General features: G+C 40.3%; 43 protein-coding genes (2 of these 43 only partly in view). 17 read left to right on the top strand and 26 right to left on the bottom strand.

The annotated features are described in order from the left end of the window. The 8 genes from FN961_RS04400 to FN961_RS04365 form a co-directional block, all read left to right on the top strand. Positions 1 to 831, top strand: partial view of a polysaccharide biosynthesis/export family protein gene (locus FN961_RS04400; RefSeq protein WP_143563328.1) — the 3' portion only. It extends 432 nt beyond the left edge of the window; only the last 831 of its 1263 coding nucleotides appear in the window; the start codon falls outside the window, past its left edge; the stop codon is at positions 829 to 831. Between the two features lie 75 nt (positions 832 to 906). After that, the gene (locus FN961_RS04395; protein ID WP_143563327.1) at positions 907 to 2313 is read left to right on the top strand and encodes a GumC domain-containing protein; all 1407 of its coding nucleotides are present in this window, start codon (positions 907 to 909) and stop codon (positions 2311 to 2313) included. Positions 2314 to 2327: 14 nt separating this feature from the next. Beyond that, positions 2328 to 3584, top strand: coding sequence for an O-antigen ligase domain-containing protein (locus tag FN961_RS04390; RefSeq protein WP_229814619.1), 1257 nt, complete (start codon positions 2328 to 2330; stop codon positions 3582 to 3584). Between the two features lie 222 nt (positions 3585 to 3806). Continuing rightward, positions 3807 to 5153 (top strand): oligosaccharide flippase family protein, encoded by a 1347-nt coding sequence (locus tag FN961_RS04385; RefSeq protein ID WP_143563326.1) that lies wholly within the window; start codon positions 3807 to 3809, stop codon positions 5151 to 5153. Further along, positions 5143 to 6186, top strand: a complete 1044-nt coding sequence (locus FN961_RS04380) for a glycosyltransferase family 2 protein (protein WP_143563325.1) — start codon at positions 5143 to 5145, stop codon at positions 6184 to 6186. Before FN961_RS04385 ends, FN961_RS04380 begins: the two co-directional genes overlap by 11 nt. 390 nt (positions 6187 to 6576) lie before the next feature. Then, positions 6577 to 8658, top strand: coding sequence for a WecB/TagA/CpsF family glycosyltransferase (locus FN961_RS04375; protein WP_143563324.1), 2082 nt, complete (start codon positions 6577 to 6579; stop codon positions 8656 to 8658). A gap of 59 nt (positions 8659 to 8717) precedes the next feature. Beyond that, on the top strand, positions 8718 to 10163 hold the full coding sequence (locus FN961_RS04370) for a sugar phosphate nucleotidyltransferase (protein WP_143563323.1): 1446 nt from the start codon (positions 8718 to 8720) through the stop codon (positions 10161 to 10163). A gap of 116 nt (positions 10164 to 10279) precedes the next feature. Beyond that, complete coding sequence (locus FN961_RS04365; protein WP_143563322.1) at positions 10280 to 11563, top strand: CDP-glycerol glycerophosphotransferase family protein; 1284 nt, start codon at positions 10280 to 10282, stop codon at positions 11561 to 11563. A 541-nt stretch (positions 11564 to 12104) separates the two neighbouring features. On the opposite strand, the gene FN961_RS04360 is transcribed toward FN961_RS04365, so the two are convergent. From FN961_RS04360 to FN961_RS26145, 6 genes are all read right to left on the bottom strand, one after another. Continuing rightward, positions 12105 to 13073 (bottom strand): DHH family phosphoesterase, encoded by a 969-nt coding sequence (locus FN961_RS04360; protein ID WP_143563321.1) that lies wholly within the window; start codon positions 13071 to 13073, stop codon positions 12105 to 12107. Between the two features lie 15 nt (positions 13074 to 13088). Further along, a complete protein-coding gene (cysC, locus tag FN961_RS04355) occupies positions 13089 to 13730 on the bottom strand; it encodes an adenylyl-sulfate kinase (protein WP_143563320.1) in 642 nt (213 codons plus the stop codon). 26 nt (positions 13731 to 13756) lie between these two features. Beyond that, positions 13757 to 15484, bottom strand: a complete 1728-nt coding sequence (locus FN961_RS04350) for an SLC13 family permease (protein ID WP_143563319.1) — start codon at positions 15482 to 15484, stop codon at positions 13757 to 13759. A 113-nt stretch (positions 15485 to 15597) separates the two neighbouring features. Then, on the bottom strand, positions 15598 to 17007 hold the full coding sequence (gene cysN / locus FN961_RS04345) for a sulfate adenylyltransferase subunit CysN (RefSeq protein WP_143563318.1): 1410 nt from the start codon (positions 17005 to 17007) through the stop codon (positions 15598 to 15600). Between the two features lie 216 nt (positions 17008 to 17223). Further along, a complete protein-coding gene (gene cysD / locus FN961_RS04340) occupies positions 17224 to 18126 on the bottom strand; it encodes a sulfate adenylyltransferase subunit CysD (RefSeq protein WP_143563317.1) in 903 nt (300 codons plus the stop codon). Between the two features lie 311 nt (positions 18127 to 18437). Further along, complete coding sequence (locus FN961_RS26145; protein ID WP_268241148.1) at positions 18438 to 18569, bottom strand: hypothetical protein; 132 nt, start codon at positions 18567 to 18569, stop codon at positions 18438 to 18440. A gap of 130 nt (positions 18570 to 18699) precedes the next feature. Here FN961_RS26145 and rfbA point away from each other — a divergent pair, with 130 nt between their 5' ends. From rfbA to FN961_RS04300, 8 genes are all read left to right on the top strand, one after another. After that, the gene (gene rfbA, locus FN961_RS04335; RefSeq protein ID WP_185972725.1) at positions 18700 to 19578 is read left to right on the top strand and encodes a glucose-1-phosphate thymidylyltransferase RfbA; all 879 of its coding nucleotides are present in this window, start codon (positions 18700 to 18702) and stop codon (positions 19576 to 19578) included. Further along, complete coding sequence (rfbC, locus tag FN961_RS04330) at positions 19575 to 20120, top strand: dTDP-4-dehydrorhamnose 3,5-epimerase (protein ID WP_143563315.1); 546 nt, start codon at positions 19575 to 19577, stop codon at positions 20118 to 20120. The genes rfbA and rfbC overlap by 4 nt, the downstream gene beginning before the upstream one ends. Positions 20121 to 20433: 313 nt before the next feature. Next, a complete protein-coding gene (gene rfbB, locus FN961_RS04325; RefSeq protein ID WP_143563314.1) occupies positions 20434 to 21477 on the top strand; it encodes a dTDP-glucose 4,6-dehydratase in 1044 nt (347 codons plus the stop codon). After that, complete coding sequence (rfbD, locus tag FN961_RS04320; RefSeq protein ID WP_244950666.1) at positions 21410 to 22378, top strand: dTDP-4-dehydrorhamnose reductase; 969 nt, start codon at positions 21410 to 21412, stop codon at positions 22376 to 22378. The genes rfbB and rfbD overlap by 68 nt, the downstream gene beginning before the upstream one ends. 478 nt (positions 22379 to 22856) lie before the next feature. Beyond that, positions 22857 to 23279 (top strand): type VII toxin-antitoxin system MntA family adenylyltransferase antitoxin, encoded by a 423-nt coding sequence (gene mntA / locus FN961_RS04315; protein ID WP_185972720.1) that lies wholly within the window; start codon positions 22857 to 22859, stop codon positions 23277 to 23279. After that, positions 23272 to 23667, top strand: a complete 396-nt coding sequence (gene hepT / locus FN961_RS04310; protein ID WP_143563313.1) for a type VII toxin-antitoxin system HepT family RNase toxin — start codon at positions 23272 to 23274, stop codon at positions 23665 to 23667. The genes mntA and hepT overlap by 8 nt, the downstream gene beginning before the upstream one ends. Positions 23668 to 24257: 590 nt before the next feature. Next, on the top strand, positions 24258 to 24782 hold the full coding sequence (gene abiEi, locus FN961_RS04305) for a type IV toxin-antitoxin system AbiEi family antitoxin (RefSeq protein WP_143563312.1): 525 nt from the start codon (positions 24258 to 24260) through the stop codon (positions 24780 to 24782). 16 nt (positions 24783 to 24798) lie between these two features. Further along, positions 24799 to 25689 (top strand): nucleotidyl transferase AbiEii/AbiGii toxin family protein, encoded by an 891-nt coding sequence (locus FN961_RS04300; protein ID WP_143563311.1) that lies wholly within the window; start codon positions 24799 to 24801, stop codon positions 25687 to 25689. A 771-nt stretch (positions 25690 to 26460) separates the two neighbouring features. On the opposite strand, the gene FN961_RS04295 is transcribed toward FN961_RS04300, so the two are convergent. The 20 genes from FN961_RS04295 to rfaH all read right to left on the bottom strand — a co-directional run bounded on the left by FN961_RS04295 (position 26461) and on the right by rfaH (position 55171). Beyond that, the gene (locus FN961_RS04295; RefSeq protein WP_143563310.1) at positions 26461 to 28407 is read right to left on the bottom strand and encodes a nucleoside-diphosphate sugar epimerase/dehydratase; all 1947 of its coding nucleotides are present in this window, start codon (positions 28405 to 28407) and stop codon (positions 26461 to 26463) included. Between the two features lie 744 nt (positions 28408 to 29151). Next, a complete protein-coding gene (gene galU / locus FN961_RS04290) occupies positions 29152 to 30033 on the bottom strand; it encodes a UTP--glucose-1-phosphate uridylyltransferase GalU (protein ID WP_143563309.1) in 882 nt (293 codons plus the stop codon). Between the two features lie 242 nt (positions 30034 to 30275). Further along, the gene (locus tag FN961_RS04285) at positions 30276 to 30824 is read right to left on the bottom strand and encodes a sugar transferase (RefSeq protein WP_143563308.1); all 549 of its coding nucleotides are present in this window, start codon (positions 30822 to 30824) and stop codon (positions 30276 to 30278) included. Beyond that, the gene (locus FN961_RS04280; RefSeq protein WP_143563307.1) at positions 30821 to 31714 is read right to left on the bottom strand and encodes an NAD-dependent epimerase/dehydratase family protein; all 894 of its coding nucleotides are present in this window, start codon (positions 31712 to 31714) and stop codon (positions 30821 to 30823) included. The genes FN961_RS04285 and FN961_RS04280 overlap by 4 nt, the downstream gene beginning before the upstream one ends. Further along, a complete protein-coding gene (locus FN961_RS04275) occupies positions 31711 to 32928 on the bottom strand; it encodes a glycosyltransferase family 4 protein (RefSeq protein WP_143563306.1) in 1218 nt (405 codons plus the stop codon). The genes FN961_RS04280 and FN961_RS04275 overlap by 4 nt, the downstream gene beginning before the upstream one ends. Before the next feature lie 41 nt (positions 32929 to 32969). Continuing rightward, positions 32970 to 34100, bottom strand: a complete 1131-nt coding sequence (wecB, locus tag FN961_RS04270) for a non-hydrolyzing UDP-N-acetylglucosamine 2-epimerase (protein WP_143563305.1) — start codon at positions 34098 to 34100, stop codon at positions 32970 to 32972. 18 nt (positions 34101 to 34118) lie between these two features. Beyond that, entirely contained in the window at positions 34119 to 35225 is a 1107-nt protein-coding gene (wbjC, locus tag FN961_RS04265) for a UDP-2-acetamido-2,6-beta-L-arabino-hexul-4-ose reductase (protein ID WP_143563304.1), read from the bottom strand. Continuing rightward, a complete protein-coding gene (locus tag FN961_RS04260) occupies positions 35226 to 36260 on the bottom strand; it encodes a polysaccharide biosynthesis protein (RefSeq protein WP_143563303.1) in 1035 nt (344 codons plus the stop codon). A gap of 6 nt (positions 36261 to 36266) precedes the next feature. Beyond that, positions 36267 to 37487, bottom strand: a complete 1221-nt coding sequence (locus FN961_RS04255; protein WP_221936092.1) for a glycosyltransferase family 4 protein — start codon at positions 37485 to 37487, stop codon at positions 36267 to 36269. Beyond that, positions 37459 to 38577, bottom strand: a complete 1119-nt coding sequence (locus FN961_RS04250) for a glycosyltransferase family protein (protein WP_143563302.1) — start codon at positions 38575 to 38577, stop codon at positions 37459 to 37461. The genes FN961_RS04255 and FN961_RS04250 overlap by 29 nt, the downstream gene beginning before the upstream one ends. 80 nt (positions 38578 to 38657) lie before the next feature. Beyond that, on the bottom strand, positions 38658 to 39278 hold the full coding sequence (locus tag FN961_RS26240) for an O-antigen ligase family protein (RefSeq protein ID WP_425326424.1): 621 nt from the start codon (positions 39276 to 39278) through the stop codon (positions 38658 to 38660). A 1446-nt stretch (positions 39279 to 40724) separates the two neighbouring features. After that, positions 40725 to 41675: a glycosyltransferase gene (locus FN961_RS04240; RefSeq protein WP_143563300.1), complete on the bottom strand. Its 951-nt coding sequence runs from the start codon at positions 41673 to 41675 to the stop codon at positions 40725 to 40727. Positions 41676 to 42041: 366 nt separating this feature from the next. Next, positions 42042 to 43139, bottom strand: a complete 1098-nt coding sequence (locus FN961_RS04235; protein WP_143563299.1) for a polysaccharide pyruvyl transferase family protein — start codon at positions 43137 to 43139, stop codon at positions 42042 to 42044. 2 nt (positions 43140 to 43141) lie between these two features. Beyond that, positions 43142 to 44890, bottom strand: a complete 1749-nt coding sequence (locus FN961_RS04230; protein ID WP_143563298.1) for a thiamine pyrophosphate-binding protein — start codon at positions 44888 to 44890, stop codon at positions 43142 to 43144. A gap of 18 nt (positions 44891 to 44908) precedes the next feature. Continuing rightward, positions 44909 to 45781: an SDR family NAD(P)-dependent oxidoreductase gene (locus tag FN961_RS04225; RefSeq protein ID WP_221936091.1), complete on the bottom strand. Its 873-nt coding sequence runs from the start codon at positions 45779 to 45781 to the stop codon at positions 44909 to 44911. Between the two features lie 10 nt (positions 45782 to 45791). Beyond that, a complete protein-coding gene (locus tag FN961_RS04220; protein ID WP_143563297.1) occupies positions 45792 to 47327 on the bottom strand; it encodes a lipopolysaccharide biosynthesis protein in 1536 nt (511 codons plus the stop codon). Between the two features lie 1156 nt (positions 47328 to 48483). Then, positions 48484 to 49452, bottom strand: coding sequence for a Wzz/FepE/Etk N-terminal domain-containing protein (locus FN961_RS04215; RefSeq protein ID WP_143563296.1), 969 nt, complete (start codon positions 49450 to 49452; stop codon positions 48484 to 48486). Positions 49453 to 49814: 362 nt separating this feature from the next. Further along, complete coding sequence (locus FN961_RS04210) at positions 49815 to 50162, bottom strand: four helix bundle protein (RefSeq protein WP_143563295.1); 348 nt, start codon at positions 50160 to 50162, stop codon at positions 49815 to 49817. 239 nt (positions 50163 to 50401) lie between these two features. Then, entirely contained in the window at positions 50402 to 53170 is a 2769-nt protein-coding gene (locus FN961_RS04205; protein WP_143563294.1) for an SLBB domain-containing protein, read from the bottom strand. Positions 53171 to 54634: 1464 nt separating this feature from the next. Next, positions 54635 to 55171, bottom strand: coding sequence for a transcription/translation regulatory transformer protein RfaH (gene rfaH / locus FN961_RS04200; RefSeq protein WP_143563293.1), 537 nt, complete (start codon positions 55169 to 55171; stop codon positions 54635 to 54637). 979 nt (positions 55172 to 56150) lie between these two features. Here rfaH and FN961_RS04195 point away from each other — a divergent pair. Beyond that, positions 56151 to 57671, top strand: the 5' portion of a protein-coding gene (locus FN961_RS04195; RefSeq protein WP_229814620.1) for an MBL fold metallo-hydrolase RNA specificity domain-containing protein. It continues 18 nt past the right edge of the window; the window shows 1521 of its 1539 coding nt (coding positions 1-1521); the start codon lies at positions 56151 to 56153; the stop codon falls past the right edge of the window.

Raw genomic sequence — 57671 nt, 5'->3', positions numbered from 1 at the left:
ATCACATCTCTCAAATCCAGTGTTAAACAGTTATTAATCGATGAAGACTTGATGCTTGATGGCGCGATAAGACTCAGCATCATGCCACTGAAGTGGGCCCCTATTCTGATCAGTGTTTCAGGTGCTGTTTTTGAACCAGGTTTACACAGCATCAATCGTAAATCTGATACAGAAATAAGCGACGATGATGGTGGACACTCTGGCGATCAAGCCGCGGGAAGAAGTATATACATGGCCTTAAAAGCCTCAGGTGGAATTAGCCCCAATGCTGATATAACGAAGATCACCATCACCCGAGGGCGACAACTTATTGAGATAGATCTAAGCGGCGTAATCACTGGAGTCGCTGTTCAAAGCTTTATTTTAATGGCTGGAGATCATATTCACGTTCCGCAAAGCAATCACTTCGATGACTCGCTCGCCAGACCCTCACAAATAACCCCGCCAGGTATTCGAGTCTTTATTTCCAATCTGACTCAACCTGCAAGCAGTAATTCTCAATCGGCAGTGGACACTGAGGCGACACGCTTCCCTTACGGAACTAGGCTACTCACCGGAGTCATTGGTGGCAATTGTGTTGGTGGAGCGCAAAGCACCAATGGAGGCAGACATGTCATGCTGATAACAAAAAACCCGCTGACGCAAAAAATTGACGTGGTTGAGCGCTCTATCGATAAACTGATCACCCATTCGTGGGAACCAGATATGAACCCAATATTACTGCCTGGGGATGGCATCGCCTGTTATGACTCAGGTGTCACCAATTTACGGGAACTCGCAAAAACATTTACCGAAATTATTCTTCCGGCAACACTGCTAGGTATACTTTAACTAACATAAAAACAAGAAAATAATAATGTAGACACCATCACCCGAGTCAATGTTAACTAAGGCCAATGAGGGAACATGAAAAAACATCACCACAGCCAACTACTCTGGCTTAAACGTGCAGCAGTAAAAGGAAGTAGCTTAACAATAGACGCTCGTCGTTGGGTGTACATCAAAACAGCTCTAGGTGCATTAACCTTTATCTGGACACTCGTTATTTTAACACTAACATTCTCTTCAACTAATTTCGAAAGTAAATGGACACTCATTTTACCTGGTGCAGGAACTGGAACTTTAATAAGCCTAGAAAATTTAGGTCACGCAACCAGTACCAGTAGCTCACCATATACAAGCACATCTATCGATCCTAGAGAAAATTATAAAGCATTATCAAAAAGCGAAATGCTAATAAACTATGCAGCCCAATCAATAGATATTTCTCTGGGCGCCATGAGGGAGCCCAAGCTTAAATTACCAAACCAAACAGGACTAATAGAATTCACTATTTCAGGAAAGACAGCACAAGAAGCTCAAGACATTGCATGGGCGCACTATCACAGTCTCCAGGCCCTACTTTCGGAATTAAGAAATGATGAAGCACTACAGAGAGAAAATGGTGTAAAAGTGAGTATGAATAGCTTTTCAAAAAAAGTAAGTAAAAGTCAGGAAGAAATCCTCAACTTTCAATCTAAAATAGGTTTGGTTTCTCTGGAACAATTTAAAGAGATCGCCGTTATCATAGAGAGGCTAAGACAAAATAAAGTTAATATGGTGTCGAAACTACAAGGAGTGATAGCCAGCCAAAAAATGCTTGAAACTCATTTATCCCTTAACACTAAGCAAGCCTCCGACTTACTAAAATTAAAAAATGACCAACTCTATCAACAACTCTTGGTTACCTACACTCAAACGACCACAACCTTAGCTGAATACTCTGGTCGATATGGAGAAAAACATCCTCAGGTCATGACTCAAACACAACAACAAGAGAATCTCTTTAAAGCTTTAAGAAAACGCTGTAAAGAGCTAGTAGGATATCAAGATGACTCATTAATGTTAAAACTCTCAGCAGATGATCTTGATGGCCGAGCACTGCTGATGAAACAACTGCTCTCTCTAGAAATTGATGGTGCTGGGCTAAGCCAAGAAATCAATACATTATCAGCACAAATAATTACATGGGAAACCAGGCTAAAAAATAGTAATAATGATGCAGCTACACTTCAAGACTTACATCGTCAACATCAGCTTGCAACAGCTGTATTCACCTCCGCAATAGCCAAAATGGATATAGGGAAAGCAGATATATATTCAGCATACCCCTTAATACAACTTCTTTCCCCGCCAACATTTCCTAAAAATGCCAATAATTTAGTAGTCATATTAGCAATACTTGGTGGAATTTTATCATCACTTTTTTGTCTAGCAGGACTGAGTATTCTCTGGGTTAGAAAACCAATACTTCAGAAAATATTAATGACGTAAATGAGGAGCGATGCATGAGTTGCGGTAACTTCAAAGCAGATACTTCACTAATGAATTCAGACGAAAAACTAATCTGGTACAGCATAACCTATACCTACGTATTCTGGTTATTAGGCGCACTATATATAGTTGGTCCCGTAGTAGGATGGGTACTGTTCCTCAGAATGACAAGGCGCTTTATCTACGATAAAGAAAACTATATCACATCAACAGCACAGTTTGATTGGATAGCTGGAATGTTAATTATGCTTATCGCACTACTCATTGCTCATTTTGAGTATGAGTTAGGAATAGCTAAATTAATCAAATCTAGCATAGGTTGGGCAAAAGGTTGGGCTCTATTTGCAATATTCCCCTTAATAGGTTCATTGAATATTCGTCCAGAACTTATTTATCGCGCATCCTGTATTGTATGCAAGCATACACTCATTATTCTCCCCTTCTGTATTTTTGCCTGGCTTGTTGGCCTACCTAGCACCTTATATGTTTCTCCATTGAGTATTATCGGTGGCCCCGGCCCTGAATTTTTTAGCGTCAGTTTATATGAAATAGACCCCGGTAGTGGTACCCCTAGGTGGCGACTATTTACCCCTTGGGCTCCAGCTTTAGGAATGATGGGAAATCTCTTCTTTAATTTTGCAATACAAGAAAAAACAACCCGTCATAAAGTATATGGCCTCATAGGTAGTCTTGTTATGGTATTAATATCGCAATCAAGATTAGCTATTGCCTGTTATATTTTTTTACTTTGTTACTTTACCTTTATCCGTTGTCACAAGTCGCCTTTGCTCTATTTCTTAGCCTCTCCCACCGTACTTATACTTGGCCTTTTAGGTACACATGTGACCGAAAAAATAGAAATGATTATCGCAGCGATTAAATCAGTAAGAGCAGGCTCTACTCGAGTTAGAGAGCATCTGAGCCAGATAGCACTAGATCGTTGGGCTAATGAAGCATTAGTATGGGGACATGGAATAGTAGAACGAGGTCCGCATTTGGTTGAATATATGCACATCGGCTCACATCATACTTGGTATGGTTTATTATTCGTAAAAGGACTTGCCGGAGCTCTAGCATTAGCAATTCCACTTATATTTAGCTTAATAACATTCTCTCGAGAGATGTTTAAATCAATTATCGCAGCATCCTCAGTAGCGCTATTGCTACAACTGTGTATTTACACTTTAGGTGAAAATCTCGAAATCCTTGTCTACCTATTCTGGCCAGGGTTAATTATTATTGGCATTGCACATAAACGAAAAGGAGCATAAAACCAATAAATATCATTTAGTGTCATTTCCAAGCTCTAATTCAGCTTTGCAATTTGCAACACATCTCACAATATTAACAGAAAATTGCAAACCCTTTGTACAACTATAATTAACCTTGATAATTAAATATTTTTTCTTTATTACTTCAGTAACTTAAAAGACATAAATTTTGGCATGAAATATGAATAATTTATCATGTTAAGCATTTATAAGGTTTCGTTTATGGGCAAAATGATAAACAAACATCAGCAAACCAAGAGTACTTTTTCTAAAAATCTTTTTTGGTTAGGCTCTGCCCAGGTCATCGGGCGTATAGTACGGTTAGCTTCCAGCATCATTCTCGCTCGGTTGTTTACGCCTGAAATTTTCGGGCAAGTCGCCATCATACTGACCTGCTTTGAACTGATTTGTACCCCGACACGTCGTATCACTTCAGCATCGCTTATCAAGATGAATGATACTGAACTCGCTGCATCTCTGACCAATGCAAACAAGATAAACTGGCTTGCATCGATCACCGCTTTTGTTGCCATGAGCTTACTCAGTTGGCCTCTCGCGCTTTATCACCAAGACACTCATCTCATCGCGCCGATGATACTCATGGCAACAAGCTATCTTCTTCTTCCTTTAGGAATGTTACACGCGGCAATCAATCTTAGAGCTAACAAAATGCGCGTGGTAGGACGAGCCATCTTATGGCAAACAGTGTGTGATGGACTATTAACCGCCACTTTTGCATTACTTGGACTTGGTATTTGGGCCATCATCTTACCAAAAGTACTCGTCATACTGATCTGGATAGGTATCCACAGATACCATAATCCACTCCCGAAAGCAGATAAATCCCCCCACGGTCAAACTATTCCTAAGATGTTCACCTTCGGTTCAATGGTAGGGTTGAGTGATTTAAGCATCGCATTAAGACAAAATATCGACTATCTGCTTATTGGCTACTTTCTCGGATTGGAAGCCCTAGGGATCTATTTTTTCGCTTTCAATACAAGTTTAGGGATCAGCTTAGGCATAACACAAAGCTACGGAACCGCGCTCTATTCCCACCTTTGTGGCTCTCAAAAGAATGATCAACAAATCACCGTATCTAAAGATCTTAAAGCCCGTTATACCCATTCTTTATCATTAGTCTTAAAAATTGCTATACCAGTAATAGCACTGCAGTCCCTGCTTTCTCCCTACTACGTACCTCTAGTCTACGGCAATAAATGGATTGAAGCAGGCGCACTCCCTGTGTTTATCCTTCTCTGTTTAAGTGGTTTAGTCAGACCCATAGGGGAAGCTGCCAGCCAGTTACTCATCAGTATCAATAAGAGCCGCTTAAACCTCTGCGTTAATTTAAGCTTCACTCTACTACTGGCAATAACCATCACGGTTTGCAGTCAGTGGGGCTTAACTGCTGTGGCTTTAGGGATCCTAATTATTCATCTTATCTGTATGCCCGCGCTCAACCTATATATTCAATTATTCGTCTTTAGCAAGAAGGCTATCGGCACTAATGAGGAGCAACAAAACTCCTCAAAACGTTTTAATCAGGAGGTTCATCATGACGCCTAAAGTTTCAGTAGTAATGCCTGTCTATAATGTGCAGCATTTCGTTAAAAGCGCCATTGAATCAGTGCTTAGCCAATCGTTCACTAATTTCGAACTTATTCTTATTAATGATTGCTCAACCGATCAAAGCCTTGAGATATGTCAAACCATAAACGATAGCAGGATCCGTATCGTCAACCATGAGCAGAATAAAGGCTTGGCAGCGGCCCGCAATACGGGGATCCGCAATGCGGCAGGCAACTATATTGCTTTTATCGATTCTGACGATATGTGGCACAAAGACAAACTAAAGCTGCATGTCGAGCACCTAGACACATCGCCAGAAATTGGGCTCAGCTTCTCTCGTTCAAGCTTCATGGATCATGAAGGCAATAAAATTGATTACTACCAGATGCCACAACTTAAAGGGATCACTGCAGCCGATCTACTGTGCCGCAATCCTGTGGGAAATGGCTCGGCCCCGGTGATACGCAATGAAACACTGCACGATATAGGTTTTCAGGCTTTGAATCATCCAGAGCACCACAGCAGTTATTTTGATGAAAACTTTCGCCAATCTGAGGACATTGAATGCTGGTTAAGAATTGTTGCGACCACCCATTGGAAAATGGAGGGGATACCCGCCCCGTTAACCTATTACCGTCTCAATCAGCAAGGTCTATCATCTAATATCATCAAACAACTTGGCTCTTGGGAGTCTATGATAACGAAAGCTAAACTCTATGCGCCAGAATTACTCGCAGAACACGAGCATAATGCCAGAGCCTACCAATTCAGATACCTTGCACGTCAATCTATTAGAAATGGCAAAGGTGAAGCTGCTATTAGTCTTATTAATCGAGCCATCAACGAGTCCCCCTCCATCATGTTCCAAGAAACAACTAAAACGTTAGTCACCCTAGCCGCAGCTTACCTGCTCTGGCTGTTGCCTTCACCAGTCTATAAAGTCTGCGAAAATATAGGTCAGTTTTTCATGGGGCATGTGCAAAAAAGCCGTATAAGTAAAGATGGGGTTGAATCATCAATGTTGTCTTAAAGCGAAGAAGATCGGCCGTAGGCCTTCTAGAACTTGACTTCGTCACCGCGAGAGCGTCGCAAGCGACTTCTAGAATCTACACAATCAAATGAGGAACGCCGCAAGCGGCTACAGATAACGGGATGGCCTACGCCGCACAGCCCTTCGAAGCTGACACAGACCAACCTCTTTTTTTAACCGTAAGCGTTCCGTAAGTAAGGCACGAACGTTCCGTTATCGTAGCCTTCATCTTAAGCTTTTCTGCATTGCAAACTGCAATTATTTGCTTGCCTTATTATCAAAAAAACATAAATTCAATTAAAACCCTTTAAAAACAATAATTAAAATGATTGGCCTAACCTATGCATTAACTAGTCTTAGATAACAGAATATATGGCCAAGGCAGACAATATGACAACTCAGACACAAGTCAAACAAACAACAATGCCAAGCTTAATTCGAGGAATCGATCTATTTGCAGCCATATTATTAATTCTGGCGGCCAGCCCAGTCCTTGTACTTAAATTCCTATACAGAAAATGCAGGTATGGCTCTGCCATAGAGCATGTTTATATTTATGGTCTTGGTAATAAGAAAGTCACCCTTTATCAATTTTCAGGTGAAGGCATATGTTGCCAATGGCCACAGTTAATTAACTTATTCAAAGGTCATATCTCTATATTGGGGACAGAGAAACAATTTATACTCACCTCCCTTGACGATGACACCCTCAAAAGTATTGAGCCACTACAAGCATACTCTCACCAGCTCTCAGCGATTAAGCCAGGCCTTATCTCCTTTAAGCAGATGCACCTGCAGATGGGGCTTAGTTTCGAAAACCAAGATAAAACGATTATTCATGCTCATAAAAGCTCCTTATCTTATCTATTAGCCATCGCTCGCACAGGGCTTATATGGTTACTGTCGACCAAACACGTTAATCAGAATATCGACACCATTAAACTATTTGATATAAAACTGTCCAATTTGAGCATGACAGAGATGCTAGCCTTAATAATTGAAAATGCTCAACGCCATGCCAAAAGACAATCTGATAATGGTCACTCAAACACAACAGAAAATAATAACTTGATGGCTCAATATGCCTTTATCAATGCCGACGGAATGAATATCAGCACTCAAAATAGCCAATACCGTCACTGCTTACAAACTCGCTGTGACCGAGTCTTCGCCGATGGTTCGGGTATACGTATCGCCAGCATCTGCAAAGGTGTCGCCCAAAAAGACAACTTAAACGGCACGGATATGTTTCCAAGGTTGTGTGAACAAGCAGCTAATGCCGGTTTATCTATTTTCCTACTTGGTGCCGATAAAGGAGTCGCGGCTACCGCAGCTCAGAAAATGCAGCTCAGATACCCCGACCTCAACATTGCGGGCACTCACCACGGCTTTATCGATGACCCCGTACTCGAATCTAACGTGATAGAGCAGATCAATAACTCAGGTGCATCAATTCTTCTCGTCTCAATGGGCAACCCAAAGCAGGAGTTATGGCTAACAAAGCATAAACACCAGCTCAATGTCGGCGTGGGAATTGGTGTTGGCGGATTATTCGACTTCTATGCAGAAAAAGTGAAACGCGCACCATTATGGGTAAGACAGATGGGAATGGAATGGCTTTGCCGACTGAGTCAAGAACCTAAAAGAATGTGGAAGCGTTACATCTTAGGCAATCCACAATTTCTCTACCGAGTATTCAAAGAGATCCAACTCGAAAAGGCTCAAGGGCTAAATTACTTAAATCAAAATGGCGGTTCTGAACTCGATTTATCTCAGCAGTTAGCGATGAAAGGCGCTCGGTTAACAAATGCAGAATCAAGTAACTTATCCGCCATTCATCGCTGTACTCGTCAACGAGTCCAAGGAAAAATAGGCACTGTGATGAAACGAGGTTTCGATCTCGTTGCAGCCTCAATTATATTACTTATCCTACTTCCTTTCCTTCTGCTCACAGGAGTCATTATTCGCATGGAGTCATCAGGGGCTGTGATGTTTAGCCAGCAAAGAGTCGGCAAAAATAATGCCCCTTTTACCATGTGGAAATTTAGATCTATGTATCAAGATGCCGATCAAAGATTAGCAAAGCTTCAGGCTGAGAATGAGATGCAAGGCGGCGTGTTATTTAAAATGAAACGGGATCCCAGAATCACTCGAATAGGAAAAATAATCCGCAAAGCCTCAATCGATGAATTACCTCAACTATGGAATGTGATCTTAGGCGATATGTCATTAGTCGGCCCTAGACCAGCACTTCTATCAGAGGTCAAACTGTATTCAATGCAAGATAGAAAAAGGCTGGCTGTAAAGCCCGGCATCACCTGTATTTGGCAAGTCAGTGGCCGCTCTGATATCCCGTTTGCACAACAAGTTGAACTCGACGTTGATTACATCTATCAACAGTCACTACTCACTGACATTTGGATATTAATTAAGACGATTCCAGCAGTACTGCTCGCCAAAGGTTCTTATTAAGTTAAGCACTAAATAACAATCAAGATGCAATGCATTTCGACGTTTTGAGGAGAATACAGATGCAAGCAATTATCTTCGCAAATAGAACTGGTAATGAACTCGCTCCTCTAGAGCAATATTATTGCTCAGCCTTACTTCCTGTCGGCAACAAGGCTGTCATCGAGTATACCTTAGAGGATATCGTCACCTCTGGTATCACAAAGGTCAAAATCATCATCTCATCTCAAGCCCAAGAGATTGAACAACTCCTTGGAGATGGAGAGCGTTGGGGGCTTGATATTGATTACTTTTTAAGTAAACCTGAAGAGAAAACCGCGGCGGTATTAGACAGGTTATCTTTGTCAATGACGGACTCAATAATCATTGTCCGTGGCGATATTTTCCGCTCTCCCTGCATCGCCAACTTCATTGATTTCTCAAAACAATTTTCCAATGAGTTTGTCCAAGCCAAGATGGCAAATCAAAATGCTTGCATGCTGTTGCTTCCAGCAGCATTGTCTTATCTTGATGGCATTGACTGGCCACTAACTCATGACTACGACAGTAATAGCGTTGTCACACTCATCTTACATGGCCGCTGTCACATGATCGATAGTTTCCAGTCATACATGAATGCAAACCTGAATTTAGCCAGAAACGATATCCCTTCATTAACCCCAATGGAACGCAGCTTTACCTCAGCAAATCCGGAGCAGGACTTCTACGTGGGCGCAAAAACACACACAGGAGATTTAAGCCTGCAAAATGCATGGGGGATCATTGGCGAAAACTGCAGAATAGATCCTAACGTCGTGATGAAAAATGCCATCATCATCGGTAACGATACCTTAATCGATAAAGGTTCTACGTTAGAAAACTGCTTAATTCTCCCTCACACTTACGTTGGTGAAGGTTTAGAGGTTAATAACAGTATCCTATGTAAAAAATTACTCATCAGTCTAAATACCGAAGGTCATATCGAAATAGATGATCAAGCCTTAATAGGCCCCAGTGAGCATCAAGCCAGCACTAGCTCGACGGATAGGAATTTAAGTACGCGTTTTTTCATCTTGATGCTGCTTATCGCAAGTTTGCCCTTTTGTCCATTGTTGGCATTTTATGCACTCATTAGAGTGATGTTCTTCAAGCTTGAAACCAAGCCACTTATCCAAGAGATGATTAATGATAACTTAGGTAGAAGCCTAGTTACTTACTCATTCAATGTTCCAACTCGTCTCCTGTCATTACTTCCACAGCTGTTTTTAGTGGTAACGGGTCAACTAGCCCTCTTCGGCGCTCCGGCTCAAATTCGCTATGCAACAGGCAGGAACAAACAACGACTTGGCGTATTTGGCCCCGTGCAGTTACTCCTTGATGAAGACGCACCAGAAGAGGAACGCATGTTATTGATGCTCGAATTTGATAATACCCATACCAGTACAAAATACCTGTCACTCCTCTGGCGTTCTTTGAGAATACCCAGACTATTAGGAGCTGAGCGGAAAAAGCAAAACATGACTCATTAGTCTGAAATAGAGGTAACCCTAATTCATTAACGGCTTGAATTAGAAAAAAGATCAAGACAAACCAGACACTAACTTCAGGTTAATAAAGAACACAATCACTATCGGAGTGAGTACAAATGAAGAGTATTATCACTGCCATGCTAAGGAAGCTCGTTTACCATATGTCGGGGGGATTCCCCAGAACAAACAAAGCGGTTATGGGCAGCTACAAAAATCAGTTTTCAGATAATGCCAAGTATCTATATCTGCATTGGCAGCAAACAAGCACCTTGCGTTCTATATGGATAAGTGGCGATGATGCCGTCATTCAGCAACTCAAAAAAGACGGTTATGAAGCTTACAATAGAAGAAGCATACGCGGAATATTTCACTGTTTAACAGCCAAGTATTATTTCTACAATACTTACATTGGTGATATCAGTCAGTACTTTGCTAAAGGTGCCACAAAGGTTAATTTATGGCACGGTTCACCACTTAAAAAAATAGAATTCGACATAACATCTGGACCATTAGCACACTCCTATCAAGCCGATACCCAGATGAAACAATGGGCAAACTCCCTTAAATTCCACCAGCAACATGTAAAACCGGATCTGATGCTTAGCCCAAGCCCAGTCATAGAGAGCGTATTAACTTCCGCCTTTAGACTTCAATCTTCACAGTTCATTCGAAGTGGCAACCCAAGAACAGATTACTTTAAACGTTATCCAAAACAGATAACGTCTATATCAAACCTCTTTAATACTCAATATGATAACACCATTTTATATGTTCCAACTTGGCGAGATAGCATGCTGACAGTGGACAATAAAGGTGAGATTAATAGCCCTTATGACAAGGCGTTCGACTGGTCAGCTCTATCTGAGCAATTAGTGAATAAAAATCAACTATTTCTAGTGCGTTTTCACCCAAATGAAGCCCACCTAGGAAAGCAACTAAACCAATACCCTAACATTATCGATATCTCTCATTGGGAAGATGTCTACAGTATTCTTCAAGAAGTCGATCTTCTCATCACCGATCAATCATCGCTGTTTGTTGATCTACTACTGCATCAAGTTCCCATTTTCTTCTATTCATTTGAACAAGAAAACAAGGACGAGAAACCAAGGGAGATATATGATTACGCTGAGTATCTCCCCTTAGTCGGGCAAATATCTTCAAATAAAGTTACAAGTTCTAAGTATCGATTCCATCAATTTGACACTCTATTAGCCGTGTTAAACAAGGAGGAGTCTTTTCATATAACGCCATCCGTCGCCAATGAGTACCAGTTATTACGGCACATATTCTGGCAACCACAAAAGTGTGATGCCTTTGAAAATATTGAGCGCCATCTATTTTCAAATAAGCAGCAAAGAAGCACAAACCAAACGAACGCCGTAAACGGCTACGATTGACGCAATGGGCCTTCTTCTATTGTAGGCCGGCATTTATGCCGTCAGATTTAGTACTATACACAAGAGCGGCCTACGGCCTGCTAGTACAGCCTACGGCTGGCTAGATCGCTTCGCTTCTAGATTCGATACAGTCAAATGCGGAACGCCGCAGCGGTTACAGATGACGTAATGGCCTTCTTCTATTGTAGGTCGGCATTTATGCAGTCGCTCTTGTTTATGGGTTTGATGGGCTAAAGCCCAACCTACAGGGGAAGCGGAGCATTCCTCGCAGTTTAGCTCGTATAGCAGGCCGGAGGCCGTCCTGACAGTGAGCTCGCGAACGTTCTAGCAAGGAGCTCGCGACTGCTCTCGAAGTTGGCGTCCTATTTTTTCCGTCAGTGAGGTACGAACGTTCCGTTATCCGTCATCCGTAAGCGCAACACTCCTCGCAGTTTAACTCGTATAGTAGGCCAAAGGCCGCTCTCGCAGTGAGCTTGCGAACGTCCTAGAAAGGAGCCTGCAACTGTCCTCAAAGCTGACGAAGTCTGCGCTGTTCTTAGCTTCACCCATAGTAACTTTCAACGGCTTGAGTAAAACGCGCGATATCGACAGATGGTAATTTATTGACCCCTGCAGCTGCAGCACGGCCCCCACCAGTATCAAACTGACTACAAATATCACCAGCACCCTGCTTATTCGATAACGGAGCCCGCAGTGAAATGGTGTAACTTCCATCAGCATTTTCAGTCAATACGCCATGAGCACTATCTGGATGTTGATTTGCCAAATGATTACCAAACACACCGCTAACTCGTCTCGCCCAAGGTGCATCTGCTAGCTCAATAAGAGACAACACTTGGCTATGATAAAAAGGAGCTACGGCAAGCGCTTTGTCCATGTCTTGTCTGTAAGCTTCTTTTAACTGATGGAAAGGGGAATTTTCATCTTCAATAACATCAAACGGGCTCGTATATTTAAGCAAGGCTTTGTATAGTGTCGCGGGATGAAAATGGAGCTCATCAACATGCGCACCATAGCCATTATAATTAATTAGCGTTCCTAGCTCATTTAGCAACTTAGCTTGAGATAGTGTTAAGCCAGCCTCGCTAGACAGCAAGTCTGCCTTAGCAATCAAGTTATCGCCATAAGCAGCAGCTATCGCCCAATAGTGAAACTTTCCTTGCAGACATTTATCAATAATCAAACTGGTACAAGTGTTGGCATCTAGATCAATATACGCTTCTAAATTAGCATTCATTGGAATATCACCACTGCGATGATGGTCGGCATAATACACCTTAGCACCAGATTTCAAAGCCTCAAGCAAACCCGCTTTATTCTTCTCCATAGAGATATCAAGTACAGTCAAGCTATCTTGCGACGTAAGACTAGCGCTTATCGTTAATGGCTCAAGCAGCGCAATATCACGCTTTACACCTGTGATTAATTCCGCCGAAAGCGGATATGCTAAGCGCAGTTGTAACAATGCAATGATGCCGTCGGCATCGCCATTAAAAATATCGTAATTCATGCGGATCCTAATTTATTACGAGCTACTAGCGTTTATATACCCATTATCTTTAAGGTAGTTGACGACTTGCTCAGCGCACTCTTTAATTGACTGCTCAGCTGTTTTAACATGTATCTCGGGATGTTGAGGCAACTCATAAGCCGAATCAATACCAGTAAAGTTTTTAATCTCTCCCGCACGGGCTTTTTTATAAAGACCTTTAGGATCTCGCTGCTCACACACCTCAAGTGGAGTATCGATATAAACTTCGACAAATTGCTTATCTGCTAACAGCTCTCTGACCATCTCACGATCAGCGTTAAAAGGTGAGATAAATGCTGTCGATACTAATAGCCCTGCGTCCACAAAGAGTTTTGACACCTCCCCTATACGGCGAATATTCTCAACTCGGTCTTGATCGGAAAAGCCCAGATCGCCATTGAGACCATGACGGACATTATCTCCGTCAAGCAGATACGTTTTACACCCTAACTCATGTAACAGTTTATCAACGACGTTGGCAACGGTCGACTTACCTGAACCACTTAAACCTGTAAACCAAAGTACGGCGGGATTGTGGCCCAATGATGCGACTCTTTGCTCATGGGTAACACTCGCAAGATGCCAGACAACATCGGAAGACTTATCTTCAGTTTCAACACTCTTATAGGGTGACATTAACAATCCTTGGAATACTCAACTATTTAAAACGGAAAGAAAATTGGCACAGCAGTTAATACGATTGCGGCATATACCAGACTGACAGGTAAACCGACTTTAACAAAATCCATTAACTTGTATTGGCCTGCATTAAACACCATTAGGTTAGTTTGATAGCCGTAAGGGCTAATAAAACTACCACTCGCAGCAAATGCAACGGTCATGACAAAGGGCAAAATATCCACATCAAAGCCTAAAGCGATACTGTAAGCAATTGGGAACATTAAGGCCGCTGCAGCATTATTGGTCACAAGTTCAGTGATGAGCCAGGTCGATAGATATACCAGCACTAACGCCATAAACACATGATCTTTATCTGCTACCTGATTAACCCATTGTGATAATAGCTCAACAACGCCTGAATTCACCAAGGCATGAGATAACAAGATAGCTGTAGAGACGATTAACCAGATATCGACAGGGAAACGTCTGACAACCTCATTAACACTAATACACTGGCTAAAAATAAGTACACCCAAGAGTAACATCAACCCCTGAAGCATTTCGATAACGCCCGTTGCAGCTAATCCAATGGTGAGTACAAAACCACCGACAGAGAGCCATGCTTTTAAGCCGTTGATGCGAATTTCAGGTTCAACACCACTGATCACAATAAAGTTTTTACTGAGGTTGCGTCGTGATTTAAAGTCTTCTCCCACGGCCAACACTAAAAAATCACCCGCCTTGATCACCACCTCCCCTAACTTACCCGACACCTCTTCACCATCGCGTCGAATTGCAACAACTGCAGCATCAAACAGCGCTCTGAATCCGGTATCTTTTAAGGTTTTCGAGATAAGCACGCTCTCTTGCTTAACCACTACCTCAGTCAAATTAGAATCCAATAAGCCATTTTTCTCGGCAAACATCTCTAAACCAGAAAATTGGCTAAGCTGCATCATCTTAGTGATATCACCACTAAAAATAAGCCTGTCATCAACTTGCAACACTTCGGTCGGAGTCACCGGACTGATTAAACGTTTATTACGGACTACTTCTACCAAAAACAGAGACTCAAGATGCCTTAAGCCATTGTTTTCAACAGAACGTCCAATTAACTCTGAACCTTGCACTACTTTGGCATCGATGAAATAACCCTTTGAACAGGTCTCTTTATGCTCAATATTCGGCAACCAACGAGAAGCGACTCTCAACACTAAGCCGCAACCCAATACCAATAAGGCTCCCACAGCGGTAAAAGAGAAAAAGCTCAGTGATTTCCCCTCGGCATCGATGTAGAGACTATTGACGATCAAATTAGTCGAGGTGCCGATTAACGTCAGCGTTCCGCCTAAAATAGCGGCATAAGAGAGAGGTAACAACAGCTTACTGGCAAAATGGTGGGGGTTATTACGGATTGGCGACAGTAAAGTCGCCACCACAGCGGTATTATTTAATAAAGCGGAGCTTAACGCTGTAATGCCAAACAGGCGCATCCAGGTAGAGTTATAACTACTCACTATCACTTTTGAGGCTATCACTCGCAGTAAACGTGTTTTCTCAAGTGTAAAAGAACACAAAATCAACAAAACCAAGGTAACTAATCCCGGGTTAGACATACTCGACAATAGTTGCTCGCGCGATACAAGGTTTAGCCCAACCAAGGCAAGCAAAGACACACCAAACACCAAAGATGGGCGACTCTGAAAACGCACTAATCCCACGATAGTCATGAGGAAGATGCTGATGGTGAGGTACCCGTTTAATGACATAAATTCCTGATTATTCATTGTAGGAGCGGCTTTAGCCGCGATTAAACATAGAAAACATCGGGGCTAAAGCCCCTCCTACTTATTACTTAAGACTTGTATCTTACAACTGTGTTTTAAGACTTAGCAATGTCCTTGGCGCCCCAGTGAGGGAAGTGCTTACGCACTAACGCGTTCATCTCTAACTCAAACTCAGAATATTCATGGGCCTCTATCGATTTGGCTTGAATGGCATTGCGGATCATACCAGCACCAACTGTCACGTTGGTTAAACGGTCAATAATGATGAATGCACCTGTTGAACGATTGTCATCATAGGCATCAAACTGTACAGGCTCAGTGACCGCAAAGTGACAGTTACCGATCTCGTTAAGTGCCAACTGTTGAGCTGATTGCTTTTCAAGTGTATTCACATCAATTTTGTGATTAATGGCATCGGCATAACCGTAAACAGACTTACTGCCCATTTTGATCGCATATTCACGATCAACACACAATGGCTCCTCTGTCATCCACACGACATCGGCTTCAAAATTACTTATTGAGTGAGGCTTATCATGGGGGCGAACCAGCATATCGCCACGACTGATATCAATTTCATCTTCAAGTGTTAACGTCACAGCTTGACCGGCAACCGCTTTTTCAAGCTCACCATCGAATGTCACGATAGACTTAATTTTGCTTTCTTTACCTGAAGGTAAAGTGACAACCGTGTCACCAACTCGAATATCCCCAGATGCTAAGGTTCCACAAAAACCACGGAAATCTAGATTAGGTCGGTTGACATATTGCACCTGAAAACGGAATGACTCACTTCTACCCTGCTCAATTGATACTGTATTAAGCAACTTGAGTAAGGTCGAGCCAGGATACCAAGTCATATGCTCGCTTTCATTAACGACATTATCGCCCTTTAACGCAGAGATTGGCACAAAGCGCACATCGGTAAAGGAAAGAGCTTCAGCAAACTCACGGTACTCTTTTTTAATCTTTTGATAAGTTGCCTGATCGTAACCTACCGCATCCATCTTATTAATGGCGATAATGACGTGTTTGATCCCTAACTGTGAACAGATAAAGCTATGACGCCTAGTTTGTACTTGCACGCCATGACGAGCATCAATAAGAATAATTGCGAGGTCACACGTTGACGCGCCAGTTGCCATATTACGCGTATACTGCTCATGACCAGGGGTATCAGCAATAATGAATTTACGCTGCTCAGTCGTGAAGTAGCGGTAAGCCACGTCAATAGTAATACCTTGTTCACGCTCAGATTGAAGGCCATCCACCAGCAAAGCCAGATCAAATGATTCATCAGTGGTATTAAAACGCTTAGAATCTTTTTCAATCGCCGCCATCTGATCTTCAAAAATCATCTTACTATCAAATAGCAGACGGCCAATTAACGTAGATTTACCATCGTCCACACTGCCACACGTCAACACACGTAACATATCTTTGTTTTCGTGAACTTTTAGGTACTCTTCAATATCTGAAGCAATCAAATTAGAACTGGTGGTCATTTTTATTCCTTATCTATGAGTGACAAGCATCGCGCTTAAAAGAATGTCACTCACGGTTAAATCAATATTCAATACTTTTAGCAAGCGAGCTCTACGAATGAATCTGCTCTGGCGGCGGATCTTCTAACAACTAAATGTTGCTCCAGCTCGAGTCTCTTAACCAAAAATGCTGTTACCGGCGCAAGCCGATCTAACTTTTAAAATCGCTTCTCAATTTTAAAAGTATCCTTCTATTTTTTTCTTCTCCATCGAACCCGCTGAGTCGTTATCAATCACACGACCTTGGCGTTCAGAGGTGGTACAGAGCAACATCTCTTGAATAATTTCTGGTAGCGTTTGAGCCTCTGACTCAACGGCCCCCGTTAACGGATAACAACCTAGTGTTCTAAAACGCACCATCTTAGTTTGTACATCTTCGCCTTCAAGTGGCATGCGCTCATCATCTACCATGATCAAGGTGCCATCGCGTTCAACAACAGGACGCTCTGCAGCAAGATACAAGGATGGGATCTCAATCCCCTCTAAATAGATGTACTGCCAGATATCAAGTTCGGTCCAATTAGATAGCGGGAACACACGAATACTCTCGCCTTTATCGACCTTGCCGTTATAAATACTCCAAAGCTCAGGACGTTGGTTTTTAGGATCCCATCTGTGTTTACTGTCGCGAAATGAATAGACGCGTTCTTTGGCACGAGACTTCTCTTCATCACGGCGAGCTCCACCAAAAGCCGCATCAAAACCATGCATATCCAGTGCTTGCTTAAGCCCTTCGGTCTTCATGATATCGGTGTGTTTAGCGCTGCCATGGGTAAATGGGCTGATGTTCATCTCAATACCACGGGGATTTTTATGGACGATAAGATCAAAACCATGCTTCTTCGCCATTTGATCTCGAAACTCAATCATCTCCTTAAATTTCCAATTGGTATCAACGTGCATCAATGGAAATGGGATTTTACCTGGGTAAAAAGCTTTTCGCGCCAGATGCAGGAGAACAGAAGAATCTTTACCTACAGAATAAAGCATCACGGGATTATCAAATTCAGCGGCAACCTCACGCATAATTTGAATCGATTCAGCTTCAAGCTGCTTAAGATGAGTTTGATGTGTCGACATATGGATTTCCGTATGGCCCTTATCCATTCAATCTGAACAGAAACAAATGTAAGTTATCATTGAGTAGATAATAACAGTAGGCGACAGGATTAAAAGTTATTAAACGCAGTAAATTTATATCAAAAAGGCATATCAAGTTCTGATTAGTAATAGGAAGAAAGAAGCACGGGCTGCGCCCTGCGAGGGTGGCACAAGTGCCTGCTAGGTTCTAGGGCTATAAAAGCGAACGTCGCAGTTTAGCTCCCATAGCAGGCCGAAGGCCGTCCTAGTAGTGAACCTGCGAACGTCCTAGCAAGGAGCTCGTGACCGTCCTAGAAGATGACGAAGTCATCGCCCTTCTCAGCCTTTACCCTAGCAAGGAGTTTAAACAGCCCTCGAAGCTGACGTAGTCGACTCTCTTTCTTTAACCGTAAGTGAGGCACCAACGTTCCGTCATCCGTCATCGCAGTGGTCCTCTTCGCTTTACTATTCTGCCAGTCGAGGTAAAATCTCCACTCTAGAGACATTCGTTAGCAAAGAACGGTTTGCCCTACCTATTTCTATGTTGAGTTTTGCATTAATGATCGAGGTGTGATGAAAGGTATTATTTTGGCGGGAGGGAGCGGTACTCGCTTGTACCCGTTATCTATGGCGGTTAGCAAACAGTTGCTACCTATCTATGATAAACCGATGATTTACTATCCCATTGCCACACTCATGAGTGCAGGCATTAGGGACATCTTGATCATTACGACACCCATTGATCTGCATAATTTTAAAACTTTACTTAGTGATGGCAGCGAATGGGGAATTTCGATTGAATACCAGATTCAACCATCTCCAGATGGATTAGCCCAGGCTTTTTTATTGGGAGAAACCTTTATTGGCGATCAGAGCGTTGCGCTTATCTTGGGAGACAACTTATTTTATGGCCACGATTTAATAAAATCACTTAAGCGTGCAGCAACGCAAGTAAGCGGTGCAACCGTGTTTGGTTACCATGTCTCAAACCCAAGTGATTACGGCGTGGTTGAATTTGATAGTGCAGGAAATGCAGTTTCACTCGAAGAAAAACCCTTAATCCCCAAATCTAACTATGCCGTTCCAGGGATTTACTTCTTCGATAATAACGTCATTAAGTTCGCCAAAAATGTCACTCCATCTGCTCGTGGTGAATTAGAAATTATTGAAGTCATTGGTCAATACCTAACAGCGGGCACTTTGAATGTTGAGATCATGGGCAGGGGCACGGCATGGTTAGATACAGGCACCTATGACCATTTACTACAGGCTGGTCAATTTATTGAAACCATAGAAAAACGCCAAGGTCTTAAGGTCAATTGCCCCGAAGAGATGGCTTACCGAATGGGTTACATCAATGACACTCAGTTACTTGCATTGGCTGAACCTCTGCGAAAAAGCGGTTACGGTGAATATTTGATTAATATTTTATCTCAGAGAGTTTTTTCGTGAAGGTTAGTTCCACACCGATTAACGATGTTAAAATACTCGAACCACAAGTGTTCGGTGATAAACGTGGCTATTTTTGGGAAACATTTCGTGATGATTGGTTTAGAGAACATGTCGCTGATGTGAGCTTTGTGCAAGAAAACCAAAGTCTGTCGAGCCGTGGCACATTACGAGGTATGCACTGCCAGACTCAGCAACCCCAAGGTAAGCTCGTAAGAGTGATATCTGGCGAGGTATTTGATGTCGTCATCGATCTTAGACGCCCTAGCCCTAGTTTTGGCAAGTGCTTTACAATTCAACTATCAGCTAAAAACGGTCTTCAATTATGGGTGCCTCCCGGTTTTGCACACGGCTTTTATGTTACATCATCTTCTGCCGAGCTTGTTTACAAGTGCACTGATTACTACGCACCACAATTTGAGCAAAGCGTATTATGGAGCGATACAGACTTAGCCATAAACTGGCCTATAAACGATAAAGAAACCCTTAAATTGTCTGAAAAAGATCGTAATGGGGTGATGTTCAAAGATGCTATATTTTTTTAGTTAGCAAGAGCAGGACGGGCTTTGCCCTGCGAGGACGTGACTTCGTCACAGCGAGAGCGTCGCTATGCTCCTTCTAGGATCTATACGATCAAAAAACAATCGCCAAACGTATCTTTTTGTAGGTCGGCATTTATGCCGTCAGGTTTGGATGTACGATATACGTTTTTGATGGGCTAAAGCCCAACCTACAGGTAAGCGCAGCATTCGCTCGTCCGCCCCTCGCAGTGAGCCTGCGAACGTCCTAGAAAGGAGCTTGCGACTGATCTCGAAGCTAACATAGTCAACGCTCAGTATTTATTTAATTAGGAAAGAGATGAGTAAAACAATTTTGGTAACCGGTGGAGCTGGGTTTATTGGCTCAGCTTTGGTGCGTTACCTGATTAATGAGACTGATAATGTCGTTATTAATCTAGATAAACTGACTTACGCGGGAAACTTACTCTCTCTAAAGAGTATCGAAAACTCGATACGTTATCACTTTATCCACGGTGATATTTGCGATCAAATCTTACTTAAACGAATCTTAGACGAGTATCAACCCGACTTGATTATGCATTTAGCCGCAGAAAGTCATGTCGACCGCTCAATTGATGCGCCTAATGAGTTTATACAAACCAATATTATTGGCACTTATACCTTACTAGAAACGGCACGGGGTTATTACGCTAAGCTCACCGGTAACAAACGCAATCAGTTTCGTTTTCATCATGTATCTACCGATGAAGTGTATGGCGATCTTGGCGCCACAGGACTTTTTACGGAACAAACTCGTTATGCTCCAAGTTCCCCCTACTCTGCCAGTAAAGCAGCATCCGATCATTTGGTGAGAGCATGGGGACGAACCTATCAGCTCCCAGTCGTGTTAAGCCACAGTTCTAATAACTACGGTCCATATCAATTCCCTGAAAAACTAATTCCTTTAATCATTAACAATGCCTTAGCGGGTCAAATTTTGCCGCTTTATGGTAATGGTCAGCAGATCAGAGATTGGTTATTTGTCGACGATCACGCTCGTGCACTATATAAAGTGGCTACAGAAGGTAAGGTTGGAGAAAGTTATAATATTGGTGGGGTTAATGAGAAGAGTAATATTGACGTGGTTAGCGCTATTTGCGAGTTACTTGAGGAGTTAGCCCCAACTAACCCTAATGCCCATCAAGGAAAAGGCGAAGGTTTTGGTTTTAAAAGGTTAATCACCTACGTGACTGATAGACCAGGTCATGATGTACGTTATGCTATCGATGCTAATAAAATAGCCACAGAACTTGAATGGAAACCGTTGGAGACGTTTGAATCAGGCCTCAGAAAAACAGTTATTTGGTATCTCGATAACCTTATCAATAAGCCAAGAGCTTAACATGATCTCGGATAACGTTAATAAACTTGCCGACAAGGTTAAAGTGCTCATTATCGGAAAACATGGACAACTGGCTCGTAGTTTGGTCGATACTGCTCCCCACAATATAGAGCTGCTATCACTCGCACGCAGCGGAATTAACCTGCTCGATTTGTCTAATATCGAAAAGGCCGTCGCAAGGTTCAAGCCAAATACAGTGATTAACGCGTCTGGTTATACCGATGTAGAAAGCGCTGAATCTGATGCTACAAGTGCCTTTTCTGTCAATGAAACGGCTGTAGAAAATATTGCGACTGTTACCTCTAAGAATAATATCAGACTGATTCATATCTCGAGCGACTTTGTATTTGATGGTACTAGCAAAGTACCCTATTCAACTAATGACAAGCCCAATCCACTGTCGATTTATGGCGCATCGAAACTCGCCGGTGAACGAGCTCTCACTCGATTACAACCGAATAACTCGTCAGTTATACGAACCTCTTGGCTCTATTCTCCCTATGGTAATAACTTTGTCAAAACCATGCTTAACTTGATGTCAACAAAGGAGCACTTAAATGTGGTGAGCGATCAAATAGGCTGCCCTACCAACGCTAACAAGCTCGCTCTTTTTATATGGCAGTTAACAACATTAGATACCATATATCCCTTCTATCACTGGAGTGACTTGGGCAGTACCTCTTGGTATGAGTTTGCTATTGAGATTCAAAATATAGGGGTAAACCTTGGTTTGTTAACTCGCAAAATACCCATTAACTCAATTAAATCCTTTGAATATCCAAGCAACGTCAAACGACCGAAATACAGTGTGTTAGATACCAGCAATTCACAATCGATATTAGCAGCCAAAGATTGGCGAGAAGAGCTTGCTGAATTTTTGAAGAAGCTCAAAGAGCGCTGACTACGTCAGCTTCGAGAACAGTCGTAAACTTCTTGCTAGGAGGTTTGCAAGCTCACTGCGAGAGCGGCCTCCAGCCTGCTATAAAATCTAAAGCAAAGAAGAACGCTGCTCTTATCTCTTGATGGTATAGATTCTAGAAGGAGCATAGCGACGCTCTAGCCATGACGAAGTCACGTCCTAGAAGGCCATTGGCCGCTCTCGAAGCCAACTTGTTGGCGTTCTAGAAGCCCGCCCTTCTGTATAATACAAACCTGACGGCATAAATGCCGACCTACAATAGAAAAGGCATGAACGTATATTCAAATCGCTGGCGGCGTTCCTCACTTGACTGTATAGATTCTAGCAGGAGCATAGCGACGCTCTCGCCGTGACGAAGTCACACCCTAGCAGGGCGTAGCCCGCTCTTATCTGCTTGCCCTTTCTTTTATCCACAAAACAATATGATATACTTAGCTCAGTGCCAAACATTAGAAATTACATGACAATGTTTAATTTAGATAAAGCCTTATTGATAAAATCAATACAAGCCAAGCTTCCAAGTGTAAAGCTAATCTACTTATTTGGATCCTTTGCTAGTGGAGATCAACACTCAAAGAGTGATCTTGACATAGCCATATTACCGGTTAAGAGTTTAGATAATCTAAACCGCTGGCAACTTGCTCAAACCTTGGCCTGTGAATTAGATATTGACGTCGATTTAATTGATTTAACCACCGCATCAACCGTATTGTGCCAACAAGTGATCACTCAGGGTCAATTGTTATGGGGTGATAGCTATGACGATGATCTCTTTGCCGTAAAAACCATGTCAATGTATCAACACCTACAAGCAGAAAGAGCCTTAATTCTCACAGATTTAATGGCGAAACAAACAAAAGATAAAGAGCCTATCCATGAATGACATTCTTATCAATAAGATTGCCACAATCAAACGTTGCCTTAAACGTATTAAAGATGTTTATGATGATGGGGTGGAATTTAAGCAAAATTTTACTCAACAAGATAGCGTAGTACTCAATTTACAACGCGCTTGTGAGGCCTGTATTGATATAGCCAACCACTTGAATCGTCAACATCAATATGGAATACCACAAAGCAGTCGAGATAGCTTTACCCTATTAGCACAAAACAGTGCTATGCCTGTTGAACTTGCTGAAAACCTTAAAAAGATGGTGGGATTAAGAAATATCGCCGTTCATGATTACCAAGAGCTAAACCTAGATATTGTTATTCACGTAGTGAAACATCGTTTAAGTGATTTTGAAGATTTTATTGAAGTCGTTAAATAGAGGGAGAACATAGAGACGAATGCTGCGCTTACGGATAACGGAACGTTCGTACTTCTCTGACGATAAAATACAAGCTGGACCCTACCCCTCTCTGTCTCCCCTGTAGGTTGGGCTTTAGCCCATCACCCCATACAAACACAACAAACAAGAGCGACGGCATAAATGCCGACCTACAATAGAACAAAGCTTGCCTGTATGTTCTTCTCAGCTTATAACCCGTAAGCGAAGCGTTCCGTAAGGCCGCAGGCCATTCCGTCAACCGTTATCTGTAGCCGTTTACGGCGTTCGTCTTTTTAGCAGCGAAGCGCCCTAGAACCTAGCAGGCACTTGTGCCGTCCTCGCAGGGCGAAGCCCGCCCTTCTTAGCCCACCCTGTATTATGAGCATATTGCACTAATTCAGATAACGCCCCAACAGCGCAATGATCCCGGGTCCCAATACGAGATGCCATAGCTAACCATTAATCACTACTAAAGATTATGGATGCCACCGTTACTTTTACACAGTTAGCCAGCCAAGTGATTACCTAGTTTCTTTTCCTCACACCATGGTCTACACTAAGTTACATATTTAGTAACTTAGTGTAGACCGATGACTAAGGTAGAAAAACTAATTTCAGCTATGGCTGAATCAAGTAAATTTGGTAAAGGCGTATTCAGCAAGGCTGAACTCGCCTACCTTCTCAATGTCGAACAAACACCCAGTTTTAACAAATTCCTGCACGACTGTGTTAAAAAATGCGTCATTAATCGCATCGCAAATGGTCTTTTTGAAAGCACAATCACCCCTCCAAATCCCCGAACGGCAATATATGAAATCGCCCGTAAATTAAGAGTTGGCTACCTAAGTTATGTCAGTTTAGAGAGTGAATTATCACGTACTGGAGAGATATCGCAAATCGTTATGGATCGCCTGACCCTAATGACTAGGGGGCGAAGTGGGACATTTAAAACTCGCTACGGAGTGGTTGAGTTTACACATACTAAGCACAAAGCATCACAGCTTGAGAATGACCTATTCTTCGACGAAGAGGTGAAAATGTATCGAGCTATGCCTCATCGAGCGTTAGCCGATTTGAAAAGCTGTAAACGAAACCTACAAATGATAAATCACTAACAGGGCACTCAAAACTATGCTTAAACAAAAAATAGACGAAATTCTAAAACGTAACCCTGAGTTAGCACCCGTTGTTGAAGTGATCGAAAAAGAGATACTTCATCATGACATTTTACATGTCATGACAGAACACGGGGCACTACAAAGACTCACCTTCATTGGCGGTACGTCACTACGTCTTTGTTACAACAGTTCTCGGTTATCTGAAGACTTAGACTTTAATGGTGGTCATGATTTTAAGCCATCAATGTTTGATGGGCTTGAGGATGAAATACAAAGCTTTCTGCAAAAAAAATATGAAATACCTGTATACGTTAATAAACCCAGCTCAGACAAGCAAGGGAATACGTCATCGTGGAGAATCAGCATCGAGAAAGAACCAAACCGTGCTGATCTACCCAGACAGAAAATGCACATTGATGTTTGTGCTTTACCCTCTTTCGATTTGACAAATCGAACGCCTATCAATCACTATGGAATCGACACACCAACTGAAGGAATGCTGATTCGCTGCCAAACAATGGACGAGATTTTAGCTGATAAATACATTGCTTTAGCGTACAGGGCAAGGCGAATTAAGCCCCGTGATATATGGGATATTGTGTGGCTAAGTCAAAGAGGCATTGAGATCAATAACCAGTTAATCAACAACAAACTAGAAGCCCGCAACAAAGAACGTGATGACTTTTTGATTGCGCTGGGCAGGCAATTAAAAAACCTAACTGAAGATGATGCAGTTAAGGCAGAGTTTAACAGCGAGATGAGTCGATTTGTACCTCAAACATTGCAAGCCAAAACGCTTAATGTACCTGAGTACTGGGACTATGTGAGAGAAACAATTAGTGACATAGGTAAGAGAGTTTCACAACCAAACTCACCAACAAACAAATTTGATATGAGCCTTTAGCTTTATCTTAGGTAACTGTCTCATTTAGCGATCTGCCTACCCAGTAAAGTCCTAAATATTATGGATGGCACAGTTAATTCAACGGATAAAAAAGAGCGCGGACTACGTCAGCTTCGAGAGCAGTCGCAAGCTCCTTGCTAGAATCCTAGGACGGGCTGCGCCCTGCTATAAAATCTAAAGCAAAGAAGAACGCTACGCTGACGGATAACGGAACGTTCGTACCTCTCTGACGATAAAATACAAGCTGGACCCTACCCCTCTCTGTCTCCCCTGTAAGTTGGGCTTTAGCCCATCAACAGCGTATGTCACACATCCTAACCGAATATTCAAAGTCACTTGCAGCATTCGCCTTTATAGCAGCGAAGCGCCCTAGAATCTAGCAGGCACTTGTGCCGTCCTCGCAGGGCGAAGCCCACCCTTCTCAGCATTTAACCCGTAAGCAAGTCGTTCCGTACGGCCGCTGGCCATTCCGTCATCCGTAGCCACTTGTGGCTTTCGCTTTTATAGAAGCGAAGCGCCCTAGAACCTAGCAGGCACTTGTGCCGTCCTCGCAGGGCAAAGCCCGCCCTTCTGTATAATACTAACCTGACGGCATAAATGCCGACCTACAATAGAACAAAGCTTACGGGTATCTTCTTATCCGCTTTATCCGTAAGCGCAGCGTTCCGTGCGGCCGTAGGCCATTCCGTCAATCATCTAACTAACGCTCAAAAAATAATAAAAAAAACGGCTCCTTACAAAAAGAAGCCGTTAAGTCAGAATAACTGGTGATTAAGAAACTAAAGAAACTACCTTTTCTCTTTGTACACTGTCGACGCTTTGTTGCTCATTCTTCACTTTCCAAACTAGATCACAGATCCCATCTGTAGGATTAAACCCTGTTGGGGTTTTTAACAGAATCTCGCGAATCAGTTCATGGTTAAACTCATGACATGCCATATCCAGTTTACTCAAAATAACTTCTAACTCCGCCCATGAAAGGTGGGCTTCGTTGGCCGTCATAATTCGTTCATGCTCCGTACCGGTAACATCATCACCGATAAGCAGTTCTTCGTATAACTTCTCGCCAGGGCGAAGACCAGTAAACTCGATTGGAATATCACCATCTGGATTAAGCGTGTCTTGTACTTCAAAGCCACTTAGGCGGATCATTTTCGCTGCTAAATCAACAATTTTAACTGATTCGCCCATATCCAAAACAAATACATCACCACCCTTCCCCATCGCTCCTGCCTGTATCACCAGTTGTGAGGCTTCAGGTATTGTCATAAAGAAACGAGTAATTTCTGGATGAGTTACCGTTACTGGTCCACCAGATGCAATTTGTTTTCTAAACAGCGGAACAACAGATCCAGATGACCCCAATACATTGCCAAATCGGACCATACAGAAACGTGTAGAGTGTGTTTCTTTCGCCAGAGCTTGAAGAGATAACTCAGCCATGCGTTTCGTTGTCCCCATCACGTTGGTTGGCCTAACCGCTTTATCTGTCGAGATAAGAACAAAGGTTTCGACTTTAGCAGCTATGGCAGCGCGTGCTGTATACATAGTACCAAACACATTGTTACGAACGCCTTCAACTACATTGTGCTCAACGAGAGGAACATGCTTGTAGGCTGCAGCGTGATACACAGTTTGAACACCAAACGCTTCCATCACTGCTTGAACACGATTCTCACGTTGTACTGAACCCAACATAGGGTAGATATCTATCTCGATACCATTCTCTTTAGCTGTTGCTGTTAACTCTTTCTCAATGGAATATAAACCAAACTCAGAAAGTTCAAACAGAACAAGCTTACTGGGTCTTTGTTTTAATATTTGACGACATAGCTCTGAACCAATAGAGCCGCCAGCCCCAGTGACCAAAACCACTTTCTCAAAAATATTATCTTTCAGGAGATCTTCTCTAGGAGAAACAGCATCACGGCCCAAGAGCTCATCAATCTCAACCTCTTTAATATCGCTGTAAAGCTTATTTCCACTAACAAGATCTGCCATTGCAGGCAACGTTAACACTTGAACAGCCAAGGGCTCTAATGACAGTAATATCTCTTTTCGTCGTTGGCGGGAGGCACTCGGTATCGCAAGCAACACCTTAGTTGCCTGCTTTTGCCTAATAAGCTTGCGCATTATTGAGGGGGAATGAACATGAACGCCTTGAATAACACTACCGTGGGTCGTCACATCATCATCTACAAAAGCAAAAGGATAATATTCATGACTTTGAACTAAAGCGGTGACAAGCTGCCTACCGCTAACACCTGCACCGTAAATAATAACAGGCTCTCCTTCTCGCTTCATACCTGAACCAACAACCGCCCTTATAACACCTCTAGAACCACCAATTAAAACCAAAGAAAAAGCGGCAAAAATAACCGGAACAGTACGTGGTATGCCTAAATTAGCAAAATAGGAGATAAAAACTAAGCTAATGGTCGATATCAGCACCCCAAACAAAATTGCGGTTAACGCCTGTAGGCCTAAATACCTAAGTACCGCTCTATATAAGCCCAATTTCATAAAAGCAAGTATACTGACCGGCCAAACCATCGCGATCAACATCCAATAACCAGTATTGCCAATTGAACTGACTGAATCAGTACGTACAATAATTGCCAACCAAAATGAAACCAGTAGACACACAGTATCAATCCCAATACTGACTAATCGTTTATTGGTTCGATTTAAAGAAAATAATACCTGAAAAAAATCCATTTTTTGCTCCAGAATGGGAAGACTAGACATGTTACAGCAACTCAAAATAGTGGTGATAGAATGCAATGGAATTGATTTTAGCACATCTAAATGTTTCTTGACTCCAGGTAAGCAATGATTACGTCAATTTAAATGATATAAACAACAAAATGTTGTCAGGCAACAAAGATAACAGAGACCCCTGTAGGTTGGGCTTTAGCCCATCAATAGCCCATATAGTGCATACAAATCTGACGGCATAAATGCCGACCTACAATAGCAAAAGGCTTAACCGTATATCCTTCTCAGCTAAACCGTAAGCGCAGCGTTCCGTGCAGCCGCAGGCCATTCCGTCAACTGTAGCCACTTGTGGCTTTCGCTTTTATAGAAGCGAAGCGCCCTAGAACCTAGCAGGCACTTGTGCCGTCCTCGCAGGGCAAAGCCCGCCCTTCTGTATAATACAAACCTGACGGCATAAATGCCGACCTACAAAAGAGAAGGCATGAACGTAATTCAAATCGCCGGCCCTGTGAGCAAAGCGTTCTGTGCAGCCGCAGGCTATTCCGTTAGCCGTAGCCGTTTACGGCGTTCCGCCTTTATAGAAGCGAAGCGCCCTAGCACCTAGCAGGCACTTGTGCCGTCCTCGCAGGGCGAAGCCCGCCCTTCTTTGCTCTTATCACTTGACTATATAGATTCTAGAAGTCGCTTGCGACGCTCTAGCCGTGACAAAGTCACGCCCTAGCAGCAGCTCGCAGCGCTCTTAGCTCAGCCGATCAATGTCTTCAAGTTTTGACGAAACTCTGCACCAAACTTCTCGTTCCGCAGTCCATACTCGACAAATGCGGTCATATAACCAAGCTTGTCACCACAGTCATGGGACTTACCTGTCATATGGAAGGCTTCGACAGTATCTGATGCTATCAACATATCGATAGCATCGGTTAATTGGATCTCATCACCTGCGCCTGCTGGCGTTTTAGCAAGCAAGTCCCAAATTTTTTCAGATAATACGTAACGACCAACTACGGCTAAATTAGATGGTGCCTCATGAATAGCAGGCTTCTCAACCATGGCATTAATCTTAGATGAATCACCAGGCGCAATATCCGCTCCATTACAATCTGCAATACCGTATTTATTAACATCTTCCATTGGTACTGGTGCAACCATGATCTGGCTAGATTGAGTAGAGTTGTAACGCCCTATCATGGCCGCCAAGTTTTCACTTGTTTGATCTGCAGTGTATTCATCAAGAATTACGTCGGGCAAAACAACGGCAAACGGATTATTGCCAATACAAGGTTTTGCGCAAAGTACAGCATGCCCTAACCCTTTAGCTTCCCCCTGACGCACATGCATTATGGTTACATCTTTAGGACAGATCGCTTGAACTTCTTCAAGCAACTGGCGCTTTACCCGCTTCTCAAGCGTAGATTCAAGTTCATAAGAGGTATCAAAATGGTTTTCGATGGCATTCTTACTAGCATGAGTGACCAGTACGATCTCTTTAACACCCGCTTTTACACACTCATCAACAATATATTGAATTAATGGTTTATCAACCAAAGGTAACATCTCTTTAGGAATAGCTTTTGTAGCAGGCAACATGCGTGTACCTAAACCTGCAACCGGAATAACAACTTTCATAAACGGTCCAAAAATGTGTAATAATATTAAGTAAGTTTTGACTTTTAGCTATCGACAAAGAATATTGAATAAACGATAAAAGGTAACTTAAATTCAAAGAATAAACTAAAAGTAAAACGAAAGAAAAAGCTTGGTGAGTCAGTTGATCTGGTCTAAATGCATTATTGAGACGAAAGACCAACGGATATTGCAATGAAATCAATACACTAAGCGATAGATTCAAATGGATAGACCGAAATAGTCTACTTGACTGCATCACCTGAACCACTACCTGTAACAGTCATCAAAATATACTTAAAGTAGTTTTTGATGTTAAGTGTATCAATCATCTGCTTATCCGTTTCTGCTAGAAGCTTTGGAGTAGACATATCAATATTTTGCACTTGTGCTAACCCGGTAACACCAGGTAGAACATCATAAACACCTAGCGCATCACGCTCTTTAATTAATTCTTCTTGGTTAAATAAATTTGGGCGGGGGCCAACTAAGCTCATCTCACCTTTAACCACATTAATTAGTTGCGGCAATTCATCAATCTTAGTTTTGCGTAGAAAGTTACCCATTTTTGTAATCGATGCATTACTCGCTAAGTGACTAGCTACAGATTTCGTATCTACAGACATAGTGCGAAATTTAATTAATTTAAATGTTTTTTTATTTTTACCCACACGAGTTTGAATAAAAATAGGTGAACCTGTATCAAACATACCAATAATTGTGACTACCAGTAAAACAGGCCATAAAAATAATAAACCGAAGAACGCAGCAAAAAAATCTAATACACGAATCATTTTATTTTCTCAGAAAGTGAAGCCATTGCTTGCTCCATGGAGTAAGGAGGACTCCAGCCCAAAACGTCATGAGCATTAGAGGAATCAACCTGTAAGTTACCTAGTAGTTGTTCCGCCATTGCCGATTTACCTACTAATTTACTACCCAAGCGCATCAAACTCACTGGTATAGGTATTTGTATTAATGATTTATTTAATCCCTTCGCAATAGCATTTGTAAACGTTTTAATTGAAACAGATTGTCCATCCGATGCTAAAAATGTATGCCCTGCTGCATCAGGATGTTTTGCACACGTCAGTAATAAATCGGTAAGATTTTGAACTGCAATAAAATCACGTTTATTATTTGTTAATTCAAACGGTAAGAACGGCATTTTTTTAACTAGCTTGGTAAGTGAACCAAAATTGCCAGGTGCATTAAGGCCATAAACTAATGTAGGCCGAACAATCACAACTTCAAGGCCAACTTTATCCGCCAATTGATTTAGTTCGAATTCTGCATCATATTTTGATCGAGTCTGAGACGAAGCTTCTTCTTGGTTAAAGCTAATCTGCGCACCAATTGTAGCGGTACTAACAAACACAAATCGTTTCACACCGGCTTTTGCTGCTTCCTGAGCAAATCTGATTGTACCATGGGTATTAGTATTAAAAATCACAGCTTTATCGCAACTTTTGTTATGAGCAATGCCCGCTAAGTGAATAACTGTATCTATGTTGTCAAAAGCCCCATCCCAAATAGTATGCTTATCAATATTGTCCACGAAAAAACTATCATATTCATTCAGTTTATTCCTTCGAGTGATACAGCGGTGAATTAGACTATTTTGATCTTGCTCTAAAAGGCACTGACCAATAAAACCATCCGCCCCTGAAAGTAAAATTTTCATATCTTAACTCTTTCTATTTGAGTTTCCAAAAGAGTTTCTAATTTGGCAACTAACCGTGCTTTGTTAAAATGTATTTCAGCAAAAGCTTTACCATTCGCGCCTAACTTCCTTCGTCTTTCTTGAGACATTGACATCATAGACAAAATGTTTTCATAAAGTTGTTGATGCCCACTGGCAGAGCAAGCAAGGCCACAATCTGCAATTTCGACCAATTTCTTACCTTCCCCATCTAACATGGATAGAATTGGTAGCGACGCCAACATATAAGATTGAATTTTTCCCGGAATAGTTCTCTCAAAAATATCATTTGGTTTGAGTGATACAAGCGCAATATCAGCCTCCTCATAAAATACTGGCATATGTTCTAAGGCGTGTTGACCATGCAAAATGAAGTACTCGTCAAGTTGAAAATCCTCAATCTGACTCTTTAACCAAATTAACTTCCTACCACTACCCACAATTGAAAATTGAACTCTAGAGCGACTTTCTTTTAGTAACTTGGCACACTCAATAATTGACTCAAAGTCTTGAGCATCACCAACATTTCCCGCGAACATAATTGTTATAACAGAGGAAGGCTGATCAACCTTTTTTGCTTCTATCTTAAATTGGTCTTCCGCCCAATTAGGAAATAACTCTAATTGCGCTTTACCACTACGGCGTCTAACTGCATCCAAATAAGATTCGGATTGGCCGAGAATAACATCACAATGCCCATATATCCATGATACCAATTTTCCCACTACGCTTAATACTCGCTTAGACTTAACAACACCAACAGCCTCTAGAGATTCAGGCCAGAGATCTAGCGACCACATTACCAGAGGAATACCTTTAAGCTTCTTCAAAACGATTGCTGGTATTGCAGCAGTAACAGGGCTCAATTGACAAACCAATATAATATCAAAATCTTGCTTTCGAAGCTTATAAGCTCCGTAGATGCTTCCAGAAAAAATAAAGGATATGTAGTTCAAAAGCAGATTTTTACCTCCACTTTTTCTTGGTAACATTGGCACCCGCACAACAGGGATATCATGATAAAAGTCAAAAGAACGGGGAGAATTTACATAATCGTCGAAAAACTCACCCCAAGGGTAGTTAGGTTTACCAGTAACTACAGTAAGCTCATGCCCATTATCTTTTAGCGCTAAGCATAAGTCGTTTATTCTAAAATTTTCTGGCCAAAAATATTGGCTAACAACAAGAATTCTCACTATGACTCCAAGTAAAAAATGGGCTTAATAGCCCATACTTTCTAATACTCTTTCCAAACTACACGTTTAACATAGTCCGTATAGGAGTGAATAATTCTCACCATTTTATCTGACACATTTGGCATACTGTAATCATATACAGGACGAAGGAGACGCTCAACACCACTTGGTTGAGATTCTAATACCTGCAATGCCTGCATAACACGCTCCGCTCCAAGGCCAACCATCATTACCGAAGCTTCTTCCATACCTTCTGGGCGCTCATGAGCTTCTCGCAAATTTAATGCAGGAAAATTCATAATTGAAGATTCTTCATTAATGGTTCCACTGTCAGACAAAACTACCTTGGCATTTTTCTGTAAATGGTTGTAATCATGAAAACCTAACGGTTTAAGTAATTGAATATTCTTATGGAACTCAATTCCTTGAGATTCAATGCGATTACGAGTACGAGGATGCGTTGATACAATCACAGGAAGATCATAATGTGCTGCAACCATATTTAACGTTTCGGCTAACTTTGCAAGTTGCTTTGGTGAATCAACATTTTCTTCACGGTGGGCACTTACTACAAAAAACTTGCCTTTCTCTAGTTCTAAACGAGTAATCACATCAGATGCATCAATCTGAGGCATATAATGATTCAACACCTCAAACATTGGGCTACCCGTTTTAATGACTCTATCTGCCGGTAAACCTTCAGCCAGTAAATAGTCACGAGCAATTGAACTATAGGTTAAATTAATATCTGCAGTGTGATCCACTATGCGTCGATTGGTTTCCTCGGGTACTCGCTGATCAAAACAACGATTTCCGGCTTCCATGTGGAAAATAGGTACTTTACGGCGTTTGGCTGGGATAACGGAAAGGCACGAATTGGTATCACCTAGCACTAACATTGCATCAGGTTGTATTTCTTCCAACGCTTGGTCTACCTTGATAATAACTTGACCAATTGTTTCTGCGGCATTCTTACCCGCAGCGTCTAAGAAATAATCTGGTTTACGCACACCAAGATCATTAAAAAACACTTCATTTAGTTCAAAATCGTAATTTTGTCCCGTATGAACTAAAACATGATCACAATGTGCATCTAATTTTGCTAATACACGAGATAAACGGATAATTTCAGGGCGAGTACCCACCACTGACATTACTTTTAATTTTTTCATTCTTTTTATCTACCTAATTTAAAGCGGCTTAGTGAATGTGTCTGGTTTTTCGCGATCAAACATTTCATTAGCCCAAAGCATAACGATAAGCTCTGAATCGCCAATATTAGTTACATCATGTGACCAACCTGGTGCTGTTTCAACAATTTTAGACTCTTCGCCATTTACCAGTAATTCGTAAGACTCACCCGTTACTATATGTTGAAACTTAAATGATGCTTGGCCTTTGATGACTAAAAACTTTTCTGTCTTTGTATGGTGATAATGGCCACCGCGAGTAATGCCAGGATAAGCGGTAAAGAAAGAAAATTGTCCTGAATCTTGCGTTTTAAGCATCTCAACAAAAGTACCTCTATCATCACCATGGCGAGTAACAGAGTAAGCAAATTGCTCAGGCTCAAGGTAACTCATATAAGTAGAATAAAGTGCGCGAACAAATTCTGTGCCGACGCTTTCAGTCACAAGGTTATTTCGACTATCTTTAAACTTAGTCAACAACCCAGCAACTTCACCAACAGTAGTTTTATAAATAGGTGAAATTTCACAATGCGAGCTATTCACAATAGAATCATCGAGCAAACGTACAAAATTTTCGCAGACATCATCGATGTACACCAAATTTAATGGTGCATCAGGGTTATGAATAGTAATTGGCAAAGCATTAAGGGTGTTATAGCAAAAAGTTGCAACTGCTGAATTATAATTTGGGCGGCACCATTTACCAAACACATTTGGTAGGCGGTAGATGTAAACCTCCGCCCCGGTTTTATTTTGGTAGATTGTAAGTACTTCTTCAGCCCCCGCTTTACTCACACCATAGGCATTGTCAAGTTCAGCTTGAATAGAAGATGTTAAAACAATCGGCGTTTTTTTATTTAGCTTAATAAGTTGGTTGACAATTAAAGTTGTTAAATCTGTATTGCCTTTTTTAAACTCATCTTCATTTTTAGGTCGATTGATCCCAGCTAAATGATAAATGAAATCGGCAGCTTCCACTTTTACTAAGATATCATCTTTAGAATCTTCAAGCGTAATAGTCGAAATTTCATCAAAACCGGCTTCATTTAAAAAAATAGATAGATTCCGACCTATAAACCCATCTGAGCCAGTGACTAGAATATTCATTTATACGCCCTCTGGCACAACTAAATTACCTGATTTAATTTCTCGCATAAAGTCAAGTTTAAGCAGCAGTGCTTCCATACCTGCAACATCTAATCCCTGGGTATTATGAGAGTTATAATCTTCAATTTTAGAAAGATCTTGTTCACCCTCTTCAATGTATTGAGCGTAATTTAGATCGCGATTATCCGCGGGAATTCTGTAGTAATCACCTTGATCTTGTGCGACAAACATCTCTTCTCGGCTACACAGAGCTTCATATAATTTTTCGCCATGACGGGTGCCAATGACGTTAACCTTATGTTCAGGCTTACCCATCAAATTGAAGATAGCTTTAGTTAACACCTCAATCGTTGCTCCAGGTGCTTTTTGAACAAAAATGTCACCGTTAGACCCATTTTCAAACGCGTGCAACACCAAATCGACAGCGTCATCAAGCGTCATCATAAAGCGAGTCATGTTTGGATCAGTAACAGTAAGGGCTGTCCCTTCAATAATTTGACGACAAAATAATGGAATAACACTACCACGTGAAGCCATTACATTACCGTAACGAGTAGTACAAATTGTCATGCCTTCAGGAACGTTACGTGATTTAGCGACAATCACCTTCTCCATCATCGCTTTAGATATACCCATTGCGTTGATTGGGTAAACCGCTTTATCAGTGCTTAAGCAAACAACTTTTTGAACACCATGATTCATTGCTGCTTCCAACACATTTTCAGTACCAATTACATTGGTTTTAACTGCTTCCAGTGGATAAAATTCGCAAGAAGGAACTTGCTTGAGTGCTGCAGCATGAAAAATATAATCCACACCACGCATCGCATTTGAAACACTTTGATAATCTCGTACGTCACCAATATAAAACTTAAGTTTCGATGAATTATATTTTTTACGCATGTCATCTTGCTTTTTCTCGTCACGAGAAAATATACGAATTTCTTTGATATCGGTATCCAAAAAACGTTTAAGGACTGCATTCCCAAAAGAGCCTGTTCCGCCAGTTATTAAAAGTGTTTTATTAAAAAACATTTGTATTTATCCTTTCGTCTTATCGTACACATAATTAAACATAGAGAGATTCGCCTCAATAGCATCAGACAACATAAATTTTTTCTTAGCCCATTCAAGCACTGTACTCCTCATTTCAAAGTGTTGCTCAGGTGACATTAGTGCCAACTCTTCTAAAACTCCGCTAAAATAATCAGGATTGCTCAATGGAAGATCCCAACCAATGCCATATTTCTGGAGGTCACGCCAAGGGGTAGTATCTGCAATGAGAAGTGGCAGTCCAGCACAGAGTGCTTCTGCAATCACATGACCATAGTTCTCGCCAGCCGTAGGAAAGAAAAAAACGTCGTAATGACTAAGAGTGCTAACTACTTCAACTGGCTTCAATGACCCCATATATTTGACTTTAATATGAGAAGGAAGTTCTTCAATTACAGTCTTACATTGAAGCCAATAAGACTCATCTTCTACAGGGCCGAAGATATGATATTCAAGAGGTGCACGAACATTTCCTAGCATTTCAAGTGCAGCAAGTAGATTTTTCTTTGGCGAAATGCGTGAAACAAAAACAGCCTTTAGATTAGATGGTGATTGGGGTAGGATATTTGTTGCAAATTCCTGAGAACCAATATCCTCTGCTATATATATGTCAGCACTATCACCTAAAACCCTACGTATATCCTCGGCCTCAAAATTGCTTGAAGCTTGAAAAACCACTCCACGCTGTAATCTTAATTTTTTATAACAGAATAAAAAAAGCCTTTTTTTGATTGATTTAATTGCTAACGCGCCTTGTGAAAACTCCCCTCTAGGGCCAATTACAACTTTCAGCCCTAAAAACTTGGCAAATAAAAATGGTAAAATAGAGAATTTTGGAGAGAAGAAACTATTCAGATACACTATATCAAAATCTCTCCTTCTTAATATATTAATGATACTTTCAAATCCAGCAATTCCAGGTTGTGCATAGAAGACTTGAATATTAAATACATTATTCCACTGGCCACAAATAACCGATGTGTAAGGTGACTTATCATTCAAATCTCTGTCACTAGTAACTAATTCAAAATCAATAACTTCGCCTGTTTGGTCAAACAAGTTCTTAATGGTTTTAATTGGACCGCCACCTTTAAAGCCTGGCAAGTAATACTCGGAAAAAACTAAAGCAATCATACTTCCACCAAAATAAATAAACAAATAAATAAATAAACAGATAAACTCAAAGGAAATATCTTTTACAGAAGTCATTCAAAAAAAACTGCCAAGTGTATTTCATTGACACTAAGTCATTTAGAGCATCCGTATTACGAATGGATATAGAGCATTCGTGAATAATCTGAGGAATATCAGTCAGATCATCATTCGAGAAAATAACGTAATCAGAAAGTTCATAAGGGATATTTTCAAATCGATTGCAAACTAAAAAACCTGACAAGTTAATAAGGTCAAAAAACTTTGAAGGAAAAAAGTAATTTTGACAAATCACTTTAGAATATCTAAAGCAAAAGTTTATTTTAGAGTTTAAAAGATATTCATCTACAACTTCAGGAGACTTAAACCCATGATATACTATATTAGGATTAACTTTACCCATTCGAGACACATATTCAGCGACAGATCCTGTACCAAAAACATGGATTTTGAATGAATCATCAGTGCGAGGCCAGTTTTCCAACAGTAAATCAATACCATTGTATGGTTCAATAGCGCCTGCGAAAACAGCATAATTGCCAGAAGTACTAGATTTGGATTTAATCTGGTTAAGACGATGTAGAGGCACTGCACCGGCAAACACCTCAGAACGCGCAGACGGCAGGTTCAACTCACTTATACACGACTCAGTTATTGGTATAAAGTAATCATAACAAAATGGAAGGAACTTTAAGTATGTGTAGTAAATAATATTCTTTGGATTCAAATAAGAACTAAATGACTTGAAATTAGGAACGTGCACATCCTGCAATATAAGAACTCTTTTGCAACCAAAGAATCGAAAAATGTATGAGAATACACATGATAGTAGACTTGAATTGTAGAAAAAAATTGATGATGGTTTGTTCTTGAATAAAAAGATTAAAACTTGAACAAAAAAAACAAATCTCTTTAAGAATGAAATATTTAAAATAGGCATAAACCTGATGTAATCACCCACAACATCAGACTTTATGAATAATTTAGAACTTGGCCAACTAGGGACCTCAGGCATAACCAATGCTTTGAAGTCATTATTATTAGAGCGAAGTGAATTTATTATTTCACACTGAACCTTAGCACCAGCACCACTTCCGAAAAAATTACTTGAAACAGGGTTATTGAAAGCCCCGACAAAAAGAGTCATGAAAACACCTTAAATTTTACTATAAAAATAACGACACTAATTTAATAACTTGCAAAAGTACAAGGAGTGAAAAACTAACATCAACTAAGGGATCTTTTTTCAGAAAAATCAGTACATTCAGCCGTACGAATTAAACTATAAAATATAATAAATGTTGCAAACAACCTATAATCATCAATTATAGTATTTATAAAAAAAGGAATTAAAAATGCAAAAAACAGCATTATATGTTTTTTTCTAAAACCTATGAAAATATAGGAGAATAAAAAATATATCAAAATACCATACGAAAGATTCAACCTAATGAAATCAGAATGAGGGCGATATAACTCACCATCACGTTGCAACATATAACCACTACCAAAAAAAGGGTTATAGTTAATATTGTTAATAAAGTAAAACCATGATTCGATCCGACCGCCCCCTACTCCGGCTCCCATCGAAGCCTCGATTTCAGACCTTTGGTTCATTACACTAAAAAATATATCTAAGTATTCTCCCCATATAAAGTATATAATTGAAATTATTACTATCAACATAAAAATAAAATATATTTTCAGTCGTTTACTTTTAATAATAAACAAAAAATAACTCAAAAAAACCAATCCACATGAAATCATTGCGCCCCTTGACTGGGTAGTCAAAATAATTATTAAAGCGCAAATAACAAAAAAAACAAACTCACGAGTATGTAATTTCATAGAAAGTAAAAAAGCCAGAGTTATAACAATCATGTAACCAAAAGCATTTGGATCAGTAAAGTGAAATGAAAACCTTTGTGACTGTAGATTTACCAACAGCATCGGAATCGACTCAGGAAAAACTACAGTCATAAATGAAACGTACAGTTCAGATTTAAAGTAGAAAAAATAAATAAGAACCAAAACGAACAAATAGTAAAAAAATAATAGTCTTCGGATACTGCTAAATATTAAATTTAGATCAATCTTATTAAAATCATATAGCAAAAACAGGAAAATAAATCCTAGTTGCATCCCACGTTTAGTATTTTCAGATACATAATCTGAATATGAAAGCGCACTAAAAAAAACACTAGAGAAAACAATAGAAATCAATAAAAAAAAGATAATAACATTTAATTTATTAAACTTGACAGATAAAATCAAAAAAATTGGAAGAAGAATAATTGAAATAGGAGTCGAAAATAATAACTTCGGAAAAACCAACAAGTCGACTACTAAAAACAATAAGTATAAGGTTGATATATGGGTTTTATTCACAATAAAAATACCATTATATTCGAAATAGAATAAAAAATGCAGAACATAAAATCATAAACATAGTCATATCTGTTGAAGCCAATAAAGATTAAATTATTAAGCAACACCATAAACTCTTCGAGCTTTCAGGACAAATATCAAGTTTTCAGACTAAGCTGCAAAGGCAATATTTCTTAGAACTTGCACTAGATAGGACTCACGTTAAGTACTACCGATTCCGGCATGCCTGCTGCTCCTACAGTAGTTTGATCTCAGCTTTAGAAACTTTCTATGAAGCGGTTAAAATTAAGGAAATCTGAATTAAGTCTTCTCAGGAATCATCGCACGGATTGTGTTTAATATAAACTTTAAAGTCGAATCACATTCAGAATATTCCAACACATTGACTTGATTATTAGTAGATTTCCAGCACTTGTTACAACAAAAATCATCGGACATAATGTAACTAGCGATCAATACGTTGAATGGACTAACATCAGACTTATACTTCTAACTATTTTCAGTGCAAGATACACCATCCCCCGTTTTTTTCAAGGTAGTTGTCACTCTTTACTTAAATTTTATGTTCTATATCTTGTTTCGATTCTAGAAAATTTAGACCTCATCTATAAAAAGATTTATAGTTTCAAATCATCTTTACCAGAAGAGCTAAATAAGTTTTTAACATTATATCTGCTAACTTGTGCTCAACCTTTGATTGATCGTAACAATATTTTTGACCATCAAATATATAAATATGTTCTGACTTATAGTTTGGCCACTAACTTCGAATACAATGTTATTTAATAGTAATGAATGATTGATAAGTTGTTCTTTATGTCATGATGGATTCTAACAAAATACAACAAATCTAAAAGTGATTTAATCATAGCATATCCATGATTTATCCTTCTGAATCTAGAAATACTATAATGAATCTCTAATTCGTAGGGCTATATTAATATTTAATGAGACTAAAAAAACATATATTTTGAATTTTAGAGGTACATAATTTGAGAAAATCAAACCTGGAAAAACCTTTCGTGCTTGAAAAACAATTGCTTTTGAGTATTTTATTTCGTTTTCACTAAAAGGTAATTTTAGAGGTGCTAATGCAGAAATAATAAAATAGGAATCAAGATATTTAACTTTTTTTATTAACTCCTTCTTATTTGACATTATTAAATAGCCATATACCAAATCAGGAATATCCATACATGTCAATCTTTTAACATTCACACCTTGTGCATTTATACTTGTAGAATTCTGTCTATAAAAATATAGATTCTCTGTACTAACAGCAATAAAATCACTCTTCATTAGTACACGAGCATTAAAATCAAAATCTTCAAAAAAATGAATATCTCTATTTAACCTAATATCAGAAATAAGTTCACTTTTATAAAGATAAGCCCACAGAGATGTTGGAAACTTAAGCTCAAGCAAACAATTTAATGCTTGAGTTGAAGTTATTACTTGCCCATTCTCAAATATTCGTCCTTTCTTCTCATTAACTTTATAGCTTGACAGTGCAGCACAATCAGCAGCAGAATTATTAAGTAAAATTACAAGCTTTTCGTACAAGTCATCACATACAACATCATCACTATCAACGAATCCAATATATTTCCCGGTTGCAACATCGAGCCCATCATTTCTTGCTGCTGCCACCCCCTCATTAACCTTATCTATAACTTTTACACGTCTATCGATATTTTTATAATAGTTACAGATTTCGAGAGAACCATCTTGGGATCCGTCATTTACAAGTATTAATTCTAGATTAGAATATTTTTGATCTAATATTGAATCTATACATTTTTTCAAATACAACTCGGAGTTAAAAATAGGAACAATAATACTTACCATGCCTACCATAATAATGACCTCTCAAAAGATAATACAAGCTGAATTTTAAAATAAAATCCTGATATACCAAGTAACTTCAAGATGTAGTTTCAGACAGTTGTCTATGTTGCAAGGCAAGTCAAAGTAACGTCTGGTAACAGAGGATTCCTAACTTATTTGACAACAGAATTAGATCAGTGATTAGCCCGAAATTACGAGTTACAAAGTTCAAATACATTGTTAACGATTTCTCATTTAGATCCACTAGATTGTCAAATTGTGCCCGCGTCTTCAAGAAAAGAAATTCTCGCTAAACCAAGTAACATAAGAATAATGGGGCCGAGAAATCAGATAGCAAAAAATAAACAGAATACACAGAATACACAGTTTCAAACCTCAATTTGATAATGCCTTTTTGAGATAATCAATAGATATTTTTTTATGTTCTTCTAATAATAATAATGATTTTAGATAAACCTCATCGTTAATTGGTTCCAAAGCCCTTATGTCATTTAAAGACTCGATGAATCTATCTTCCATCCCAACTAGACTTAATATGTTCTTCATTCTATTCGATAAAGTTCCGGAACTAATCGCCGCAAAATCCTTTTTAAAATTAATAGCAAAACAAACACCATGAAACGAATCAGTTAGTACCATCTTAGCATTTAGGATTAGATTCAATAACTCCTGTGGCCCTGCATCTCTAACTTGTTCATCAACACCAGCGATTTTTATAAGGTTCGAATCAACAGCAATAATTTTTATTCCAGTCTTGGAATAAAAATCCACCACATCTTTTAATAAACTAGAGCGAGGTACTGTATATACCAATATGTACTCTTCAATGTCATGTTTTTGTCTAAGATTTAATTTTCCGATCCATTCTTCTTTAGATAATAACAATGTAGGGTCTAATACTTGCTTGACACGTCCACCTAAAATGCTCTCTAAATAATCAGTTCCATCTTTTTCACGCACAGAAATATAATCAAACGTTCCCAACAAATATTTAACTTGTTTTTCTTGCTTAATATCAAATCTATAATTCCCTAAACTTGAAGCATAACTTATTTTCTTTACACCCGTAGGTATAAAACCAAGAAAATAATCTTCATTTATAATATCACAACCATTTGTTACTTTGGGGTTCCATATCTGATCACTCCCACAAACATATAAATCGTATTTACTTGAGCTAATATTATTAAAATTATATTCTTCTGAAAGATTAAAGTAATCATCAAAAAAACAATTAAACTTTACTTTCTTTGTTACTTTACTCTTTAACAACAAAAGATCTCTAACAAGATGTCTTAAAATTTTTGAATTAGGTTTAACATTAAAAATTGAATATACTTTCTCTATATGACTATTTTTATAATTAATTATTTCGGTCTTGCCATGTCTAGACAATACTTCTTGCGTTGCGTAGGCTTGAAATACTGCTCCATAGTTCAACGCATTATGAATCGTTAATAACCCAATCTTCATCGTTATTTCCTAATAATTTTTTTTACTACATCAAGGCCTTTGGGACCTAATACTTTTCTCAAGGCCTGTTTCGCTTTACCTTCCGTGCTAACTTCCAATCTATGCATTATTTGCAGCGCTTCACTTTCATTATCGCTTTCGGTGAAAACCTCAAAAAGCATAGGTTTATCAGTTACGCTATTGTTAAGGAAACGTTGATAAACCGCTTCAAACTCATCTTTATTGCTAGCAGAGAAATATTCAAAGCCTAAATTTTCAGCATAGTTTTTAATAAGAGTTTTTGATTTATTTCCGAAATGTCCAGCCGCTGCAACGAACTCATCGCCATCTGCACCGAAATGTGCGGCATGGTGATTGTAAAGTCGGAACTCCGTTCCCTTACCATTATTCACCAGAAGGATACGCAAGTTATTGGCCGTATGACGGTTACCTATTGCATTAAGGTCATAGAAGAAAGCAAGGTCACCTATGACACCGTAATAAAGCTTGTTAGGCTTTGCTAATGAGGCTCCTAGCAGAGAAGACACGCCGCCATCAATTCCAAACCCACCTACGTTTGAAAATGAAGTAACCGTTTTTGGCAGATCATAGAAATTCCAGGTTCTTAGGCTATTCAGAATCCCGAAGTGGATTGCTGAATCTGATGGTATTTTTGATGCCATTTTCGAAGCGAGCCAAACGTTAGAAAACGGTACTTCCGGTATTTTATTATGTACCGTTTTCAAGAAACTTTCACATTGTTTAAAGTATTCATTCGTCGACGTCTGGTTTACTTGTTTTGAATAGTGTTTAAAAAAAGACATTTCTGGCATTTCAAACACATTACGAAGCTTACGAAAAGTGTCCCGTACCTCACCATCAGGACTAATACGCCACACTTCTTTTCCTACCATATTAAACAACGGATAATCCCCCGTCACCTCACCTATATGCAGGGTTAGATCTGCTCTGAGTTCTTCTATATTGTATAACTCTTGTGCTGCTGCGAGTGAAAACAACATACGGTTTTTACCTTTATAACCACTAGTATGGTCACAGAAAACAACAGTATTGTATTGGTTACAGAAACCTTCTAATTCGAGGATTGCTTCTTCGCTCCAACAATTGTGTGATCCAATAATAACTGAAACTCGTTTACTTGCATCAAGAGCTGGAAGTTCATCTGTTTGTGTAAACCTATTTATTACTCTACAGTTAATATTTTCTTTTTCTGTAAAAGGCAAACTATATGTGGTTGGTAAGTTGATGTGCACTGGTCCACCACCATGTCTAGTAAGCTCCATAATGGCTTGATTTACTTTAACCTCACAATCCCAGAAATCTTCCTCGTCCTTAACAACCGGTAAGGTCACACTAAACTTAGCAACATCATTTGAAATAACACTTCGATCAATTACCTGCGCCACATGGTGTCCAATTCGGCTAATTGGTTGAGTTGATGTAATCGCTAACACTGGCAATTTACGATAATAAGCTTCAGTCATGCCTGGTACGTAATTTCTTGAGGCTGTGGCCCCCGTGCAGCTAATTACAACAGGTTCACCAGTTTCCGCCGCCAGGCCACAGGCCATGTAGGCGGCCGAACGTTCATCAACTGCTGAATAAATTTTGAAAAAAGGATCTTTTTGAATACTACCAATAAATGCAGTATTTGTATTACCTGGAGAAGCTATAACGTAGCGAACACCATGAGCTTTGAGCAAAGATATAACAATCAATGCGTTTTTTTCTGTAGTTGAATATAATTTCATAAATTTGTACCAATTGACTTAAAAGTTATAATCGATGTCATCAATAGTTAAGTTTCCAGCACCACCAGTCATATAAACAACATCACCGATTATTGACCGACTCAAAGAGCTTACTAATATCACAGCAAAGTTAGCGACTTCTTCAGGTGTTACATACCTTTGACTAGGGATTACATAGTGCTCTATTCCATCGTCTGAATCTTTCATTAACATCGGTGTTGCTGTCGGTCCTGGAGCAAGCCCATTAACAACTATTCCTTGTGGAGCGAGAGTTTTAGCCATTCCTAACGTCAAGCCACGAAGCCCCCACTTTGATAGTGTATATGGACTTATAGCAGGCCTTAAGCTAGATGATGAAGCAATATTCAATATATTTCCTTTAATATTATTTTCAACCATGTACTTTGATATTAGCTGTGACAGAAAAAACACACCTTTCAAGTTAGTATCAAGAACTTCGTCATATTCTTCAGAAGTTATATGTGAAAATTGTCCTCCTTTTAAAACTCCTGCATTATTAACTAAGATATCTATTTCTTTGTCCCCTAAGAAAGCAATTATCTCATTGAAAGCGGATTCAAAAGCTCCAATGTTGGAGTTATCCAGCACAACACCATATATCCTTCCATTATTATTATTATCACTCGTCAATATCTTCTCTATTGCTCCTTTTATACGACTTTTATCTCGCCCAGTGATGACTACAGAAGCACCAGATCTTAAAAAAGAACTTGCAATTTCAAAACCAATGCCACTAGTTCCACCTGTAACAATTGCGACTCGTCCCTTAAGTAGTTGGTTATGATATATAGGTATATTAACAGGTACTATTTTTTTAAAACTATTTGAAAACCTATCTAATCTTTTCCTAACTTTTCTCAAAACATTCAACACAAGAACCTCACAACTTAATACTTTCGATATTTTTCATAAACTTACCGCTCAGGTAAATAATAATTTTCTTTCGCCAATGTTTATCCAATCCTAAATAGTACATTGCTAACGTAGAAATAACGAAAGAAAACAAAATAACCACAGCTGAAGAATACAAGCTACTTGACAGGTTTTTTGATAGCATCGCACTAGGAAGAGCTGAAACAGTTAGAACAGCTAATACGGGGCCGACAACATTTTTATAATAAAGTAAAATGGGAAGATCTATTAGATAGTTAACCAACAGAATACGCACTTTAAACATAAGAGCGTTTGCGGCTATTGCAACATAGAAAACCCACTCTGCCGAATAACCTAAACTCAAAATCCACCATGAAATAAAGAATATTGCTATTTGAATACTCCCTAAAATCATTTCATACAACGCCATTCTTCCGGGAGCTCTTGCTGCCGTGGTCAATGGCATACTTATTGCTAAAATTAATGACTCAACAATTGCTAGCTTAGTAAACAGTATTGCTTCTGGTGGCGGAGTTTTAAGCCAAAGCGTTAAAATGGTTTCCATTTCAAGTAGGACTGGTAACGCAAAAAACCACATCAAGAAAAAGGTGAGCTTAGATCCATTAAAAATTAAACTCATCATTTCATGTTTCTGATTTGTGGCATAAGACTTAATGATGGAAGGGTATAACCCTGTATTCAGGTTGTTCGAGAATACTGCAACTTGCCCAGCCACACTTAATGCAATAGTTCGAGCAGCAACTACAGCTGGATTGAACATTTGGTTTACTAAAACTGTTACTGCTTGTGTACGAAATGCAGTGCTAAGTTGTCCTAATAGAGTCCACAGTGTAAACCCCAAAATTTCTTTGAGCATTTTATTGCTCCAATGGAGCTTTCTAAGTTGGCATTCGGTATATTTTTTTATACAAATAAAAATGTAAGCAAAAGCTATCAAAGCTGATATAGAAAAAAGAAGAATACCGTAGTACGTTAACAAATCATAGCTTACATAGGCTAAAGAAATCGCCACAGCCAGCTTCAGTGCAGCATCGACCACAGAAATGAGCGCATATAAATGCATATCTTCATGTGCAATTAAAATGGCTATAAACGGTGCGGTAAAAATAGAAAAAACAAATGAGATCGAAGTGTAATGATAAAGGTCTAATGCAGCGCTAAAGCGTGCATCTGGTATTTTTAAGTGTACTTCAACATACCAAAGACCTACAGTTTGGAGTAACGTGTATGCAATCAAAGCAATGACAACGTACAAAATTAAATTCACACTGAATGTTTGCTTTAATTTTAATACATCATTTTCGCCCATAGCGAAAGAGAAAAAGCGTTGCGTTGCACTCGCCATGCTTCCCGGCAAAAATGATAGTAAAGTCACAAAGCCAACAACAACACTATAAACTCCAAAATCCTCTACACCTAGCTCATTCAGCACCACACGCACTGAATAAAGGGTTATTAAAATAATAACAATTTGGCGCAAATAAAGTGATAGTGTATTTTTAATAATTTTTTTGTTTGACATTAATTGTTTAAACTCAACCTATATAAATTGCCTAACCAGGAAATCATGAACAGACTTGTGAATCGAGGTATCTTAGAACGGACAAAAAACACCCATATTCACAACACTCATTGTTTTTTATTTAATACTCACTTTTAAAGCCGTTTCACTCTTCTGTATACTCAAACGCATCGACCTTAATTCCCACGAAGTTATCTAACAATAGTAATAAGAGTTTAATCAATTACAAATTTTTCCCGCAGGTACCAAAAGGCTGGCTAAAATAGAACCGTGTAGTTAATACCCTCAAAGGAGTTTATGCCTTCTTATTGATCACATAACTGTAGTTATAGTAATCATAACCTTAGCCATACGAACAAGATGCCTCTCTAATACGTTGAGAAGCCCCTTTCCCCCCAAATATGCTTAAAGTGATTGTTAGCAACTTCAATCTCTTTGATGGTCTTTTGACAAAACAGGTTACTATCAAGGTGGCAAAAGTATTTGAGTAAGTAACAGCCAGCACGCAAAAAGTTGCGACAATGGCTAAATCATAGTGCAAACTCGCCCACAAAAGTAGCACCTGAAGCGCGATTGAATTAAAAGTTTTAAAGAGTTAAGTGGCTCTTGAGCTCGGGGGATAATCTATAATTTTTCATTTTTCCCAGTTGCACCATTGGTTCGTCTTAAGTTTACTGGTGAGCATGTCCTATAGCCCCCATTAGAACCAATGTATTGGTACAAATAGCCTTTACGTATATCGGCATGAATCAATAGTCCCGATTGGACGGGCACAGTTGCAAAGCTGGTTGAAATGGACATTTCATCAATGCTTAGCGTGATTTTTCATCATTGGATTGACGCCTTATTTTGACCATTTTCACTTTTACATCTCAGCCTTTCATAACCACCCGAGACACTTTTCATCCATTTTGAGACAGTCGAATTGCCACTATCCTATATAAAGCCTCGGTTTCACTGTTTTTCAGTAAACAGTCCCAATAGGCCACAAGAATATTCGTTAACAGTGTACAGAACACTTCGTTTACGGAACGCTCCGCTTACGGTGAAAGATAAAACCTTGTGTTTACGGTTAACGGAACGTTTGCAAGCTCTCTTACGGAATGACCTTTGGTCACGGGATTACAAGATCGAAAATCTTTCCGGGAGCGCGCGTTTAATCTTCTTTTCTAACAAAATGTCTTATGAGGACTAGCATCACTGCTAGCATGCCGCCTAGCATGGTACCTAATACGCAAATTAACGCGCGCTTAGGACCAGCCTTAACTTCTGGAACCAATGCTGGATCAATGGTTTTAAATACATATTCATCACGTACTTCAGCAAACATAATGGTTTTGGTTTGCTCTTCAATAAGCTGATAAAGAATGGTACGAATGTCCGCTATATTAGTCTGTGCTATTTGCTTAGTTAAGAATTCACTGCTGCGATTGGCTTCAGCTACATCTTTTTCTTTCATTACCTTGTTGATATCTTCTATGAGCCAGGTCACCCACTGTTGGGCTATTGCTGGTGATAGATGTTCAACAGAAACGGTTACCATGCCCGTATCTTTGGCTGAGTTGACCGTAATGATTTTAGTGAAGACTTTAAATGCTTCTTGCATTGAAGGTTTAGGCTTAAACGGTGCCTTAACTTCACGCAACCATTTTTTACTTGTGGCGTCATACATTTCATCATCGTATGAGATGGTGTTATCACTCATATTCCACTTTTCAACCGCCATTAAGTCGGGAAGTAGATTATGTTTCTGAATAAACTCACTAGTGAATTGTCGTGATTTCATCACTTCGATGGCCATCTGAGTTTTATCGACTCCACCACCGCCACCTAGATTGATACCCGCCATGCTGGCTAGGCCGCCGAACTGACCCGCTAGAGCGCCCAGTCCTCCGCTTTTCTCTTCACTCGCTGGTGCCAATAAAGCTTCAGACTTATAGGTATTCGGTTGCATGATAGCAAAGATAACAGAGCCAATAGCGAAAACAGCTGTAATGGCGATGATGAGCCATTTACCTTGCCAGATGACAGAGAAGAGCTCGCGAAGATCAATCTCGTCTTCGGTTTTTAGCTGTTGATTTGGGTATTGAGTAAACTGTGCGTCTTGGCTTTGAATATTGTTCATTGGTTATTTAGACTCTAGATTCTAGGACGCTTCGCGGCTAGTGCGCTTCGCTTCTATACGAGCAGGTAGCTGTTGATACTCGCTTCTTGTATTAATTTGTGTTTTCTAGGCTCTAGTGTCTGAGAGTCTAGATTCTAGGTCGTGCTTTGCACGGCTAGATCGCTTCGCTGTTATACAAGCAAAGCATTCGGCTTTTTATTATTTTTTAAGTTCGTGATTGGTTGCTAGTGTCCTTCTCGGTGAGGAGAGGATTCTAGGTCGTGACTTCGTCACGGCTAGAGCGTCGCTGCGCTCCTTCTAGATTCTATACAAGCCATAGCGAGCGGCCTAGAAGATGACAAAGTCATCGCACTTCTTAGCCTTTATATCTGTGATTCCTTATTTTTAATTAGAGAACCTAGGATTTTTGCGAGTTCTTTGGCTTCTTTAATCATTTCCATTGAAGATTGCTTGTCTAAATAGCCGATTTCAATTCCGATATATAACTGGGTAACCAATTCACCTAGTGAACCTTTTGCGTAGTACAAAAAGCGAATTTTCTCTTTTGGTGTTTCACGTTCTTCACCCTCTGCAATATTTGAAGGTACAGAAAGACCGGAACGGGTTATTTGATCTTTGAAGCCCCAGTTTTGAATTGATTCCGTAACCTTGTATATTTCGCAAGACAATCTTGAGGCTCTTTTCCAAACGTCCAGTTGTTCGAATCTCATATGAGTGACTCCTTCCGTGAAACAGAGCGCTTCGCTTCTAGGCCTTGACTTCGTCACGGCTAGAGCGTCGCTTTGCTCCTGCTAGATTCTATACAATCAAAAGCTAAAAGCGGGCTAATCGGTTGCTTTCAGCTTTTGACATTATAGCAGGACGTAGTCCGCTCTAGCAGCGTAGCGTTCTAGCCGTTAGCCTGCTAACGTTCTAGCTAGCCAACGGCGATCTAAGACCGCTTTGCGGTCTAAAGATTAGCAACTGTAGCAAATGTGACTGCTGTGTTGGCTAGGATTTGGGTCACTTGTGTCCAGAGTGATAAGTTATCCCTATACTCGGTATCAAGCGGCACTATAATAGTGTCACCCGGTTGGAGGCTGTCTTCACTACTGAACCAAAGTGAGCGAGTTGGTAGCATGACAGAACCGTTAGCCTTGATAACATAGGTTCTATCACCATCAGCGCGTTCTCTTTCGCCGCCTGACATAGCAAGATACTGATCTAACGTTAAGCCCTGTTTGAATCTATGAGTTGCTGCGTGCTGCACTTCCCCCATCACTGCAATGGTTTGCTTGGTCGAGGGGATATATAAAATGTCTGCGTCTTCTAGTTGAAGGTCTGCTTGCTTTATACCTACTGATATTGCGGAGAGGTCAACAACTAACCGACCTACGGCCTTGATAGTCTCAAGGTCAGCTAACATCAATTGGGCATCACTATAGTTAATCACATCACCGTCTTTTGATACTCCACGAGTTGCTATGTCTCGTCGCAATTGATCAGCTAGCTTTTTAATCTCTAATTGTTCTTGCAGACGTACTGATTCACGCACAAACACAGCCGACGGAAGATAGGCATATTGAGTAAAACCACCGGCACGATTGAGCACATCTTCAAGTGTTTCACCGCGGCGAATGTTGTACATTCCAGGAAACTTAACTTCACCTCGGATCTCGACAGATTTATTCTCCTGCCAGTCAGGTGTCGTCATGACAGTCAATATGTCACGGCCTTTCAAGTTAGAATTAGCAGTGCTAACACCTTGAATAGCGGCTTTTAGATCAATGTTTTGATGTTGAATGCTTGAACCTAGGTTCTCAATTAACGTACTGGTTAATTCTGCTCGTGCCGTATAAGCGCCCTCTTGTAAACCACCACCGGCTTTAATTAGATCGTTAACTTTTGCATTGACCGAAAGCGGATAAATACCCGGGTGACGAACTTTACCGTTAATGGCTACAACTTTGACTTCTTTACCTGATCTTCCTTGAGTGGTTAATTTCATAATGACAGGGTAAAGCAGCTCACTGCGATTCATTGCTGAACTTAACTTGATGAGGTCTTTATCATCAAACAGGTTAATTAGCATTTTATTGACTTCGCCAATTATAGCTTGCTGCTCATTGTCATCGGCTTCTTTCGCGATAACAACACCGCCTATTTCACTACGTTCTGTTAGACCTTTCTGTTGCAATTGTGAAAAACCAGCTTGAAAAAGATCGTTCCCCATCAGTGAGTCACCAGCGAGTTCGGTGACTTTAGATACGCGTTCTTTTACTAATTTATTCAGTTCATATCGATTCTGAGTTTTATCACTGAAATTGAAGAAAATAACTTTATCTCGGGCACTTAGAAGTAGATCGTTAGCTGCTGTTTTCTCACTAATCGCTTTGCCTGGTTCAAATTGAAGAACTTCGATATCGCCATATTCATTCACTTCACGCACAATAACGCCATAATCTAAATCAGCAGAAGCTGAAAGGTCACCCCAAATTGATGGCACGAGATCACTTATTTTCTGACCTTGATACCATTGATAGTTACCAGGCCTTACAACCGCACCAACAACAGTGATTGCATCTTCATATTTAGTTGAAGCTGATTTTACTCGTACAACATCACCAGATAGTACTTTGACAGCTTGACCTTTTGATGAAGTTAAATCGATATTCTTTACTGTTTTTAATCCATTGGAATTAAAACGTTCAATACTACTACTTCTTGGATATGCACCAGATTTTAAACCTGCTGCCATTGTAAGAATATCATCCATTGTTTCATGATGGTTAAGTTCATAAATGGCAGGGCGACGAACTTCGCCAGTAACGCTTACTAGTCCACCCACCGATGGGATGAATACCACATCGCCAGAGCGAAGCATTAAATCGTTTGAAGCATCCCCACGCAGCAGCAGATCATACAGATCCATAGTGCCAACTAATTTACCATTACGTTTCAGTTGAATATTACGCAGTGAGCCAATTTCATTAATGCCACCTGAGACAAACAATGCCTGAGTGATAGTCGATAGGCTTGAAACAGTATACGAACCAGGTTTGTACGCATCACCAGCCACAAAAATACGAATAGAACGTAACTTGCCCATGGTGATATTGGATTCAATCCCTATCATTTGTTGGCTTATACGAGACGTTAATGTTTTTCTGAGCTCTGTAAAATTTAATCCATTGACAGAAATCGGTCCAAGCTCTGGAAATTGAATCACACCTTCACGATTAATAACCAGGTCGTATTCTTTGTTATCCTTACCGTAAAGCTGAACTTTAATATTATCACCGGGGCCAACTAAATATTCACTCGGAACAGGTACGTCAGAAACGGGTGCAAAAGTAGTGGGCTCACCTCTAAAAAGTTCATAACCGAAACGTTTAAGCTCCATTTTGGCTTTATCTTCATCAAAGTTGAGTTTTTCTTTTTTATCTTTTTCGTTCTCTTTAACGTTTTCGTTGTTATAAATCGGCTGTCCATTTTGGTCAAATTGCTGTCTTTCATTGACGAGAGTAGGATTTTCAAGCTGACTTTGTGAACTTGTTCCACCAGAGAGCATCGATGGATCGATACCGTATTGTTTGGCAAGCCTTTGCTGTTCAGAAGCAGGTAAATTCTTAAATTGTTCCATCATCTGCGGAGACGGCATAGCTGCTTGCGCTTGCATGCTCAACAAAACTAAGGCACTGAAACCTGCTATAAATATTTTTTTGGTTTTGTGTAACACAGATAAATCTCCGGTGAAAAAACAAATAGAAATGTAGAAATAAGGTTAAAAAAGTGATGAACGGACTTCGTCCTCACGGCACGTAACTTCGTCACTACAGAACGCTACGCTTACGGTAAAAACAGTAGGTTGGGCTTTAGCCCATCAATAATCGATGAGACATACCAAACCTGACGGCATAAATGCCGACCTACAATAGAAAAAGGCCGTCAACGTCCGCCTTAATAGAAGCGAAGCGCCCTAGGATCTAGCAGGCACGTAGTGCCGTCCTCGCAGGGCGAAGCCCGTCCTTCTTTGAATATGTAGGTTGGGCTTTAGCCCATCAATAATCGATGAAATATACTAGACCTGACGGCATAAATGCCGACCTACAATAGAAGAAGGCCGTCAACGTCCGCCTTTATAGAAGCGAAGCGCCCTAGGATCTAGCAGGCACGTAGTGCCGTCCTCGCAGGGCGAAGCCCGTCCTTCTTTGAATATGTAGGTTGGGCTTTAGCCCATCAATAATCGATGAGACATACCAAACCTGACGGCATAAATGCCGAGCTACAATAGAAGAAGGTTCCAGGTTTATAAATAGGCCCTAGGTTCGAAGAACTTGGGAAATCAAAATCATTAAATCAAAAGCTAAATGTTGTTTGCTGTAACCTCAGGCTTTCCTAGCAGTGAGCTTGCAAACGTCCTCGCAGCGAAGCGCCCTAGAACTTTCTTTGCTTTCAGACACACTACCGACCCGCGTGGCGGGCGAGACGCCCTTCGGCGTCCACTAAAAGACAGAAACTTTCTGTCTTTTGCCTTTCAGGCACGCTACCGCCCATGGATTGCGGCTTCCAGATTGCCCGACGTACACTACGCCACTCTCTATTTGTACTATTTTTCTACTGCTTACTTGCATGAAAAAATAGCTTCTTTGACCTTAGTTACCAGAAGCAATTGCATTCTAGATACTAAGGGTATTTAAATACTGACTTAAATCCTATCTCTTAACATTCTTGCTAGGAGGGGTAAGATTATAGGAGCGAAGCATTATACGGCATCCGCTTTTAAATTGCTGTTCATTAAAAACACGACCAAACAGTTAACCCCCCTCTATCAACAAAAGACTCTCACTAAACACATAAGTATCTAGGTAATTCATGTAAATGAAGAATCGATTCAGTACAGCAACCATGTAATTCATGCCCACAAGATACTCGAGCTACATTAGTTTTATCTTGTCGTAAAAGCTTGAAGGGCTTAAATAGAGGAAATATTATGTTGTTTTACGTCATAATAAAACGATTAAATACAGTATGACGTACGTCACACTATGCCTAGGTTATTCAATCCTCGTAACAATTCGTCCCTATTTATTAGCAGAATTAAAATACCTTCTATGGCAAATATCCTACAAAGAAACAGGTCAAATGCTTAAGAGCTTATGTTTACTCATTAATAAATAATCCAGTAATGAAAAACACTGACTTATACTGGCTGAATACTACTTCTAGGAACTGAAACTCGTTTTTTCTGCCCCATGATGTCGAACAGGACATGGCATCGCTTGTCACCACTCTTTTCATCAAAAATCCCTTCAAGATCCACAAACGGCCCTTCATTAAATCGAATCAGATCCCCCTGATGAAGCTCGACATCATCTGAAGTCGTCTGATATTTGCTAGATAATTCATTTTCACTTAATAACTCGGACAAGAGTTTATGTTCGCGCATGCGAATGCTGTGGATAATGGAATCATCGATAGCAGTCATTAACTCATTACAGCCTATAATCTTACCGACTCCGCGAGTCGAATGAATACGGGAAACACTGGTAACAAGTGGATCGAAATGGATAAAGAGGTAACCGGGAAAAAGAGGGATTCGCTTTATGCTGACTTGACCCTTAACTTTTTTTTCCTCGCCTATAGTCGGAAGATATGACTCGATATTTTGCAGGGTTAAATTATGTACAGCTCTAGCCTCTCCGCGAGGCTTACAATATAACAGGTACCAAGCTTTCATAATTACTAACTCTTTGTGTATAGAAGTGCGATTGCTTTTAATGATCTAACTTCATGGAAAAATAGACAAATAGAAATGGGATAAGAAGTGTTCATTCCACGGTCAAAACGGCCAAGCGATTGCTCAAACCTGTGACTTCCCATTCACAGGCTCAATAATATCAAATTCGTACTTTCATAGAAAGGGGGAGAAGCAAAGAAGGACGGACTTCGGCCTGCTAGTGCTAGAGCGTCGCAAGCGACTTCTAGATTCGATACAGTCAAATGAGGAACGCCGTAAACGGAATGGCCTTTTCTATTGTAGGTCGGCATTTATGCCGTCAGGTTTGTTATGTGATTGATGGGCTATTGATGGGCTAAAGCCCAACCTACAAGATTAGGAGAGAAGGACGGGCTTCGCCCTGCTAGGTTCTAGAGCGCCAACACGTTGTCTTCGAGGACGGCACAAGTGCCTGCTAGAACGTGACTTAGTTACGACTAGAGCGTCGCTATGCTCCTGCTAGAATCTATGCAATTAAATGTGGAACGCCGCAAGCGGCTACGGTTGACGGAATGGACTGCTTCTATTGTAGGTCGGCATTTATGCCGTCGCTCTTGCTAGTTGTGGTTGTCTGGATTTGATGGGCTAAAGCCCAACCTACAAATTTAGGAGAGAAGGACGGGCTTCGGCCTGCTAGATTCTAGGGCGCCAACAAGTTGGCTTCGAGAGCGGCCTTCGGCCTGCGAGGACGTGACTTCGTCACGGCTAGAGCGCTTCGCTTCTAGATTCTATACAATCAAGAGATGAGCGAAGCGGGTGATTTCAGCCATTAAAGTAGGCGGAGGCCATTCTAGCAGTGAGCTTGCGAACGTCCTAGAAGATGACGAAGTCATCGCCCTTCTCAGCCTTACCAATACGCTTTCCTTTTCCCTTTCCTTTTCCATGCCAAACAGGCTAGATTAAACTCTATAAAGGACATCCAACATACAGGGAGTGTATTTTGACCATTCATTTTAACCGTATTGACCCAATCGATACTGTACAAATTCTTCACCATGGTGCCGTCAATGGCGTGACAGGCTCTTGCCATGAACTCTGCATAAACGGTAACACAGGTTTACTGATTGACTGTGGTTTGTTTCAAGGCGCCGAAACAGCCGGGAGAACCAGTGCCGAACAACTCGAGATAGAGTTTGAGATTAATCACCTTTGTGCACTATTGGTGACCCATTGTCACATCGACCACGTGGGTCGCATTCCTTATTTGCTCGCAGCAGGGTTCAATCAGCCTATCTATGCAACTCGCGCCACCGCGGCTTTGCTCCCCATTGTCATTAAAGATGCATTAAAAGTTGGTGTAACCAAAAATAAGCGGCTCATCGAACTCTATCTCAAAAAGCTTGAACAGCTGCTAGTTCCGATTGATTACGGTCAATGGTTTGATCTTCCAGTAACAAATGCGCTCACGGATGACATTAGCCCAGATCATCTGAGATTTAATAAAGCCAAGGCAAAGTTTAAACCTGCTGGACATATTCTCGGCTCAGCTTACATAGAGATAGAGCTGGGTGACGCCTTAATTACACACACTAAACTTACAGGCCAACGGTTATCTAAACAAAATAACCATAGGGTGGTATTTTCCGGCGATCTTGGTGCAAGTTACACCCCTTTGCTGGCGAGCCCAAAAAGCCCTTACAGAGCTGACACCTTGGTCATTGAATCTACTTACGGTGACAAAAATCACCAAAGTCGCAAGCTACGCACTCAAAACCTGAAGAAAGTGATCGAAAAAGCGGTATCAGATAAAGGCGTTGTGTTAATACCAGCCTTTAGCATTGGCAGAACTCAAGAACTTCTCTATGAATTAGAACAGATCATCCATCAACAGAGAAAAATACAATCCAAATCAACAAATTCAGCGTCATCAGAACACGCTAAGATGTGGGACCAAATTGAGATCATCGTCGACTCACCTCTGGCAGCAAAATTTACTGAGCAATATATAGAGTTCAAACAGCTGTGGGACAGTGAAGCCAAAAAGAAGCTACACCAGAACCGTCATCCACTGGACTTCGAGCAATTATACACAGTCAATAGTCATCAAGAACATCTAGCGACTATAGATTATCTGGCAAAACGTAATAAACCCGCCATTATTATCGCCGCCAGTGGCATGTGCTCAGGAGGCCGAATAATGAACTATCTAAAGCAGTTTATCTCTATTACTACTGCCGACATTATATTTGTCGGATATCAGGCCCATGGAACCCCTGGTAGAGATATTCAGACTTATGGTCCACATGGTGGCTATGTGTTTTTAGAGGAAGTAAAAAAATATGTGAAAGCGGGTGTGCACACCATCAGTGGTTACTCAGCCCATGCAGATCAAGATAACTTAATCAATTTTGTTAAACGTATGCACCACAAACCCAAGCATATTCGTATCGTACATGGTGATGACGAGGCTAAACAAGCTTTAGCAGAGAAGTATCGTGGGTTATTGCCAAATGCTGATGTT

This window comes from Shewanella hanedai (assembly GCF_007197645.1).
Classification (GTDB): Bacteria; Pseudomonadota; Gammaproteobacteria; order Enterobacterales; family Shewanellaceae; genus Shewanella; species Shewanella hanedai.
The sequence above is the reverse complement of the archived record's forward strand: the minus strand, read 5'-3'. Positions and strand labels throughout refer to the sequence as shown.

What these genes read in the sequence shown, in the direction of transcription:
- FN961_RS04380 (WP_143563325.1), top strand. Translation starts at nt 5,143, where the DNA reads ATGACGCCTAAAGTTTCAGTAGTAATGCCTGTCTATAATGTGCAGCAT.
- cysC (WP_143563320.1), bottom strand. Translation starts at nt 13,730, where the DNA reads ATGTCACCCTATAAGAGTGTTGAAACTGAAGATAAGTCTTCCGATGTT.
- FN961_RS04220 (WP_143563297.1), bottom strand. Translation starts at nt 47,327, where the DNA reads ATGTCAAACAAAAAAATTATTAAAAATACACTATCACTTTATTTGCGC.
- FN961_RS04235 (WP_143563299.1), bottom strand. Translation starts at nt 43,139, where the DNA reads ATGAAGATTGGGTTATTAACGATTCATAATGCGTTGAACTATGGAGCA.
- FN961_RS04240 (WP_143563300.1), bottom strand. Translation starts at nt 41,675, where the DNA reads ATGGTAGGCATGGTAAGTATTATTGTTCCTATTTTTAACTCCGAGTTG.
- FN961_RS04230 (WP_143563298.1), bottom strand. Translation starts at nt 44,890, where the DNA reads ATGAAATTATATTCAACTACAGAAAAAAACGCATTGATTGTTATATCT.
- FN961_RS04215 (WP_143563296.1), bottom strand. Translation starts at nt 49,452, where the DNA reads ATGAACAATATTCAAAGCCAAGACGCACAGTTTACTCAATACCCAAAT.
- wecB (WP_143563305.1), bottom strand. Translation starts at nt 34,100, where the DNA reads ATGAAAAAATTAAAAGTAATGTCAGTGGTGGGTACTCGCCCTGAAATT.
- rfaH (WP_143563293.1), bottom strand. Translation starts at nt 55,171, where the DNA reads ATGAAAGCTTGGTACCTGTTATATTGTAAGCCTCGCGGAGAGGCTAGA.
- FN961_RS04250 (WP_143563302.1), bottom strand. Translation starts at nt 38,577, where the DNA reads ATGACTCTTTTTGTCGGGGCTTTCAATAACCCTGTTTCAAGTAATTTT.
- cysD (WP_143563317.1), bottom strand. Translation starts at nt 18,126, where the DNA reads ATGTCGACACATCAAACTCATCTTAAGCAGCTTGAAGCTGAATCGATT.
- FN961_RS04385 (WP_143563326.1), top strand. Translation starts at nt 3,807, where the DNA reads ATGGGCAAAATGATAAACAAACATCAGCAAACCAAGAGTACTTTTTCT.
- FN961_RS04375 (WP_143563324.1), top strand. Translation starts at nt 6,577, where the DNA reads ATGACAACTCAGACACAAGTCAAACAAACAACAATGCCAAGCTTAATT.
- wbjC (WP_143563304.1), bottom strand. Translation starts at nt 35,225, where the DNA reads ATGAATATTCTAGTCACTGGCTCAGATGGGTTTATAGGTCGGAATCTA.
- FN961_RS04210 (WP_143563295.1), bottom strand. Translation starts at nt 50,162, where the DNA reads ATGAGATTCGAACAACTGGACGTTTGGAAAAGAGCCTCAAGATTGTCT.
- FN961_RS26145 (WP_268241148.1), bottom strand. Translation starts at nt 18,569, where the DNA reads ATGACGGATGACGGAACGTTGGTGCCTCACTTACGGTTAAAGAAAGAG.
- hepT (WP_143563313.1), top strand. Translation starts at nt 23,272, where the DNA reads ATGAATGACATTCTTATCAATAAGATTGCCACAATCAAACGTTGCCTT.
- abiEi (WP_143563312.1), top strand. Translation starts at nt 24,258, where the DNA reads ATGACTAAGGTAGAAAAACTAATTTCAGCTATGGCTGAATCAAGTAAA.
- FN961_RS04260 (WP_143563303.1), bottom strand. Translation starts at nt 36,260, where the DNA reads ATGTTTTTTAATAAAACACTTTTAATAACTGGCGGAACAGGCTCTTTT.
- FN961_RS04255 (WP_221936092.1), bottom strand. Translation starts at nt 37,487, where the DNA reads ATGACTTCTGTAAAAGATATTTCCTTTGAGTTTATCTGTTTATTTATT.
- FN961_RS04350 (WP_143563319.1), bottom strand. Translation starts at nt 15,484, where the DNA reads ATGTCATTAAACGGGTACCTCACCATCAGCATCTTCCTCATGACTATC.
- FN961_RS04295 (WP_143563310.1), bottom strand. Translation starts at nt 28,407, where the DNA reads ATGGATTTTTTTCAGGTATTATTTTCTTTAAATCGAACCAATAAACGA.
- FN961_RS04365 (WP_143563322.1), top strand. Translation starts at nt 10,280, where the DNA reads ATGAAGAGTATTATCACTGCCATGCTAAGGAAGCTCGTTTACCATATG.
- mntA (WP_185972720.1), top strand. Translation starts at nt 22,857, where the DNA reads ATGACAATGTTTAATTTAGATAAAGCCTTATTGATAAAATCAATACAA.
- FN961_RS26240 (WP_425326424.1), bottom strand. Translation starts at nt 39,278, where the DNA reads ATGAAATTACATACTCGTGAGTTTGTTTTTTTTGTTATTTGCGCTTTA.
- rfbB (WP_143563314.1), top strand. Translation starts at nt 20,434, where the DNA reads ATGAGTAAAACAATTTTGGTAACCGGTGGAGCTGGGTTTATTGGCTCA.
- FN961_RS04285 (WP_143563308.1), bottom strand. Translation starts at nt 30,824, where the DNA reads ATGATTCGTGTATTAGATTTTTTTGCTGCGTTCTTCGGTTTATTATTT.
- FN961_RS04370 (WP_143563323.1), top strand. Translation starts at nt 8,718, where the DNA reads ATGCAAGCAATTATCTTCGCAAATAGAACTGGTAATGAACTCGCTCCT.
- rfbA (WP_185972725.1), top strand. Translation starts at nt 18,700, where the DNA reads ATGAAAGGTATTATTTTGGCGGGAGGGAGCGGTACTCGCTTGTACCCG.
- FN961_RS04390 (WP_229814619.1), top strand. Translation starts at nt 2,328, where the DNA reads ATGAGTTGCGGTAACTTCAAAGCAGATACTTCACTAATGAATTCAGAC.
- FN961_RS04280 (WP_143563307.1), bottom strand. Translation starts at nt 31,714, where the DNA reads ATGAAAATTTTACTTTCAGGGGCGGATGGTTTTATTGGTCAGTGCCTT.
- galU (WP_143563309.1), bottom strand. Translation starts at nt 30,033, where the DNA reads ATGAAAGTTGTTATTCCGGTTGCAGGTTTAGGTACACGCATGTTGCCT.
- FN961_RS04395 (WP_143563327.1), top strand. Translation starts at nt 907, where the DNA reads ATGAAAAAACATCACCACAGCCAACTACTCTGGCTTAAACGTGCAGCA.
- FN961_RS04360 (WP_143563321.1), bottom strand. Translation starts at nt 13,073, where the DNA reads ATGAATTACGATATTTTTAATGGCGATGCCGACGGCATCATTGCATTG.
- FN961_RS04300 (WP_143563311.1), top strand. Translation starts at nt 24,799, where the DNA reads ATGCTTAAACAAAAAATAGACGAAATTCTAAAACGTAACCCTGAGTTA.
- cysN (WP_143563318.1), bottom strand. Translation starts at nt 17,007, where the DNA reads ATGACCACCAGTTCTAATTTGATTGCTTCAGATATTGAAGAGTACCTA.